At 65.3% G+C, this 55826-nt stretch carries 57 protein-coding genes and 1 tRNA gene; 11 read left to right on the top strand and 47 right to left on the bottom strand.

All coding sequences use genetic code 11. The annotated features are described in order from the left end of the window. The first annotated feature begins 51 nt into the window (after positions 1-51). The 8 genes from ACFPOB_RS14940 (at position 52) to ACFPOB_RS14905 (ending at position 11954) form a co-directional block, all read left to right on the top strand. A complete protein-coding gene (locus ACFPOB_RS14940) occupies positions 52-1995 on the top strand; it encodes a TonB-dependent receptor plug domain-containing protein (protein ID WP_377799211.1) in 1944 nt (647 codons plus the stop codon). Positions 1996-2101: 106 nt separating this feature from the next. After that, positions 2102-2968, top strand: coding sequence for an ABC transporter substrate-binding protein (locus tag ACFPOB_RS14935; protein ID WP_377799210.1), 867 nt, complete (start codon positions 2102-2104; stop codon positions 2966-2968). 83 nt (positions 2969-3051) lie between these two features. Further along, positions 3052-3990, top strand: a complete 939-nt coding sequence (locus ACFPOB_RS14930) for a FecCD family ABC transporter permease (protein WP_377799258.1) — start codon at positions 3052-3054, stop codon at positions 3988-3990. Beyond that, positions 3990-4781 carry an ABC transporter ATP-binding protein gene (locus ACFPOB_RS14925; RefSeq protein WP_377799209.1) on the top strand — a complete coding sequence of 264 codons (792 nt, stop codon included), beginning with the start codon at positions 3990-3992 and terminating at the stop codon, positions 4779-4781. Before ACFPOB_RS14930 ends, ACFPOB_RS14925 begins: the two co-directional genes overlap by 1 nt. Beyond that, on the top strand, positions 4778-5785 hold the full coding sequence (locus tag ACFPOB_RS14920) for a DUF6925 family protein (RefSeq protein ID WP_377799208.1): 1008 nt from the start codon (positions 4778-4780) through the stop codon (positions 5783-5785). Before ACFPOB_RS14925 ends, ACFPOB_RS14920 begins: the two co-directional genes overlap by 4 nt. A 104-nt stretch (positions 5786-5889) precedes the next feature. Further along, on the top strand, positions 5890-7497 hold the full coding sequence (locus ACFPOB_RS14915; protein ID WP_377799207.1) for an FMN-binding glutamate synthase family protein: 1608 nt from the start codon (positions 5890-5892) through the stop codon (positions 7495-7497). A 157-nt stretch (positions 7498-7654) separates the two neighbouring features. Further along, the gene (locus ACFPOB_RS14910; protein ID WP_377799206.1) at positions 7655-8815 is read left to right on the top strand and encodes an efflux RND transporter periplasmic adaptor subunit; all 1161 of its coding nucleotides are present in this window, start codon (positions 7655-7657) and stop codon (positions 8813-8815) included. 4 nt (positions 8816-8819) lie between these two features. Further along, the gene (locus tag ACFPOB_RS14905; RefSeq protein ID WP_377799205.1) at positions 8820-11954 is read left to right on the top strand and encodes an efflux RND transporter permease subunit; all 3135 of its coding nucleotides are present in this window, start codon (positions 8820-8822) and stop codon (positions 11952-11954) included. 25 nt (positions 11955-11979) lie between these two features. Here the strand turns inward: ACFPOB_RS14905 and ACFPOB_RS14900 are convergent, their stop codons facing one another. Continuing rightward, positions 11980-12327, bottom strand: a complete 348-nt coding sequence (locus ACFPOB_RS14900; protein ID WP_377799204.1) for a hypothetical protein — start codon at positions 12325-12327, stop codon at positions 11980-11982. A 196-nt stretch (positions 12328-12523) separates the two neighbouring features. Between ACFPOB_RS14900 and ACFPOB_RS14895 the strand changes: the two genes are divergently transcribed. After that, positions 12524-12600, top strand: a tRNA-Arg gene (locus tag ACFPOB_RS14895). Here ACFPOB_RS14895 and ACFPOB_RS14890 read toward each other — a convergent pair. The 3 genes from ACFPOB_RS14890 to ACFPOB_RS14880 all read right to left on the bottom strand — a co-directional run bounded on the left by ACFPOB_RS14890 (position 12571) and on the right by ACFPOB_RS14880 (position 15017). After that, on the bottom strand, positions 12571-14229 hold the full coding sequence (locus tag ACFPOB_RS14890; protein ID WP_377799203.1) for a recombinase family protein: 1659 nt from the start codon (positions 14227-14229) through the stop codon (positions 12571-12573). The genes ACFPOB_RS14895 and ACFPOB_RS14890 overlap by 30 nt on opposite strands. Then, positions 14226-14615, bottom strand: coding sequence for an HVO_A0114 family putative DNA-binding protein (locus ACFPOB_RS14885; RefSeq protein WP_024925088.1), 390 nt, complete (start codon positions 14613-14615; stop codon positions 14226-14228). The genes ACFPOB_RS14890 and ACFPOB_RS14885 overlap by 4 nt, the downstream gene beginning before the upstream one ends. Before the next feature lie 87 nt (positions 14616-14702). Further along, entirely contained in the window at positions 14703-15017 is a 315-nt protein-coding gene (locus ACFPOB_RS14880) for a hypothetical protein (protein ID WP_051504830.1), read from the bottom strand. A gap of 675 nt (positions 15018-15692) precedes the next feature. Here ACFPOB_RS14880 and ACFPOB_RS14875 point away from each other — a divergent pair. Then, positions 15693-16658, top strand: coding sequence for a LysR family transcriptional regulator (locus ACFPOB_RS14875; protein ID WP_024925086.1), 966 nt, complete (start codon positions 15693-15695; stop codon positions 16656-16658). Here the strand turns inward: ACFPOB_RS14875 and ACFPOB_RS14870 are convergent. The 14 genes from ACFPOB_RS14870 to ACFPOB_RS14805 all read right to left on the bottom strand — a co-directional run bounded on the left by ACFPOB_RS14870 (position 16655) and on the right by ACFPOB_RS14805 (position 29489). Then, a complete protein-coding gene (locus tag ACFPOB_RS14870) occupies positions 16655-16876 on the bottom strand; it encodes a DUF2274 domain-containing protein (RefSeq protein WP_024925085.1) in 222 nt (73 codons plus the stop codon). The genes ACFPOB_RS14875 and ACFPOB_RS14870 overlap by 4 nt on opposite strands. A 1-nt stretch (position 16877) precedes the next feature. Continuing rightward, on the bottom strand, positions 16878-18137 hold the full coding sequence (locus ACFPOB_RS14865; protein ID WP_137900807.1) for a TraB/TrbI/VirB10 family type IV secretion system protein: 1260 nt from the start codon (positions 18135-18137) through the stop codon (positions 16878-16880). Then, positions 18134-19201, bottom strand: a complete 1068-nt coding sequence (gene trbG / locus ACFPOB_RS14860; protein WP_024925083.1) for a P-type conjugative transfer protein TrbG — start codon at positions 19199-19201, stop codon at positions 18134-18136. The genes ACFPOB_RS14865 and trbG overlap by 4 nt, the downstream gene beginning before the upstream one ends. Further along, positions 19198-19881 carry a conjugal transfer protein TrbF gene (trbF, locus tag ACFPOB_RS14855; protein ID WP_024925082.1) on the bottom strand — a complete coding sequence of 228 codons (684 nt, stop codon included), beginning with the start codon at positions 19879-19881 and terminating at the stop codon, positions 19198-19200. The genes trbG and trbF overlap by 4 nt, the downstream gene beginning before the upstream one ends. A gap of 2 nt (positions 19882-19883) precedes the next feature. Continuing rightward, complete coding sequence (trbL, locus tag ACFPOB_RS14850; RefSeq protein ID WP_024925081.1) at positions 19884-21239, bottom strand: P-type conjugative transfer protein TrbL; 1356 nt, start codon at positions 21237-21239, stop codon at positions 19884-19886. Between the two features lies 1 nt (position 21240). Continuing rightward, entirely contained in the window at positions 21241-21588 is a 348-nt protein-coding gene (trbK-alt, locus tag ACFPOB_RS14845; RefSeq protein WP_024925080.1) for a putative entry exclusion protein TrbK-alt, read from the bottom strand. Positions 21589-21598: 10 nt separating this feature from the next. Continuing rightward, entirely contained in the window at positions 21599-22360 is a 762-nt protein-coding gene (trbJ, locus tag ACFPOB_RS14840; RefSeq protein ID WP_024925079.1) for a P-type conjugative transfer protein TrbJ, read from the bottom strand. After that, complete coding sequence (gene trbE / locus ACFPOB_RS14835) at positions 22357-24795, bottom strand: conjugal transfer protein TrbE (RefSeq protein ID WP_024925078.1); 2439 nt, start codon at positions 24793-24795, stop codon at positions 22357-22359. Before trbE ends, trbJ begins: the two co-directional genes overlap by 4 nt. A 14-nt stretch (positions 24796-24809) precedes the next feature. Then, complete coding sequence (locus ACFPOB_RS14830) at positions 24810-25091, bottom strand: VirB3 family type IV secretion system protein (RefSeq protein ID WP_024925077.1); 282 nt, start codon at positions 25089-25091, stop codon at positions 24810-24812. Next, positions 25091-25384: a TrbC/VirB2 family type IV secretion system protein gene (locus ACFPOB_RS14825; RefSeq protein ID WP_377799202.1), complete on the bottom strand. Its 294-nt coding sequence runs from the start codon at positions 25382-25384 to the stop codon at positions 25091-25093. The genes ACFPOB_RS14830 and ACFPOB_RS14825 overlap by 1 nt, the downstream gene beginning before the upstream one ends. 50 nt (positions 25385-25434) lie before the next feature. Next, the gene (trbB, locus tag ACFPOB_RS14820; protein ID WP_024925075.1) at positions 25435-26451 is read right to left on the bottom strand and encodes a P-type conjugative transfer ATPase TrbB; all 1017 of its coding nucleotides are present in this window, start codon (positions 26449-26451) and stop codon (positions 25435-25437) included. Positions 26452-26593: 142 nt separating this feature from the next. Continuing rightward, on the bottom strand, positions 26594-27055 hold the full coding sequence (locus tag ACFPOB_RS14815; protein WP_024925074.1) for a ribbon-helix-helix domain-containing protein: 462 nt from the start codon (positions 27053-27055) through the stop codon (positions 26594-26596). 9 nt (positions 27056-27064) lie between these two features. Continuing rightward, positions 27065-29053, bottom strand: coding sequence for a conjugal transfer protein TraG (locus ACFPOB_RS14810; RefSeq protein ID WP_024925073.1), 1989 nt, complete (start codon positions 29051-29053; stop codon positions 27065-27067). Positions 29054-29174: 121 nt separating this feature from the next. Further along, the gene (locus tag ACFPOB_RS14805) at positions 29175-29489 is read right to left on the bottom strand and encodes a DNA -binding domain-containing protein (RefSeq protein ID WP_024925072.1); all 315 of its coding nucleotides are present in this window, start codon (positions 29487-29489) and stop codon (positions 29175-29177) included. Positions 29490-29596: 107 nt separating this feature from the next. On the opposite strand from ACFPOB_RS14805, the gene ACFPOB_RS14800 reads away from it, so the two are divergent. Then, the gene (locus tag ACFPOB_RS14800; protein WP_024925071.1) at positions 29597-29881 is read left to right on the top strand and encodes a helix-turn-helix domain-containing protein; all 285 of its coding nucleotides are present in this window, start codon (positions 29597-29599) and stop codon (positions 29879-29881) included. Here the strand turns inward: ACFPOB_RS14800 and ACFPOB_RS14795 are convergent. From ACFPOB_RS14795 to ACFPOB_RS14655, 29 genes are all read right to left on the bottom strand, one after another. Next, on the bottom strand, positions 29878-30375 hold the full coding sequence (locus ACFPOB_RS14795; protein ID WP_273512917.1) for a GNAT family N-acetyltransferase: 498 nt from the start codon (positions 30373-30375) through the stop codon (positions 29878-29880). The genes ACFPOB_RS14800 and ACFPOB_RS14795 overlap by 4 nt on opposite strands. 4 nt (positions 30376-30379) lie before the next feature. After that, positions 30380-30664: a type II toxin-antitoxin system TacA family antitoxin gene (locus tag ACFPOB_RS14790; protein ID WP_024925069.1), complete on the bottom strand. Its 285-nt coding sequence runs from the start codon at positions 30662-30664 to the stop codon at positions 30380-30382. Between the two features lie 72 nt (positions 30665-30736). Further along, complete coding sequence (locus ACFPOB_RS14785; RefSeq protein ID WP_377799257.1) at positions 30737-31969, bottom strand: DUF3363 domain-containing protein; 1233 nt, start codon at positions 31967-31969, stop codon at positions 30737-30739. 1108 nt (positions 31970-33077) lie between these two features. Further along, positions 33078-34001 carry a lytic transglycosylase domain-containing protein gene (locus ACFPOB_RS14780; RefSeq protein WP_024925067.1) on the bottom strand — a complete coding sequence of 308 codons (924 nt, stop codon included), beginning with the start codon at positions 33999-34001 and terminating at the stop codon, positions 33078-33080. A 5-nt stretch (positions 34002-34006) separates the two neighbouring features. Continuing rightward, positions 34007-34342 (bottom strand): DUF736 domain-containing protein, encoded by a 336-nt coding sequence (locus ACFPOB_RS14775; RefSeq protein WP_024925066.1) that lies wholly within the window; start codon positions 34340-34342, stop codon positions 34007-34009. Positions 34343-34378: 36 nt separating this feature from the next. Then, positions 34379-34924: a S26 family signal peptidase gene (locus ACFPOB_RS14770; RefSeq protein WP_024925065.1), complete on the bottom strand. Its 546-nt coding sequence runs from the start codon at positions 34922-34924 to the stop codon at positions 34379-34381. After that, the gene (locus ACFPOB_RS14765; RefSeq protein WP_024925064.1) at positions 34921-35439 is read right to left on the bottom strand and encodes a DUF2840 domain-containing protein; all 519 of its coding nucleotides are present in this window, start codon (positions 35437-35439) and stop codon (positions 34921-34923) included. The genes ACFPOB_RS14770 and ACFPOB_RS14765 overlap by 4 nt, the downstream gene beginning before the upstream one ends. Next, positions 35436-35690, bottom strand: coding sequence for a hypothetical protein (locus ACFPOB_RS14760; protein WP_024925063.1), 255 nt, complete (start codon positions 35688-35690; stop codon positions 35436-35438). The genes ACFPOB_RS14765 and ACFPOB_RS14760 overlap by 4 nt, the downstream gene beginning before the upstream one ends. Further along, positions 35687-36340: a ParA family partition ATPase gene (parA, locus tag ACFPOB_RS14755; protein WP_024925062.1), complete on the bottom strand. Its 654-nt coding sequence runs from the start codon at positions 36338-36340 to the stop codon at positions 35687-35689. Before parA ends, ACFPOB_RS14760 begins: the two co-directional genes overlap by 4 nt. After that, complete coding sequence (locus ACFPOB_RS14750; protein WP_024925061.1) at positions 36337-37365, bottom strand: replication initiator protein A; 1029 nt, start codon at positions 37363-37365, stop codon at positions 36337-36339. Before ACFPOB_RS14750 ends, parA begins: the two co-directional genes overlap by 4 nt. Next, on the bottom strand, positions 37366-37635 hold the full coding sequence (locus tag ACFPOB_RS14745) for a helix-turn-helix transcriptional regulator (RefSeq protein WP_024925060.1): 270 nt from the start codon (positions 37633-37635) through the stop codon (positions 37366-37368). Between the two features lie 153 nt (positions 37636-37788). After that, positions 37789-38235, bottom strand: coding sequence for a DUF2285 domain-containing protein (locus ACFPOB_RS14740; RefSeq protein WP_024925059.1), 447 nt, complete (start codon positions 38233-38235; stop codon positions 37789-37791). 142 nt (positions 38236-38377) lie between these two features. Further along, complete coding sequence (locus ACFPOB_RS14735; protein ID WP_024925058.1) at positions 38378-38575, bottom strand: transcriptional regulator domain-containing protein; 198 nt, start codon at positions 38573-38575, stop codon at positions 38378-38380. Between the two features lie 309 nt (positions 38576-38884). Then, positions 38885-39727: a DUF932 domain-containing protein gene (locus tag ACFPOB_RS14730; protein WP_024925057.1), complete on the bottom strand. Its 843-nt coding sequence runs from the start codon at positions 39725-39727 to the stop codon at positions 38885-38887. A 261-nt stretch (positions 39728-39988) separates the two neighbouring features. Continuing rightward, positions 39989-40312, bottom strand: coding sequence for a DUF736 domain-containing protein (locus ACFPOB_RS14725; protein WP_273512923.1), 324 nt, complete (start codon positions 40310-40312; stop codon positions 39989-39991). Between the two features lie 778 nt (positions 40313-41090). Next, positions 41091-41579, bottom strand: a complete 489-nt coding sequence (locus tag ACFPOB_RS14720) for a hypothetical protein (protein ID WP_024925055.1) — start codon at positions 41577-41579, stop codon at positions 41091-41093. Between the two features lie 66 nt (positions 41580-41645). Continuing rightward, positions 41646-42068: a hypothetical protein gene (locus ACFPOB_RS14715; protein ID WP_024925054.1), complete on the bottom strand. Its 423-nt coding sequence runs from the start codon at positions 42066-42068 to the stop codon at positions 41646-41648. 133 nt (positions 42069-42201) lie between these two features. Further along, positions 42202-44274 carry a ParB/RepB/Spo0J family partition protein gene (locus tag ACFPOB_RS14710; protein ID WP_024925053.1) on the bottom strand — a complete coding sequence of 691 codons (2073 nt, stop codon included), beginning with the start codon at positions 44272-44274 and terminating at the stop codon, positions 42202-42204. A gap of 324 nt (positions 44275-44598) precedes the next feature. After that, complete coding sequence (locus tag ACFPOB_RS14705) at positions 44599-45303, bottom strand: LuxR family transcriptional regulator (protein ID WP_024925052.1); 705 nt, start codon at positions 45301-45303, stop codon at positions 44599-44601. Positions 45304-45563: 260 nt separating this feature from the next. Next, complete coding sequence (locus tag ACFPOB_RS14700) at positions 45564-48587, bottom strand: autotransporter outer membrane beta-barrel domain-containing protein (protein WP_273512926.1); 3024 nt, start codon at positions 48585-48587, stop codon at positions 45564-45566. Positions 48588-48906: 319 nt separating this feature from the next. Beyond that, positions 48907-49041, bottom strand: coding sequence for a conjugal transfer protein TraD (locus tag ACFPOB_RS14695; RefSeq protein WP_081766922.1), 135 nt, complete (start codon positions 49039-49041; stop codon positions 48907-48909). A gap of 534 nt (positions 49042-49575) precedes the next feature. Then, the gene (locus ACFPOB_RS14690; protein ID WP_024925050.1) at positions 49576-50268 is read right to left on the bottom strand and encodes a hypothetical protein; all 693 of its coding nucleotides are present in this window, start codon (positions 50266-50268) and stop codon (positions 49576-49578) included. Between the two features lie 361 nt (positions 50269-50629). Then, complete coding sequence (locus tag ACFPOB_RS14685) at positions 50630-51334, bottom strand: LuxR family transcriptional regulator (RefSeq protein WP_024925049.1); 705 nt, start codon at positions 51332-51334, stop codon at positions 50630-50632. Between the two features lie 106 nt (positions 51335-51440). Next, on the bottom strand, positions 51441-51818 hold the full coding sequence (locus ACFPOB_RS14680; RefSeq protein WP_273512927.1) for a hypothetical protein: 378 nt from the start codon (positions 51816-51818) through the stop codon (positions 51441-51443). Between the two features lie 660 nt (positions 51819-52478). Beyond that, positions 52479-52913: a DUF6691 family protein gene (locus tag ACFPOB_RS14675; RefSeq protein ID WP_377799197.1), complete on the bottom strand. Its 435-nt coding sequence runs from the start codon at positions 52911-52913 to the stop codon at positions 52479-52481. Beyond that, entirely contained in the window at positions 52910-53317 is a 408-nt protein-coding gene (locus ACFPOB_RS14670; protein WP_377799196.1) for a YeeE/YedE family protein, read from the bottom strand. The genes ACFPOB_RS14675 and ACFPOB_RS14670 overlap by 4 nt, the downstream gene beginning before the upstream one ends. After that, entirely contained in the window at positions 53314-53622 is a 309-nt protein-coding gene (bigR, locus tag ACFPOB_RS14665; RefSeq protein ID WP_377799256.1) for a sulfite-sensing transcriptional repressor BigR, read from the bottom strand. The genes ACFPOB_RS14670 and bigR overlap by 4 nt, the downstream gene beginning before the upstream one ends. A 23-nt stretch (positions 53623-53645) precedes the next feature. Then, entirely contained in the window at positions 53646-54941 is a 1296-nt protein-coding gene (gene blh / locus ACFPOB_RS14660; RefSeq protein WP_377799255.1) for a bifunctional sulfur transferase/dioxygenase Blh, read from the bottom strand. 282 nt (positions 54942-55223) lie between these two features. Then, positions 55224-55529: a hypothetical protein gene (locus tag ACFPOB_RS14655; protein WP_377799195.1), complete on the bottom strand. Its 306-nt coding sequence runs from the start codon at positions 55527-55529 to the stop codon at positions 55224-55226. Between the last annotated feature and the right edge of the window lie 297 nt (positions 55530-55826).

Raw genomic sequence — 55826 nt, 5'->3', positions numbered from 1 at the left:
GGACATCTCGTTCGCGGTGACGTGCCACTGACGTTACCGCCGAGGTTTCCCGTGTTCCGTTTGCCAAAGCCCGCCAGGAGCGGGCGTTTCTCAGTTGCCTTCCCCCTGCTCGCCGCTTCGACCCTGCTGATATCGCCCGCTGCGCTGGCGCAGTCGGGCGAGAAGCCGATCGCGCTCGACGAGATCGTGATCAGCCCGACCGGCGTTCCGACCCCGGCCAGGGAGATCGGCAGCTCCGTCACCGTCATCACCGCCAAGGAGATCGAACGCCAGCAGCGCCGCACCTTGCCGCAGGCGCTCGCCGCCGTCCCCGGGCTCAACATCGTCCAGACCGGCGGGCCGGGCGGGCTCACCTCGGTCTTCATGCGCGGCACCAACTCCAACCACGTCAAGGTGCTGATCGACGGCATCGAGGTGAACGATCCCTCGACGCCGAACCGCTCCTTCGATTTCGGCCAGATGCTGACCCGCGACATCGAGCGAATCGAGGTGCTGCGCGGCCCGCAGAGCGGTCTCTATGGCGCCAATGCGCTCGGCGGCGTCATCTCGATCACCAGCAAGCGCGGCGAGGGGCCGCCGAAGGTAACGGCGTCGGTCGAAGCCGGCTCCTATGGCACCTTCAACCAGAGCCTCGGGGTCAGCGGCGGCGACGACCGCTTCGACTATGCCTTCGGCGTCAGCCATTTCCGGGCGGATTCGACACCGGTGACACCGCCGGAGCTGGTTCCGGCCGGCCGGCGGCGCAATCCCAACTCCTATGACAACTGGAGCTATTCCGCCCGCCTCGGCGCACGCCTGACCGACACGCTGAGCGTCAACTGGGTCGGCCGCTATATCGACGGGCAATTGCTGTTCACAGGCGATACCGGCTTCCCGAGCCGCCCGAGCAGCTTCCGCTCCAGCCAGAACTATCGCCAGGCCTTCACCCGCGGCGAGGTCGTCTGGGACCCGCTGGGCGGGCAGTTCGTCAACCGCTTCGGCGTCTCCTACAGCAACCAGGATCGCTCCAATCGCCGGCCTAACGCCTTCGGCGTCCTCGACGTGCCGACCGAGAACCTCGGCGAGCGCATCAAATACGACTGGCGTGGCGACCTGAAGCTCACCCAGAGCCAAACCCTGGTGATGGGCCTGCAATACGAGACCGAGCGCTTCGACACCTCTAACCGGACGGTCTCGAACGGCAACCGGGGCGCATTCGTCGAATTGCAGTCGAACTGGACCGACCGCTTCTTCACCACCGCCAATATCCGCTACGATGACGACGACAAGTTCGGCGGCCACACCACCTATCGCATCGCACCGGTCTTCATCGTGCCAGGCACCGACACCAAGCTGAAGGCGAGCTACGGCACCGGCTTCAAGGCGCCGACGCTGAGCGAGCGCTTCAGCGATTCACGCCCTGCCTTCAACTTCTACGGCAATCCCGACCTGAAGCCGGAGGAGAGCCGCGGCTGGGATGTCGGCTTCGAGCAGCCTTTGCTGAACGGGCAGGTCAATGTCGGCGCGACCTATTTCCACAACGACATCGACAACCTGATCGTGACCAATCGCAGCTTCACCTCCTATGAGAACGTCGGGCGGGCCACGACCAAGGGCGTCGAGGCCTTCGCGGCGCTGGAGCTGACGCCTCAGTTCAAGGTTCGCGCCGATTACACCTTCACCCTCGCCAAGGACGAGATCGCGCGCTGGGAGCTGCTGCGCCGCCCGCGCCACAAGGCCAGCGTCACCGCGAGCTGGATGCCGATCGAGAAGCTGACACTGTCGGCGACGCTGATCTATCTTGGCGAGCGCGTCGACGGGAATCGCGACTTCTCGATCTCGCGCATGCGCGCGCCCGGCGCCGCCATCGTCAACCTCGCCGCCGACTACAAGGTCGACGAGAAGCTCACCGTGTTCGGCCGCGTCGATAACCTGTTCGACAAGCGCTACGAGAATCCGGTCGGCTTCCTGGTGCCGGGCCTCAGCGCCTTCGGCGGGATCAGGGTGAGCCTGTGAGAGGGCTGCGAACCGCCACCGTCATGCTCGTCCTTGTGGCGAGCACCCAAGTCGTGAAAACGGCATTTGGTCAAGCAAGACGTGGATGTTCGGGACAGGCCCGCCCATGACGAGAAGGGTAGGCTTCGCGCTTGCGCTCGGCCTCTGTCTGGCTGCGTTCGGCGGCCTCGCCCATGCGGACGACGCCCCGGCGAGGCCCCAGCGCATCGTCTCGCTCAACATGTGCACCGACGAGCTGGTGCTGCGGCTCGCCAGGCCGGAGCACGTCGCCTCGGTGACCTGGCTGTCGCAGGATCCGCGCAACGCCAACATGGCTGCGCGCGCCCTGACGATCCCGGCCAATCACGGGCTGGTCGAGGAGGTGCTGGCCCACAAGCCAGACCTCGTCGTCGCCGGCGCCTATACGACACGCTCGACCGTCGCGCTGCTGAAGCGCGTCGGCACGGCGGTCCGGGAGTTCGGCGTGCCGGGGAACCTTGCCGAGATGCGCGCGCAAATCCGCGACATGGCCAAGCTGCTCGGCGAGCTGCAGAACGGCGAAGCGCTGATCGCGGAGATCGACGCGCGTCTGGCCGCGCTGGCGGATCGCCCTCGCCCGGCGCATCCGCGTGCGATCGTGCTGCGCCCGAACGGCTTCACCACCGGGCGCGGCTCGCTGGTCGACGAGATCCTGACGGCGGCGGGGCTGACCAACCTCGCCGCCGAGCTCGGCATCGACAACTACGGCCAGATCGCGCTCGAGACCGTCGCGCTGGGCCAGGCCGACATCCTGATCCTCAACACCACGCCGGACGGCCCGCCCTCGCTGGCGCACGAGATCCTGCATCACCCGGTCCTCGCCCGGCTCGGCGACCGGCTGAAGCTCGTCGCCTTGCCCTCGAAGCTCTGGACCTGCGCAGGTCCGGCCGTGATCGACGCGATCGAACTGCTGCTCGATGCGACCGCGCCGACGCCGGCCGGAAAACGCCCATGAGCAGCGCGGCCATGCCCTCCTCCGCATCCGACCGGGCCTCCTATTGGCGGCTCGTCGCTCTCTTGGTTGCCGCGACACTCGCCATGGCGGCGCTGTCGCTCGCGGTCGGCTATGCCCGGCTCGACCTGTTCGCCGCATTCGGCGACTGGCTCGCCGGCCGCCAGAGCCTGCCCGCGCTCGTGCTGGTCGAACTCCGCCTGCCGCGCGCCATCCTCGGCGCGCTGGTCGGCTTCAGCCTCGGCCTCGCCGGCGCGGCGATGCAGGGTCTTTTGCGCAATCCGTTGGCCGAGCCCGGCATCGTCGGCATCTCCAGTGCCGCCGCCTTCGGCGCGGTCATCGTGTTCTATTCGGGGTTCGCCGGCGCGTTCGCGCTCGCTTTGCCGCTCGGCGGCATCGCCGGGGCGCTGCTGGCCGTGCTGCTGCTCTTCGCCCTCAATGGCCGCGGCGCCGGCACGATGACGCTGATCCTCGCCGGCGTCGCCATCAACAGCTTCGCCGGGGCGATGACCTCGCTCGCCCTCAACCTCGCGCCCAACCCCTACGCCGCGCTGGAGATCGTGTTCTGGCTGATGGGCTCGCTCGCCGACCGCAGCCTGATCCATGTCTGGCTGGTGCTGCCGCTGATGCTGGTCGGCTGGACCCTGCTGCTCTCCAGCGCGCCGGCGCTCGACGGCCTCACCCTCGGCGAGGACACGGCGCGCAGCCTCGGCTTCGACCTGACCTGGCTGCGGGTGCGATTGATCGGCGGCGCGGCCCTCGCCGTCGGCAGCGCCGTCGCCGTCACCGGCGCGATCGGCTTCGTCGGGCTCGTCGTGCCGCACCTCTTACGCCCGCTGGTCGGCCACAAGCCCGGCCGGCTCCTGCTGGTCAGCGGTTTCGGCGGCGCGATCCTGCTGCTCGCCGCGGACACGGCGCTGCGGCTCATGCCGATCCGGCCCGAACTCAAGCTCGGCGTCGTCACCGCGCTGATCGGCGCGCCCTTCCTGTTCAGCCTGATCCAGCGCCTGCGGCGGGAGGCGTGATGCGTATCGAAGCGAACGGCATCGCGATCGCCTTCGACGGCAAGCCGATCCTCACCGGGATCGATCTTGCGCTACGGCCGGGCGAGCTTGTCGGGCTGATCGGCGCCAATGGCGCCGGCAAGACCACCTTGCTGCGCATCCTAGCCGACCTGCTGCCGCCGTTGGCGGGAAAAGTGCTCTATGACGGCAAGGCCGCCAGGACGCTGCGACGCCGCGCTCTTGCACAGCGGCTCGCCTTCCTCGCTCAGGGCGGCAACGTGCAATGGCAGATGCGGGCCGAGGCCGTCGTCGCGCTCGGCCGCCTGCCGCATCGTCGCCCCTTCGCCGACCTGGCCGAGGCCGATCGCACCGCGATCACCAAGGCTTTCGCCGCGACGGATGCGAGCGCCTTCCGCGAACGCAGCCTGGATAGCCTCTCCGGCGGTGAGCGCATGCGCGTGCTGCTGGCGCGGGCACTGGCGGTCGAGGCGGAGATGCTGCTCGCCGACGAACCGCTGGTCGGGCTCGACCCGCGCCATCAGCTCGAGGCGATGGCGCTGTTCAGGCGCATCGCCGCCGCCGGCACCGGCGTCGTCGTGGTGCTGCACGATCTCTCGCTCGCCGGGCGCTTCTGCGACCGGCTCGTCCTGCTCGAAAGCGGCCGCATCCTCGCCGACGGGCCCCCCGCCACGGTGCTCGACGACGGCAACCTTGCCCGCGCCTTCGGTATTGCTGTCGCGCGCGGCGAGCGTGACGGCGAAGATTTCGTCCTGCCCTGGCAGGCTCTCAACCACGGAGAACCCGGCCGATGACGGCAGAGGATGTAACCAGCCTGATCCGCCAGGAACTCGCGACGGCGACGACGCAGTGGTCTCTCGGCACCTTCGGCGCCATTGCCGAATTCCTGCGCGATCCCGGTGAGCCGGTCGAACTCGGCGACGGGCCGGGCCGGCTCTTCGTCGTCACCGCGCGCGGCGGCATCGGCTTCGACGATCTCTCTGAGGTCAGGCTCTTCGCCTCGGAGACCGCCGTCGGCCAGGGCTGGAGCCATCGCGTCGCGCTCTGCCTGCCGGAGGCCGCCTGCGCGATGAACCGGCGCAGCGTCCTGACGGAGCTTGGACCCGACGAAGCGGCGCTGCGGCCACAAGATCGCAGCGACATCCTGTTCGACATGGGCCTCGGCACGCTGCAGGTCGACATCTGCATCCGCACCGGCGATCCCGCGCTGATCGCGACCTTGCGCTCCGCCGCCGGCAGGAGCCTGTTCGAGGCCGGCAATCCGGCGATGGGCGCGATCGTGGCGGAGGGGCCGCATCGCGTCTTCATGGCGCGCCCCGGCCGCTGCGAGGTTTACCAGCCGATCCCGCCGGCCGACGGCAAAAGCCCGGAAGGGCCGCACACCCATGTCCTGCCGCAATTGCTGCGCAGCGGCCGCACCCATGCGGCGACCGAGCGGGTGCCGGAGGGGTGGGTCCCCTTTGCCCATCTCGTCCCGGCCCATCCGCTGAAGGATGCGATGGGCCGGCCACGGCCCTGGGACGACGCGGCACATGAGCGTTTCCAGGCGCTCCTCGCCGCCACCGGCGACCCGGAGCTGACGGCGCTGAAGCAGCAGGTTCTGACGGCGATCAGCTCCGGCTCCACCCCCGCGAACTTCCGCGAACCAGCAAACAAATTCGCCCGCCACACCTTGCGCGTCAGCTTACGGCAGTTGCGGGCCGGCCCGAAGCTGCCGGGCCTGTCGCGCTGGCTCGAAGCCTTCGACAAGCAGGAGCCGGCAAGCGAAGACGGCGCCGACGCCTACGGCCATGGCTGACGACAGGGCGGAGCCCGGATCACCTCGAGGTGCCGGGCCACGATGCCTTTACACCGGCTCGAAACTACGGGGAGATAGCGCCCTCGTTCGGATGGGCCTTGACGATGACGTTGCGATTGAGCCGTTTCAGCACCCTCACCCTCTGTATTCTGATCGCTCTCGTCGCGATCCCGCTGGCCTTCCACTATCACTGGCTCTGGCTGCCCGGCCTGCTTGCCTTGGCGCTCGCGCTGCTCGGTCTCTGGGATCTCGCCCAGACCGAGCACGCGATCCGGCGCAACTACCCTGTGATCGGCCATATCCGCTGGTTCGCCGAGCTGGTCCGTCCCGAGCTGCGCCAATACCTGTTCGAGGCGGACGAGGAAGCGGCGCCGTTCTCGCGCTCGCAGCGCTCTTTGGTCTATCGCCGCGCCAAGAACCTCGCCGGCGACCATCCCTTCGGCACGCTGCTCGACGTCTATCGCGACGGCTACGAGTTCATCGGCCATTCGACCCGGCCGGCGCCGGTCTCCGATCCCGAGAGCTTCCGCATCACCATCGGCAACGGCCAGTGCCGGCAGCCCTATTCGGCTTCGGTCTTCAACATCTCGGCGATGAGCTTCGGCTCGCTCTCGGCCAATGCGATCCGGGCGCTCAACATCGGAGCCCGCCTCGGCCGCTTCAGCCATGACACCGGCGAAGGCAGCATCAGCCCCTATCACCGCGAGGGCGGCGGCGACATCGTCTGGGAACTCGGCAGCGGCTATTTCGGCTGCCGCGACGACAAGGGCCGCTTCGATCCCGAGCGCTTCGCCGAGCAAGCGGTCGCGCCCCAGGTCAAGATGATCGAGATCAAGCTGAGCCAGGGCGCGAAGCCCGGCCATGGCGGCATCCTGCCGGCGCCGAAGGTCACGCCCGAGATCGCCGCGACCCGCGGCGTGCCGATCGGGCAAGACTGCATCTCGCCGCCGAGCCACAGCGCCTTCTCGACGCCGCTGGAAATGATGGCCTTCATCGCGCAACTCCGCGAGCTCTCGGGCGGCAAGCCCGTCGGCTTCAAGCTCTGCCTCGGCCATCCCTGGGAGTTCATGGGCATGGTCAAGGCGATGCTGGAGAGCGGCGTCGTGCCCGACTTCATCGTCGTAGACGGTGCCGAGGGCGGCACCGGCGCCGCTCCCGTGGAGTTCAGCGACCATATCGGCCTGCCGATGCGCGAGGGCCTGCTCTTCGTCCACAATGTGCTGGTCGGCGCCGGCCTGCGCGACAAGGTCAAGATCGGCGCCGCCGGGCGCATCGTCAGCGCCTTCGACATCGCCAGCGTCCTCGCCATCGGCGCCGACTGGGCCAATGCGGCTCGCGGCTTCATGTTCGCGCTCGGCTGCGTCCAGTCTTTGTCCTGCAACACCAATCGCTGCCCGACCGGCGTCGCCACCCAGGACGGCGTGCGCCAGCGGGCGCTCGTGGTGCCGGACAAGGCGCAGCGCGTCCAGCGCTTCCACGCCAACACGCTGCACGCGCTGGCCGACATGCTGGCGGCGGCCGGCCTGACCCATCCCGAGCAGCTCGGCCCCCACCATCTCGTGCGCCGGGTCAGCGCCACCGAGATCCGCCTGTTCTCCGACCTGCACGTCTTTCTGCAGCCCGGCGAATTGCTGACCGGGCTCTGCGAGCACGCCTTCTATCGCCGCAACTGGGAGCTCGCCCGCACAGACAGCTTCGACAGATCCTCGTGAGCGCATTCATGCAGCGACGAGGACAAACACTGACGCGTATCGCAGGCGCGTAACAAGACCGTAGCCTTCTCGAGAGAAAATGCTCAGTATCGACGCGGGATAGGATACGCGCTCCGTGCCTGTCGATAGAGCGGAGCGAACGGCGAAGGAAGATGCGATGTCCGAGCGTTCACGGATGGCACGCGCGAAGCGGATGGCTTCGACCTTGTCTCTCTCCGCCGTGGTGCTTGCCGCCGCCCTGGCCTTCGGATCGGGAACCGGCGCCCTCGCCCAGCAGCCCGCGCCCGCCGCTGTCCCGGTCGGCACCGTGATGGCCGAGAAGCGCGCGATCACGCCGACTGCCGACTTCGTCGGGCGCATCGAGGCGGTCAATCGCGTCGACATCCGCGCCCGCGTCACCGGCTTTCTCGAGGACGTGCTGTTCAAGGACGGCTCGGCCGTGGCCGAGGGCGCGCCCCTCTTCCGCATCGAGCGCGCGCCGTTTCAAGCGGCGGTCGAGCAGGCGCAGGGTGCGCTGGAGCGGGCCCAGGGCACCCTTCAGAACGCCGTTGTGCAGCGCCAGCGCGCCGAGGATCTCCTGCGCACCAATGCCGGCTCGGTCGCCATCCGCGACCAGCGCGTCGCCGAGGAAAAGGGCGCCCAGGGCGACCAGACCACCGCCGAGGCCAATCTGAAGACAGCCCAAATCAATCTCGGCTACACCGAGATCAAGGCGCCGATCGCCGGCCGGATCGGCCGCACCAAGGTGACAAAGGGCAATGTCGTCGGGCCCGACAGCGGCGTCTTGGCGCAGATCGTCAGCGACAACCCGATGTATGTCACCTTCCCGGTCAGCCAGCGCGAGTTCCTGGCCCTGAAGACGAACCGTCTGCCGGCGGATGGCCAGGCGCCGCTCGTCAGCCTGACGTTCTCCGACGGCTCGACCTATGACCAGAAGGGCCGCGTCGATTTCGTCGACGTCTCGGTCGAGCGCGGCACCGACACCGTGCTGGTGCGCGCCACCTTGCCCAATCCGAACGGCCAGCTGCTCGACGGCACGCTGGTGCGTGTCGGCGTCCAGGCGCCTCAGAGCGAAGAGAAGGTGCTGGTGCCGCAATCGGCACTGATCGCCGACCAGCAGGGCTCCTATGTCTTCGCCGTCGAGGACGGCAAGGCGGTGGCCAAACGCGTCAAGGTCGGTGCCGAGGCCGGCGCTTATGTCGCGATCGATCAGGGCCTTTCCGGCAACGAGCAGATCGTCATCCAGGGTCTGCAGAACCTCCGGCCCGGCGTGCCGGTGCTGGCTTCGCCCGTGACCCCGCCGGTCGGGCGGAGCTGAACCGATGCTGAGCTCCGTCTTCGTCGACCGGCCCCGGCTGGCGATCGTCATCGCGCTCGTCACCACGATCGCCGGCCTGATCTCGCTGTTCGCGATTCCCGTCGCGCAGTATCCCGACATCGTGCCGCCGCAGATCTCGGTGCGGGCCGTCTACCCCGGCGCCTCGGCCGCCGTGGTCGAGCAGACCGTGGCGCAGCCGATCGAGGCGCAGATCGTCGGCACCGACAAGATGCTCTACATGAAGAGCGTCAGCGGCAATGACGGCAGCTATTCGCTGCAGGTCTCGTTCGAGCTCGGCACCAATGCCGACATCAACAACGTCAACGTCAACAACCGCGTCCAGCTAGCCCTCTCGAAGCTGCCGCAGGAAGTCCAGCGCAGCGGCGTCACGGTCAAGAAGCAGTCCTCGGCGCTGCTCGGCGTCATCGCCGTCTATGCGCCGAAGGGCAATTACGACACGTTGTTCGTCTCGAACTACGTCACCATCAACCTGCTGGACGCGATCAAGTCGACGGCCGGCGTCGGCGATGCCATGCTGTTCGGCGCGCAGGACTACGCGATCCGCGCCTGGATCCGCACCGACAGCCTGACCGGCCTCAACCTGACAACCGGCGACATCATCGCCGCCATCCAGGGCCAGAACGCGCAGGCGGCGGTCGGCCGCATCGGCGCGCGCCCGATCTCCGACGACCAGCAGCTCCAGCTCAACATCCAGACCAAGGGCCGCCTGACCTCGCCCGAGGAGTTCGGCAAGATCGTGCTGCGCACCAATGCCGACGGCTCCGTGCTGCGGCTCTCGGACGTGGCTCGCCTCGAGCTCGGCGCCGCCAATCTCGACCGCGACACCCGCCTCAACGGCGGCCCGGCCGTGCTGATCGGCGTCTACCAGGCGCCGGGCGCCAACGCCCTCACCGCCCTCGATTCGGTCAAGAAGACCATCGGCGACCTCGAAAAATCCTTCCCCGACGGGCTCGCCTGGAAGGTCACCTATGACCCGACCGCCTTCGTCACGGCGACGATTCACGAGGTGCAGAAGACGCTGATCGAGGCCTTCGTCCTCGTCGTGCTCGTCGTCTACATCTTCCTCGGCAATCTCAGGGCGACGCTGATCCCGACCGTCGCCGTGCCGGTCAGCCTGGTCGGCGCCTTCATCGTCCTCAACGCCATCGGCTATTCCGCCAACACCGTCTCGCTGCTCGCGGTGGTGCTCGCCATCGGCATCGTCGTCGACGACGCGATCGTCGTGATCGAGAATGTCGAGCGCGTGATGGAGGAGCATCCCGAGCTGACACCGGCCGAGGCGACCAAGCGCGCCATGGGCGAGATCGTCGCCCCGATCATCGCGATCACGCTGGTGCTGCTCTCGGTCTTCGTGCCGGTCGCCTTCATCCCCGGCATTTCCGGCGAGCTCTTCCGCCAGTTCGCCGTCACCGTCGCGGTCGCGATGGTGCTGTCGGCGATCAACGCGCTGACCCTGTCGCCGGCACTCTGCGCCATCCTGCTGAAGCCGCATCACGGGCCGCGGCGCGGGCCGATCGGCCACATCATGCGCGGCATCGACTGGACGCGCGACCGATATGGCGACGGCGTGGCGCGCCTTGTGCGCATCTCGGCCATCAGCCTTGCCCTGACCGCGGCCTTTGGCGCCGGCATCTACGCCATGGGACGGATCACGCCGACCGGCTTCCTGCCCGAGGACGATCAGGGCGCCTTCTTCGTCGTCGCGCAATTGCCCGACGGCGCCTCGATCGGCCGGACCTCGGCGCTCGCCGCCGAGGTCGAGGGCATCCTGAAGACCGAGAAGGCGATCGCGGACTATTCCACTGTCATCGGCCTCAACTTCATCGACAATTATTCCCAGCCCAATGCCGGCTTCTTCGTGGTGACGCTGAAGCCGTTCGACCAGCGCACCAGCCCGGAGGACACGGCCCCGGCGGTCATCGCCCGCCTCGCCCAGAAATTCCGCAGCGTGCGCGACGGCAATGTCGTCCCGGTCGCGCCCCCACCGATCATCGGCCTCGGTACCGGCGGCGGCTTCAGCTACGTGCTGATGGACATGGGCTCCTCGGATCCGAAGGCGCTGGGCAGAGCCCTGCGCGGGCTCACCGTCGCCGCCAACCAGGACCCGCAACTGCGGCGGGTGTTCTCGACCTTCTCGGATTCGGCACCGTCGATCTATCTCGACATCGACCGCGACAAGGTCCAGATCCTCGGTGTCGCGCTGAGCGACGTGTTCCAGGCCCTGCAGGCCTCGCTCGGCGGCTACTACGTCAACGACATGAACCTGTTCGGCCGCACCTGGCAGGTCCAGGTCCAGGCCGAAGGCGCTGATCGCGCCTCGGTCAACGACATCTATCGCATCAACGTCCGCAACAAGTCCGGCGAGATGGTTCCGCTGCGCTCATTCGTGGAAGCGCGGGTCGAGGTCGGCCCGCAGGCGCTCATCCGCTACAACAATCGCCTGGCGGTGACGCTCCAGGGCTCGCCCGCCCCGGGCGTCTCCTCGGGCCAGGCGCTGAAGGCGATGGAAGCGGTGGCGGCCAAGACGCTGTCGACCGGCTATCGCGGGGAATGGACCGACGTCTCCTTCCAGGAGAAGCGGGCCGAAGGGCAGACGGCGATCATCCTCGCCTTCGCATTGCTCTTCGCCTATCTCTTCCTGGTCGCGCTCTATGAGAGCTGGACCATTCCCGTGCCGGTGCTGCTCTCGGTGGCGGTCGGCGTGCTCGGCGCCTTCGTCGCCATCGTGCTCGCCAAGCTGACGCTCGACCTCTACGCCCAGATCGGCATCGTCGTGCTGATCGGCCTCGCCGCCAAGAACGGCATCCTGATCGTCGAGTTCGCCAAGGAGCTGCGCGAGAAGGGCCATCCGCTGCTGCACGCCGCGACCGAGGGCGCGCGCCTGCGCTTTCGCCCGGTGATGATGACCTCCTTCGCCTTCATCCTCGGCCTGCTGCCGCTGGTGATCGCGGAGGGGCCGTCGAAGCTCGCCAGGCGCGATGTCGGCACGCCGGTCTTCGGCGGCATGCTCGCAGCATCCTTCATCGGAATCTTCGTGATCCCGGCGCTCTATGTCGTCTTCCAGGGCCTGCGCGAGCGGCTGCGGCCCTCGACGCGGCCGAAAGGGGAGCAGGCCTGAGGCGGGCCGGCGCGCTGACGGGCGGTCACGCCGGCCCGTCGATGACGATGCAATCCTGTCCTGCGGCTGCCATCGCGTTCAGCTGCGCCAGCGCGATCGGAAGCAGCTCGGGACGGCGACCGAAGCGGAACTGGACGAGACGCGGCAGCTGCAGCAGCCGCGCATCGTCCTCGCTCAGCGCGAGCTCGACATGGTCGAGACGCGCCGCCAGCCGGATCACCTCGCGGCCAGCGCAGGCCAGATCCTGATCGGTGCGTTCGAGGCAAAGCAGGTCTTCAACCCGCGGCAACTGACGGCTGCCGCGCTGCCGGCCACATGCGATATGCAGGATGTCCAGCGGATCGCCCGCCGAAGCGAAGCCCCGCGAGAGCACCAGGAGGTGCCCGTCCTGGGTGAAGGCTCCTCGACCTCGAAGCCGTCCACTCCGCTCTCCAAATCGGCGGGCCGCCCGTTCTGTCGCCCGATATGTGGGAGCCTGGTTCGGGACCGATCCTGCAGCGTGAAGCGCATCATCGCAAATTCCCGCATTGCCGAGCGGGCGCCAATCAGCTATCCAGCCTGCACGGTTAGCGCCCGTAGCTCAGCTGGATAGAGCGTTGCCCTCCGAAGGCAAAGGTCACACGTTCGAATCGTGTCGGGCGCGCCATTTCAGTACAGAACTGCGAACGCCAAAAGCCGCCGATTTTACGCTCGAAGCGGCAACGAGGGTTCTCAGCAGCTCCGACTTCGATCCCGTGATGCGAACCTCGGTGTCTGCGACCTCAACGCGCTGCGCGAAGGCGCGCAGATGATCCCGCCGATAACCGCCGCCTTCGAGGCGCAGCCCGGCGCGGGCGGCGCTGGAGAAGGTCTCGATCATGTCCGGGGTGATCGCCTGATTGCCTGCGCTGTCGAGCGTTGCCTGAATGCGTTCGGCGTCGGCCGTGGCCTGATCCCGAAGCGCCTTGAGGCCGGCGATGCGCTCTTTCAGCGCTGAATCGTCCAGAGCGGCTACGCCGGATTCGATGGCGTCATAGAGCCGGTTGAGCCGCTGGTCGGTCTCGGTGATTCGCCGGTTGAGTTCAGCGAGGTGTTCACGGCGGCGCTCGGCGCGTTCCTGTCGGCGGTCGAGGAGGCTGAAGAGGATAGTTTCCAGACGTTCCGGCTGGAGCAGCCGTTCTTCCAGGTGGCTCGCGATCAGATCGTCAAGTTTGTCCATCGGGATCGATCGTCCCTCGCAGCCAGTCTTGCCCTGACGCGCCTTGGTTGAGCAGGTGTAGTAGCGATACATGCCGCCCGCGCTGCCCTTGCCGGTGCGCAGCGTCATTGCGCCCTCGCATTTGGCGCAGAAGCAGATACCGGTAAGGAGGGTGGGACCGCTCGTGACGCGAGCCGGCACCAGCATGGGGTTGCGGGATTTCAGCTTCGCCTGAACCGCATCGAAGGTCTCGCGGTCGATCAGCGGCGGCACCGCCATGACTGCGACCTCGCTCTCGGGCTTTTTCTCGCGGTTCTTATGCGAGCGGGTGTTGAATCGGTGCTCACCGATATAGGTCGTGCGGGTCAGGATCGAGTGGATTTGTGCGAGGCCCCAGCGTCCACCGTCGCGGGTGAAGATGCGCCGCTCGTTGAGATGGCAGGTGATGGCTTTGACGCCCAACGGACCGGAATTGCCATCGCCTTCGAGGAACAGCCGATAGATCAGCCGCACTGTATCGGCGTGCAGCGGGTCGATCTCCAGTTTCTTCTTGGTCTTCGATCCGCGCTGCTCGGCTGCGATGATGCGATAGCCGATCGGCGGCAGCGCGCCATTCCAGAAGCCTTGCCGCGCATTCTCGTTCATGGCGCGCAGGACGTGCTTGGCGTTCTCCTTGGACTGATACTCGTCGAACAGCGCCATGATCTGGCGCATCATGACGTGCATGGGATCGTCGCCCATCTCCTGCGTGATGGAGACGAGCTTGACGCCATTCTTCGCCAGCTTGCGGACGTAGAACTCAAGCTCGAAGTGGTCGCGGAAGAAACGGCTGAAGGAATGCACCACGACGACATCGAAGGGTGCGGGCTTCGATGTGCCCGCTTCGATCATACGCTGGAATTCGGGGCGGCGGTCGTTGGTGGCGGAGGCGCCGGCTTCCACGAAGGTTTCGATGAGCCGATAGCCGCGCGATGCGCAATAGGCTTCGCCCTGTTTGCGCTGATCGGGGATCGATACGTCGTGTTCGGCCTGCCGCGTGGTGGAGACGCGCAGGTAGAGGGCGGCGCGCTGGGCGACATCGGGACTGTGCATATTCATCGCCTGCCTCCCTTCATTTTGCGGCGCTCGATCAACGGCAACTCCAGGGTCACGCGGTCATACAGCACCGTGGGCACAACTTTCTGACCTTCGCCGGGGTCCATTCGGACAAGGCCATAGTTCGCCATCGTTTTGAGTGTTCGAGACAGACTGGACTTGGCTCGCCCAGTAATTCTTGACAGATCCTCCAGCGATCCGGGCGATTGTTCGTCGATAACGCGCAGCAACTCGCGGTTTCCGCTGGAGAGAATTTGCGCGAAGGATTCGGTGGAGGTGAACCACACCTTCGGATCGTCCGGCGCGGGCTTTTCGTCGCCGCGTGCGATCCGCATGGTGCGAGCCTTTATTTCTTCATAGTCGGCGATTCCGACCTGCAGCGTCTTCATAAAATGTCTCGCTCCTTCAACACCACATCCACCGCCTGCCCGAAGGCGGCTCGAAGAGCGTGTCGAGGGTCGGGTCGTGATCCTCGCTCACGACCTATCGTTAACATCAGATGTTAATGGTGGCAAGTCCGCGTTCGGGGACGTGTTCTCGATGGGGCCGAACAGTCGGTCGAGCACATCGCCGAAGTAGCGCTCGAAGATGTCAACCTCGACCTCTGTGACCGGCACACGCTCGGGCCAGTCGTCGTCGACGCGCCAGGTTCTGGTCGTGTTTCTGGTCGGCGAGTCGCGATGCGCCGCCGGCGCATCACTGTAATAGTCATAGAGATCGTCAGGCAGCGTGCCGGGAACGGGATGCTGGGGACGGCCTTTATGACGACGGACGCGCGATCGGTTCATCATGGCAATATCGCGCGAAGCAAGAATCCAAAGAACAACCCATTTCTACGCCAGACACGGAACTCATCGAGTTTCTGAAGAATGCTGCGTTGAGTTTCAAGGCCATTGTCGCGCCAAACTGCAATTAACGTGCAAGATTTTTGTCATCTCTCCTCGTTTTCGAGGAGAGACATGCAGTCCTAAACTCGCGATTTTCGTTTGTGATTTTCGCGGATTTGATTCTTTGGAGCGTGCATGCTGGTGAAGACGGGGCTGAACAAAGACTGGAGCGGCCGATCGCTAAAGAGCGGACTGAGAACAGTGAAGACAATATCGGTCTTCCATGATCGCAACCGATCGTTCCAGACTGCAGGACCGTCTCATCGAACCGTCCCTGCACCGCGCGCTTGCCTTGCTCGTTAGCTCGGCGCCAGCCTGCGCTACCGGTTCTGACGGAGATCACGCCATCGATTTTATCCGTTGCTCGGTGACCGTAGCCGCCGGTGTGAGTCCGACAAGAGGTGCTGATGACGCAGCGCAGGCCGTCCACGGCCGCCGGCATCGTCGGATGTCCGCCGCTGGCGACGCGACGGCTGGTGCTGCCCTGCCTGCTCGACGGGCGCTGGGACGGACCGAACCTTGCCCGCGGCGCCAACGATGCCGACGCCATTGTGACCGCACTGCCGCATTGGGAGCACGATGGTGAGGCGTCGCCCCTGCAAGTGGTCGGAGGAAGCCGACGCCCTGCACTGCCGGCAGTGCCGCCTTCTGGGCACACGCATCCCGCTCGCCTCGTTGATCCAGGCTGTCGCCGTCGGCGAGCATTTGAACTTCCGGCATGCGGCCACCGCGCTCGGCGTCAGCCAGTCGTCGGTGAGCGAGCGCATCCGTGCATTGGAAGAGACGCTCGGCGTCCGTCTGTTCGAGCGACGGCATCGTGGCGTCCAGCCGACCGAAGCTGGACGCTTCTTTCTGGCGCAGGTCGCCGATGGAATAGACCAGCTTGCCTATGCGGTGAAGACAGCCGGGATGATTGGCACCGGCGAACTCGGCCGCGTGCGGCTCGCCGTGCCGACGACGATCGCCGCCGGATTCCTGGCCGATCTTCTCCATTGTTACCGTCAGCAGTGGCCGGGCGTTGAACTGGAGCTATTCGACGGACGTGCCAAGGACGCGATCCTGCGGGTGCGCGAAGGCAGCCTGGACGTTGCATTCGTCGCTGCGATCACCGACGTCCCGGATTGCCACTGCCGGGCGCTTTGGACGGAACCCCTGTTCATCGCGGTGTCGACACGCGATCTCCGCGCCAGCGGCGACGCGCTGCATTGGTGCGACCTGAAGGATGATTTATTTCTGGTGCGCTACAACGGAACCGGACCACAGGTGCATGATCATGTCTTGCGCCGCTTTGAAGAACGTGGCCTGCAACCGCGCGTGCAACGCTGCAACGTCGACCGCTGCTTGCTCCTCTCGATGGTGGCGGGCGATTACGGAATAACCCTTTGCAGCGAAGCAACAGCGCAAGCCGCCTTTCCTGGCGTCACTTTCTTGCCGCTGCGCGACGAACCGGAGCCGCTAAGGTTCAGCGCCATTTGGTCGCCGCACAATTCCAGCAAAGCGCTTCGCGGCCTACTGGATCTCGCCCGGAGTCGGGCCACGATCTAGCGCGAAGCGCGGCGCGCCTTTGCAAATCCCCGGTCGGACGTGATGAATCGCTCCAGCATCGGCACGATCAGCTTCATGGGGTCTGTGACAGGCTGGCCAGTCTCACGGGCGAGTGCTTCCGCATAGGCCGTGAGATCCCGATGAAGAGAAGCAGGCAGTTCCACCGCCGCCTTTACAGGTTTCTCATCCACGATCGGCCCAAGCTTCAATTTTGCCATGTCAGCCTCCGTAGGATTCGAGAACGAGATCGCGCGTGACGATGACGCGGACCGGGAAGCCCGGCCGGATGGTCAGGGTCGGCGCGATGTTGAGCTGGCGCTGAACGATCTGCTGACCCGTCTGGTTGATGCTGTCCGAAGCCCCGCGTCGTAGAGCGCGAACGATGTCGCTCTCCTGGCCCGATGAACCGGCCTGCGCGCCGACGCTCAAGATGGTGGAGAGCGCGGCGGCCTTGAACAGTTCGCCCCAATGATAATCGACACCATCCTCGAGGCCGGCGTATCCCTCGCCGTCGGCGCCAGGCTGACGCTCCAGAACGATGGAGCGGCCATTGGGGAAGATCAGCCGGTTCCAGACGAGGAGTATGCGCCGCTGACCGAAGCCGACGCCGCTGTCATATTGACCGATGACGCGCGTGCCCTGGGGCACAAGCAATATCTTGCCCGTCGGACTGTCATAGACGTTTTCCGTCACCTGCGCGGTGATCTGGCCGGGAAGATCGGAGCGGATGCCGGTGATGAGCGCGGCGGCGATGACGGCGCCGGCCTGCAGGACGTTCTTCGACGCCGGCGCGGCCACCCGATCCGGCGCGACAGTGCGCTTGTCGGGCGCCTGGTTGAGGAAGGCGAGCTGGCGATCCTGCGCGGATGGCGTCGCTGGCTGCGGCGCGAGGCCGAGGCTGGCGAGATCGGCCGGCGGCGTGGCGGTCGCGGTGGGCTGTGCCAAGGCCCCAGCACTGGCGGGCCGAGTCTCGGTCGAGGCGAACAACCGTGCGGTCCGCGCCGCCTCCAGCTCCTGCGCCCGGCGCTGCTCCTCGGGGGTCGGTCCCACCGGGCCTGATGCTGGCGCGCTGATCGGCGGGACTGTAGCGCCATTCTGCGCATTCAGGATCGGGCGGCCGAGATCGCCGGGGAGCGGCGGGCCGAGCTTTGGGACGCCGGAATAATCCTTCGGCAAGCCAGCGAGCCCGTCCGGGGTCGAGCGATTGTCGGTCGAATACAGTTCCTGTCCCTGGCCCTGGTGACGGGTCTGAAGCGCATAGATCAGCGCGCCGCCAACACCGAGGCTGGCAGCGAGACCGAGACCGGCCAGCACCTTGCGGGACAGGCGGGTCACACGCGGCGGCTCGGCGCGCAGGCGCATCGTCACAGCCGGCTCGCCGGTGAGCGGCCGGGTGTCATCATCGTCGGCCGGCTGAGGCTGGGGCGTCGAACCCGGCGCCCGACCTTCTTCCTTTTCGGGATCGCGTTCGTCGCTCACGATGCCGGCCTCCCGTCGGTGCGGGAGATGCGGACGCGCTTCTGGTCTTTGCCCGCACCGAACCGCAGCTCGGCGGCGGCGAACAGCCGGTCGACGATCATGTAGTTTCCGCGTACCCGGTAGTTCACCAGTTCGGATGTGTCGCCCTCCGGCCCGACAACGAACAGCGGTGGCATCTCGCCCTGACCGATGCCGCGCGGAAATTCGATGAACACTTGGCGACCGTCATCGAAGGCGCGTAGCGGTCGCCATGGCGCACGATCGCCTGTCACTTCGTAGCGGAAATTGACACGGGCGAGATCAATGCCGCCCGACACCGGCTGCGCGGCCTCCGCCTGCTGGTTCTGGCGGCGCAGCGCGATGAGCTGGTCCTGTGGATATTGCCAGGACACCGACGCCATGTAGGTCGCGGGCGTCGCGCGCAGCTCCATGTGATAGGTGCGCCTGTCGGTGTTGATGACGAGATTGGTCATCAGCTCGGCGCGGGTTGGCTTCACGAGGATATGGATCTGCTTGGCGGTGCCCACGCCGCTCTCGGTGTCGCCGATGATCCAGCGCACGGTGTCGCCGGCGGCGACGGGACCGGAGCCGACGAGCTGCTCGCCGGGCTGAAGCGCGATGTCGGTGATCTGCCCCGGCGAGGCATAGACCTGATAGAGCGCGCCATCGACGAAGGGATAGACCTGCATCGAGTTGATGAAGCCGTTGCGGACGGGTTGGACGCGTGCGGCGGCGTTGGCCTGATTGACGCGCGCGGCGGGATCGACCGGCTCCGGCTCGGGCTTCCCGTCCTTGCCGACTGGCTTCAACTGACCGGGCAGCGGGAGCGGTTTCGGCAACTCTACGACCTGCACGGGTTTCGGCGGATCGGCGGCGATGACGGCGGGCGCGGCATCGTCATAGGAAATTTCGGGCGGTGGCGTATGGGTGGCGCAGCCGGCGAGCGCCGATGTGCAAAGTAGGAGAAGCGGCAAGCCGGATTTACGGAAACCCGGCATGGCGCGGCTGAGGAAAGCCGGACGCCCCGCACTCCAGGGGGCGGCTTTGCGGAGTGCTGGTGTCATTGTCCAAGCTCCTTCGACCAGTTGATGGCGTTGATGTAGATTCCGAGGGGATTCTTCCGCAGCGTGTCGGCATCGCGCGGGGGCTGCACAACGACGGTGAGGATGGCGGACCAGCGCTCGGTGGAAGCCAGCGAGCCGTCCTGATAGCGGCGCTCGATCCAAGCGATGCGGAAGCTCGACGGCGAGGCGCGGATGACCGACGATACCTCGATCGCGATTTGCTGCTTGCCGACCTTGGTGAAGGGGTCGTTGGCGCGCGCATAGTCATTGAGCGCCAGCGCGCCGCCCTGGGTCGTGAAGTCGTAGGCGCGCAGCCAGTTCTGCCGCACGATGATGGCGTCGGACGGGATCGAGCGGACCTGCTCGATGAAGCGCGCGAGATAGAAGGCGATCTGCGGATCGTTCGGCTGATAGTCGGCGGTCGCCGGCGCGACGGCCTGCGCCTGGCCGAGCCGATCGACCTGCACCACCCAGGGCACAATCGAGCCATTGGCGGACTGCCAGACCAGCGCCGCCGAAAGACCGGCCGCGAGTACCAATGAGCCGAAGGCCATGTAGCGCCAGTTGCGAGCCTGGACGCGGGCTGAGCCGATCCGGTCGTCCCAGACCTGCGCGGCGCGCTGATAAGGCGTCTCGGGCTGAGGGGATTTGCCGTAGTGGGTGGATGGTCGTTTGAACATTGTCAGTCGCTTTCGGAGAGGTTGACGGAGGAGCCGCCGCCATGGCTGTCGCCGCTGCGCACGGCGTGGGCGGCCGCGGAGGCGCCGTGGGACATTTGCTGGGAGCGTTTCATGCGCTTCGCCCAGGCTGGCGGGCCGTCGCTGGTGGAAGATGCGGCTCCCGGAGATGCGGTCTCTGCAGCGGTTGCCGTCGTTGCCCCGGGTGCGCCCGTGGCGATCTCCGTCGCGGCCTGGCCACCGGCCTGATAGCTCTGCTTCAGGCTGTCGGCGGCGCGGCCGGCCGCGCGCTTCAACGGTGAGACGGCCGCCCTCGCGCCGGTGCTCGCAACATTGCCCAGGCCAGAGGCGACGCCCGATGCGCCCGATTGTCCGGCCGCGCCGAGGCTGTAGGCGGTGGAGGCGCCGCCCGCGAGGGCTGCGCCTCCACGAGCCGCGGCGGCAGCACCGCCAGCTAGCGCAGCGCCACCCGAGGCGACTGCGCCGGCGGCGGCCGCACCTGCGGCGACCATGCCGCCGGCGGCAAGACCAGTGCCAATGGCCGCGCCGGCGCCGAGCTGCGGACCACCCGAAATCAGGCCGTTGGCGATGCCGGGGCCGAAAATGCCGAGACCGAGCAGCGAAAGCGCGGCGAGCACGATCGCCATGGCGTCGTCGATTGATGGCGTGTTGCCTCCGAACCCGGAGGTAAATTCGGAAAAGAGCGTCGATCCGATGCCGATGATGACAGCGAGCACCAGCACCTTGATGCCGGAGGAGATGACGTTGCCCAGCACGCGCTCGGCCATGAAGGCGGATTTGCCGAACAGGCCGAAGGGAATGAGGACGAAGCCGGCCAGCGTCGTCAGCTTGAACTCGATCAGGGTGACAAAGAGCTGGATCGCGAGGATGAAGAACGCCAGCAGCACCAGCGCCCATGCGAAAAACATGCAGGCGATCTGGATGAAGTTCTCGAAGAACGACCAGTAGCCCATCAGGTTGGAGATGGAGTCGAGCAGCGGGCGGCCGGCATCGAGGCCGGTCTGTGCCACCTTGCCCGGGCGCATGAGATCGCTGACGGCAAAGCCGGTGCCCGACGCTTTCAGGCCGAGACCCGCGAAGCTCTCGAAGATGATACGGGCGAGATTGTTCCAGTTGGAGATCAGGTAGGCGAAGACGCCGACGAAGAGGGTCTTCTTGACGAGGCGCGCCATGATGTCGTCGTCGGCGCCCCACGACCAGAAGAGCGCGGCGAGCGTCACGTCGATGACGATGAGCGTGGTGGCGATGAAGCCCACCTCGCCGCCGAGCAGCCCGAATCCGCCGTCGATGTAGCGTGTGAAGACCTCGAGGAAATGGTCGATGACGCCGGTGCCGCCCATGTCAGCGGATCTCCGGCCGGGCGGGATCAGCCAGATCCGCCGGCGCACTCCGAAACAACGTAGTCGGCGCAACCGGTGTCGGTAAGGATGTCTGGGCTGGTTGCCCGAGGAAGCGGCGACGGTTCTCGGCCCATGCTTTCAGGCAGCCGGGATCGCTCGTGCCAGCCTCGCCGATCTCGGAACAGCGAAGCAATTCGGCGGCGAGAGGATCTTGTGCGGCGACGGGACGGCCCTGCGTCGCGAGGGCGTCCGGCGAAACGTCCTTGCGGTTCATCTCGATCGCGGTCGCCGTGATGGCGACCGCGACGAAGACGATGGCGCCGACGCGCGCGAGGGTCTTGCCGTCCATCACGCCAGCCTCAGTTGCCGCTGCTCGGGAACATGCGCGCATTGCCGGGCTGGTAGCCTGAGCCCGGCGTCAGGAAGCGTCGGCGTTGCTCGCGACCCTGTTCGGCAGCGGTGGCCTGCTCGGCCGACTGCAATGCCTGTGCCCGACCGTTGGCCGCGACGACGGCAGTGAGATCGGCGAGCTGCTGGGCCTGAAGCGCGAGAAGCTGGTTGCCGGCCTGCGTCGCCTGAAGCGCGCCGGTTGCGCCCTGGCTCTGGCCGACCAGCGCCGACATCTGGGCGCGGTTGGTGTCGATGTTGCCGACGACGCCGGCCTGCACGCGCATGGCATCCTGCAGGCCGCCGACCGTGTTCTGCCAGCGCGAGCGAGCATCGGTGATGAGCTGCTGATCCGTCGCCGACATCGAGACGTTGCCGTATTTCTGCTGGAACGCCCGGTCGATCTGCTGGACGTCATAGGCGATGTTCTGGGCCTGCTGGAGGAGCTGTTGCGTCCGCTGAACCGACTGCTGAAGCTGTTGGAGCGATGAGTACGGCAGGCTCGCAAGGTTGCGCGCCTGGTTGATCAGCATCTGCGCTTCGTTCTGAAGTGAGGTGATCTGGTTGGTGATCTGCTGGAGCGATCGCGCTGCCGTCAGCACATTTTGTGCATAGTTCGAGGGATCGAACACGATGATCGCGTGAGCTGGCGTCGCCAGCATCGGCGTGAGCGCGACGGGAGCGATCAGCAGCGCGGCAGCGAACCGCGCTGCGCGGGAATTGCGCAGTTTCATTGGGACGTCTCCTTGTTGATGAGCGTGGGGATGAGGTCAGCCGCCCAGCCGACCTCACGGTGATCGAGCCAGGCGGCGAGGAAGCCGTCGCGTCCATGTTCGGCGACGATGCGGGCGATGGCCGCCTGGTCGGTCTTCGACGACGCGGCGCAGAGCGCGAGCGCCACATCGGACAAGCCGAGTTCGAACAGCCGATTGCCGCGACGGGACTGGCAGTAATAGTCGCGCTTCGGCATTGCCCGCGCGATGATCTCGATCTGGCGGTCATTGAGGCCGAAGCGCCGGTAGATCGCGGTGATCTGCGGCTCGATCGCGCGCTCATTCGGCAGCAGAAGCCGGGTCTGGCAGCTCTCGATGATGGCGGGCGCGATCGCCGAGCCGTCGATGTCCGACAGGCTTTGCGTGGCGAAGATGACGCTGGCGTTTTTCTTGCGCAGCGTCTTCAGCCACTCACGGAGCTGGCCGGCGAAGCCGTCATCGTCCAGCGCCAGCCAGCCCTCATCGATGATGAGGAGGGTCGGCGAGCCGTCGAGCCGGTCTTCGATGCGATGGAAGAGATAGGAAAGGACCGCGGGCGCCGCGTCGGTGCCGATCAACCCTTCGGTCTCGAACGCCTGAACAAAGGCCGATCCGAGATGCTCGCGCTCGGCGTCGAGCAACCGGCCGTAGGGACCGCCGACGCAATAGGGCCGGAGCGCCTGCTTGAGATCATTCGACTGGAGCAGCACGACCAGGCCGGTGATGGTACGTTCCTCTATGGGCGCCGACGCCAACGAGGTCAGCGCCGTCCAGATGTGCTCCTTCGCCTCGGGCGTGATCGCGACACCCTCGCGAGTCAGGATCGACACGATCCAGTCACCCGCCCAGGCGCGCTCGGGCACGTCGTGAATGCGGGCGAGCGGTTGAAGGCTGACGCTGTCGACGGCGCCATCGCTGAGATCGCCACCAAGATCGTGCCAGTCGCCGCCCATGCCGAGCGCCGCCGCCCGGATCGAGCCGCCGAAGTCGAAGGCGAAGACCTGGGCGCGGGCATAGCGTCGGAACTGGAGCGCCATCAGCGCCAGCAGCACGGACTTGCCTGCGCCGGTCGGGCCGACGATCAGCGTGTGGCCGACGTCGCCGACATGAAGCGAAAGCCGGAACGGGGTCGAGCCTTCGGTCTTGCCGAAGAGCAGTGGGGGCGCTGCAAAATGCTCGTCCCGCACCTCGCCCGCCCACACCGCAGACAGCGGGATCATGTGGGCGAGATTGAGCGTGGAGATCGGAGGTTGGCGGACGTTCGCATAGACGTGGCCGGGCAGTGATCCGAGCCAGGCGTCCACCGCGTTGATGGTCTCGGCCATCGCGGTGAAGTCGCGGCCCTGGATGACCTTCTCGACTAGCCGCAACTTCTCGTCGGCTATGCGCGGATCGTCATCACACACCGTCACCGTCGCGGTGATATAGGCCATGCCGGCATAGTCAGCGCCGAGTTCCTGGAGCGCGAGATCGGCATCAGCCGCCTTGTTCGCGGCATCGGTGTCCACGAGGACGGATGCCTCGTTGGTCATCACCTCCTTGAGGATCGCGGCGATCGACTTGCGCTTGGCGAACCATTGCCGCCGGATCTTGGTCAGCAGCTTGGTCGCGTCGGTCTTGTCGAGCAGGATCGCGCGCGTCGACCAGCGATACGGAAATGCGAGACGGTTCAGCTCGTCGAGCAGGCCTGGCGTCGTCGCCGTTGGAAAGCCTGTGACGGTGAGGATGCGCAGATGCGAGGCGCCAAGGCGCGGTTCGAGCCCGCCGGTCAGCGGCTGGTCGGCGAGAAGCGCGTCGAGATAGATCGGCGTCTCGGGCACGCGGACACGGTGCCGTTTGGTCGAGACGCAGCCGTGGAGATAGGTGAGCGTCTCCGCGTCATCGAGCCAGCGGCATTCCGGCATGAAGGCTTCGACCAAGCGCAGAATGCGATCGGTGCGATCGGCAAAGCCGGTGATCACCTCGTTGGGGTCGAGGCCCGACTTCTCCCGTCCCTCATAGAGCCAGGATTCGGCGCGCGCGGCGTCTTCCGCCGGCGGCAGATAGGTGAAGGTCAGGAAATAGCTCGACTCGAAATGCGCGCCGGCCTCCTCGAAATCCGCCCTGCGCTCGGCATCGACCAGCGCGGAGGCAGCGTCGGGAAAGCGGCTGTCGGGATAGAGGTTCGAAGGGTGGCGTTGGGCTTCGACGAAGATCGCCCAGCCGGAGCCGAGGCGACGGAAGGCGTTGTTGAGGCGGCCGGCGACGGCGACCAGCTCGGCCGGGACGGCGCTGTCGAGGTCGGGGCCGCGAAACCGCGCGGTGCGCTGAAAGCTGCCGTCCTTGTTGAGGACGATGCCGGCGCCAACCAGCGCGACCCAGGGCAGGAAGTCAGCGAGCCGGCTGTTGCGGTTACGATATTCGGCGAGGTTCATCATCGGCGCGCTCCCCGTCAGACCGAGAGGTGCGCGGGGACGCGCAGATGGCGGCGCACCACGTCGACGAAGAGCGGATCGCGCTTCGCGGCCCACACCGCCGCGACATGGCCGATCGCCCAGATGGCGATGCCGACCAACCAGAGGCGAAGGCCGAGGCCAACGGCGCCAGCGAGCGTCCCGTTCATGATGGCGATGGCGCGCGGCGCGCCGCCGAGCAGGATCGGCTCGGTCAGCGCCCGGTGAACGGGAGCCGTGTAGCCTGGGACATCGCCGCCCTGTTCGACACCGCCCGTCATCAGACGAGCGCTCCGCCGCCGAACGAGAAGAACGACAGGAAGAAGCTCGACGCCGCGAAGGCGATCGACAGGCCGAAGACGATCTGGATCAGCCGGCGGAAGCCGCCTGATGTGTCGCCGAAGGCGAGCGTCAGGCCGGTGACGATAATGATGATCACCGCGATGATCTTGGCGACCGGGCCTTCGATCGACTGCAGGATCTGTTGCAGCGGCTGCTCCCACGGCATTGACGAGCCGGAGGCATGGGCGGGCGCGGCCATCATCACAGACAGCGTGGCGACGGACACGGTCATGGCGAGACGGCGGCGGACTTGAGTCCGGCACATTGAGCGCAGGCGTTGGATCACAGGCGTTCTCCTTCAGGGCTTGGGGTGAGCGAGGTCGGGCCGCCGGTGCCCTCGATGACGGCCGGCGCGACGCGGTAATCGCCATCGAGGCCGAGGCCCTTGACGCGTGCGAGCTCGGAGAGCCGGCGCGCCGAGCCGCGGCCGGAGAGGACGGCAACGATGTCGATCGTCTCGGCGATCAGCGCGCGCGGGACGGTGACGACGGCCTCCTGGATGAGCTGTTCCATTCGGCGCAGCGCACCGATCGCGCTGCCGGCATGGATCGTGCCGACGCCGCCGGGATGGCCGGTGCCCCAGGCCTTGAGCAGTTCCAGGGCTTCGGCGCCGCGCACCTCGCCGATCGGAATACGATCGGGGCGAAGACGCAGCGAAGAGCGAACGAGATCGGAGAGAGAGGCGACGCCGTCTTTCGTGCGCATCGCCACGAGGTTCGGCGCGGCGCATTGCAGTTCGCGCGTATCTTCGATGATGACGACGCGATCGTCGGTCTTCGCGACCTCTGCGAGCAATGCGTTGGTCAGCGTGGTCTTGCCGGTGGACGTACCGCCGGCGACCAGAATGTTCGCGCGCGCAGCGACGCCTTCGCGTAACGTCTCGGCCTGCGCTGTCGACATGATGCCCGCTGCGACATAGTCGTCGAGGGTGAACACTGCGACGGCGGGCTTGCGGATCGCGAAGGCTGGAGCCGCGACCACAGGCGGAAGAAGACCCTCGAACCTTTCCCCGGTCTCGGGGAGTTCGGCGGAGACACGCGGCGCGCCGGCATGGACTTCGGCACCGACGTGATGGGCGACCAGGCGGACGATGCGCTCGCCGTCGGCTGCCGGCAGCTTACGGCCGGTATCCTCAAGCCCGCTGGAGAGACGGTCGATCCAGAGCCGCCCGTCGGGATTCAGCATCACTTCGACAATGGACGGGTCTTCCAGGAAGCCAGCGATGGCAGGTCCGAACGCCGTGCGCAGCATGCGCGCGCCCCGCTGGATCGCCTCGGATTGCTGGTGCGTGGTCGTCATCTTGTCCCCGTGCTGGCGGGGACGCGGCATGCAGTCCCCTGACGGGGATGATTAAAAGAGCCGGAAATCGGGTCGGTTCAACAAGTATCTCGATGCGTGCGGCCATGGCGAAGAAAAGGCGGCAATCGGCGGAGTTGAATATTCAGCCTGGATCGCCGTTTGTCTTGAAGAGCGCATGGTCTGCGCCGTCGCGCAGCGAGTCGACATCGCGCGAAAGCTCTTTCAGGAACCTGTCGCCGGTCGCCAATCGCCGACCGAGCGATTGCATGAAGCCTTCGAAGCGTTCCGTTCCTTTCGCGCGCGCCGAGGCTTGCGCGCTTTCGGGCAATGGCGGCGTGATAGTGAGCCAAAAGCGGATGAACAGCGAGACGGTCTCGCCCAGGATGGCGATATCCTCGTCGAGCCCATCGATCTGGCGGCCGAGCTTGTCCATGCGGCGTGCGAACACGGCCTCGAGCCGTTCGGAGGCGTCGGCCGAGAGGAAGGACGCGACGGCTGCTTCGATCACCGCGGATTTGGAGACATTGCGCCGGAGCGCCAGCGCCTCGACCTGCTTCAGTAGGCCGGGGTCGAAATAGACGTTCATGCGGGTCTTGGCCTGCACCGGCATCTCCTACAATTCGATGCCGTCGGCCGGGTCCATCGTCGCCTGCCGGGCGACGATGCGAATACGCTGGCGCAGCGCTCGCGCCTTGGCGGCGTCCACGTCGGGCTCATCGTCCAAAAGATCAAACTCCTGCTCGGGCGGCCGCGCGGCCGGGACGATCTCTTCATGCTCGGGCAATTCCGGCTCGCGGCGGATGCCGGCATTGGCCGGATCGCCATCGGCGCCGTCGCTTGTTGTGGTTGCCGCCGCTGCGGCCGATGGCGCGATCACACGCGCCGACCATTCATCCGTCATCGTCGCTGCGGCTCGCGGCGCGATAAGATCGGGCGGCGGCAGGATGCGCTCCTTGAAGCGCGCATCCTCGAAATAGCGCGCCTTCTTCGCCCGGATCGGCGGCGTGCCCGCCACCATGACGATCTCGTCGCTGGGCGGAAGCTGCATGATCTCGCCGGGCGTCAGGAGCGGCCGCGCCGTCTCCTGGCGCGACACCATGAGGTGCCCGAGCCACGGCGCCAGCCGATGGCCGGCATAGTTAGTGGAATCGCGCAGCTCCGTCGCGGTGCCGAGCGAATCCGACACACGCTTGGCGGTGCGCTCGTCATTGGCGGCGAAGGCGACGCGCACATGGCAATTGTCGAGGATCGAATTGTTCGACCCATAGGCGCGCTCGATCTGGTTGAGGCTCTGCGCGATCAGGAAACTCTTGAGACCGTAGCCGGCCATGAAGGCCAAGGCGGACTCAAAAAAGTCCAATCGGCCGAGCGCGGGAAACTCGTCGAGCATGAGCAGCAGGCGATGGCGTTTGTTCGACGCCTTCAATTCCTCGGTGAGCCGCCGGCCGATCTGGTTGAGGATCAGGCGGATCAGGGGCTTGGTGCGGTTGATGTCGGACGGCGGCACGACGAGGTAGAGGGTGACCGGCCGCCGGTCCCCGACCAGATCGGCGATGCGCCAGTCGCAGCGCGCCGTCACCTTCGCCACGACCGGATCGCGATAGAGGCCAAGGAAGCTCATGGCGGTCGACAGCACGCCGGATCGCTCGTTCTCTGATTTGTTGAGCAGCTCGCGCGCGGCGGAAGCAACGACGGGATGGACGCCCGCTTCGCCCAGATGCGGCGCCGACATCATCGCGCGCAGCGTCGCTTCGACTGGCCGGCGCGGATCGGAGAGGAAGTTGGCGACGCCCGCCAGCGTCTTGTCGGGCTCGGCATAGAGGACGTGCAGGATCGCGCCGACCAGCAGGCTGTGGCTTGTCTTCTCCCAATGGTTGCGCTTGTCGAGGCTGCCTTCGGGATCGACCAGGATGTCGGCGATGTTCTGGACGTCGCGCACCTCCCATTCGCCGCGCCGGACTTCCAGCAACGGATTGTAGGCGGACGATTGTGCATTGGTCGGATCGAACAGCAGCACGCGGCCATGCTTGGCGCGGAAGCCGGCGGTCAGGGTCCAGTTCTCGCCCTTGATGTCGTGGACGATGCAGCTTCCCGGCCAGGTAAGCAGCGTCGGCACAACGAGCCCGACACCCTTGCCACTCCGCGTCGGGGCGAAGCACAGCACATGTTCGGGGCCGTCATGGCGCAGATAATCCTGGATGTGCCGGCCGAGCACGACGCCATCGGGACCAAGCAGGCCGACGGCGCGGATTTCCCGGTCGTCGGCCCAGCGGGCGGAGCCGTAGGTCGCCACATTGCGCGCCTCGCGCGCCCGGATGAGCGACATGAAGATGGCGACGGCGATGGCGATGAAGCTGCCGGATACGGCGATCGCCGCTCCCTCCAGGAAGATGGATGGCGCATAGGCGTCGAACGAAAACCACCACCAGAAAAAAGCCGGTGGAGAATAGACCGGCCAGCCCGCCAGTTTGAACCATGGGGCGCCAAGCTGCGCCTGAAAGCCGAGCCGCCATGCGGTCCATTGCGTCGCCGCCCATGTCGTCAACAGCACAACGGTCAGGACAACGGCGATCTGACCCCAGAGTATTCGGCCTCCACGCATACAGGCTCCAATCGGCAAAAGAGATGGAGCCGATCAGAGAATAGGCGTTTTCGCGAGACTCAACAGAAAAGACATATCGGCGTGCCGCCGGATACCATGGCGTAGAAATCGGATGGTTCGCTTAGTGCCGTGTCTTGCCCTGAGCCTCTTGCGTCGCCTCCGCGACGGCCTGCTGGAGAATGCGGCGGTAGCCCTGCTTGGTCATCCATTGCGCGCGGGCGAGATGGCTTTCCCAGCAGGCCCTTGTGCGGTCTTCCTCGGCGACCGGATCGCGGTGCAGCACGATCCGCGCCACCTCGGACCAGTCCGCTCCGTCCGTCTGCGCATCCAGCAAACGCAGATAGGTCACATAATGCTCTTCGTCATAAGTCGTGATCTCGGGGCCGCTCGGGGCCTCGTCATCGACATCGGGATCAAGCTTGGGTCTGACGCGCATCGAACGCCCTCCCTTCAGGGCCAACAGCACCAAAAATCCTGAACTGGGATAATCCCATATCAGGATTACCGAAATGGCCTCCCTTCATCAATGGAGCGCCGTTCCGAATGCAGAAGTCCTTGCGCACATCCCGACAGCAGCGTCTCCTGTCCCTGCTCGTCGAAGCACGCAAGGCGAAAGGTATGACCCAGGCCGAAATTGCCGCAGCGCTCGGCAGGCCGCAATCCTTTGTCGCCAAATATGAGAACGATGAGCGACGGATTGATGTCATCGAGTTCGTCGATATTGCTGCGGCGCTGGGCGTTTCGGCTGCCGAAATCCTGAAAGAGATCGAATCGACCGCAGAGGCCCCCAAACGAACCGGCGGGCGAAAATCCCAACCCCTCCGCTAGCGGCCGATCAGGGCGCGAACGTCCTTGAGGAGCACAAACAGGTGCATCGGATCGCTGGGCGACGCGATGAAATCGAAATGTTCGTAGAAGGCTCGCGCCTCCTCATCCTTGGCATGGACGGCAAAAGCGCGCAGGCCCGCGATTTCGGCGGCGGCGAGCGTGCGGCCGAGCGCATCCTTGAGCAGGCCGGAGCCGATCCCCTTGCCTGACCAGGCGCTGGCCACCGCGAGGCGTGCGAGGATCATCAGGGGAACCGGATGACGGGCGACGCCCTTCTTCAACCGCCCGGGCGCATCGTCATAGGCCACGTCGCCATAGGTCAGGGTGTAATAGCCGACCACCTCATCGTCCGAGAGGGCGAGATAGGTCTGCGCGCTGTTGGAAAGCTGGCTTTGCAGGGCGAAGCGGATCAGGAAGCGGTTGAGCGGCTCCTTGCCGCAATCGAACCCCTCGACGCGATGCTCGCGCCGCAGCTTCTCGATACGGAGCGCCACGGGGCTATTCGCCGGGATGCTCGAACAGGCCGGGCTCGTTCAGGAGCCGCTTCAGCCTCGGCAACGGACGGGGCGGTGCATCGAGCGCGGCGAGGAAGGCTTGCCAGCGCTCCGCGTCCAGCCCGAAATGCTGGCGGTCCGGCAAGGTCTCTTGGGCACGGATGAGCGCGCTTTCCAGCACGAACTCGCTGACCGACCGTCGCTCGGCTTGGGCCGCGGCGTTCAGCACGCGCTTGGCCTCCGGCGTCAGCCGCAGGTCGAGTTTCTCGGATCGGGTTGCATTGGCCATGGTGACGCCTCCTGATCGACTATATAGCATGTTCGGCCTCCTTTGTCATGACATTGTCGGGCATTATGGCGGTCATAGCCCGAGTTCCCGCTGTTTCCCGAGCTGCCAGGATACCGATCCGCCCTGGACCACGCCGATAACCTCGCGGCCGCGCTGGCGCTCGATGACCGGCCGCCAGGGGACTAGGGTGAACTCATGGCTCTTCTCGACGATGGCAAATCTGCCGCTCGCGAGCTGGACGGTGCCGGTGAATGTGCCGCTCACGGTCTCGCCGTCTCCGGAGGCGCGGAACGGCATGGGCTTTGACACCGCCAGCTCGGCGCCGGCGCGCGCGACCTCACGCTCGCGCAGCGTGGCAAGCAGATTGCGGCGATAGAACACCCGGCCGGTCGGCTGGCGGGTGGCATCACCCTGGTCGATCAGATGTTCGCGGCGGCGGTCCATCGCCTGGGCGACGGCCTGTCCGAAGCCAGCCGGCGCCAGATCGGACGCCTCGCCTGCGATCAGCCGGCGGTCGAGCCAGGTGGCGCCGTCCGCCCCGATCTGGCTTTCCAGATCGAAGGCCGAGAGGACGCGGATATTGACGCGGACACTGCGGCCGGCGTCATGGGCGGCTGCCCGGCTCTCGAAATCCTCGGGGATGCGCCAGCGGTCGGCGTCGATGCGCTCGACGATGCCGGCGCGGCGCAACGCCTCCAGCCGGCGGACATGGGCATCGACGAAGCCTTCGTAGTCGCCACCGGGCACGCGGCCGTCGAACCGGGCCTGCTCCAGATGGCGGCTCGGCTGATAGACGCCGTCCTTGGTCATAACGGCAATGGCGCGATCCGAAGGCCGGGCCGCCATATCGGCCGGACCGATCTCAACGATGCTGCCGATACGCGCATCCTCGACGCGACCCGCATCGAAGCCGGAGACATGGTGCGCGCGGCCATCGATCCCGTCGACAACCAGGGTGATGTTCTCGCCCAGTTCGTCGGCGAGATGCTTGTCGATGACGCGGCCGACAATCGGCGCGCCTGCCGCGCCGTCATGAATCTGGAAGCTGGCCGGATCGCGCTCCTGTCCCTCCGCCCGAAGCACCTTCTGCATGGTGCGGATGATGTCTCCGCGCTCGCCCAGCTCGCGCAGGGTGGGCTCAAGTCGGTCACTCAACTCCCAGACGCCCGGCGCATGCTCGGTGGCAAGCCCCATCTTTTCCAGCTTGCCAAGCCGGGCCAGACGAAGCGCCCGGCTGGCGATGCCGCGCGGATCGCCGGGCTCGGGACGAAGATCGACCAGGCCGTGGCGCGCCTCTGCGATCATGGCGCGGTCGATGCGGGTGAAGCGGTCCTGACCGATTTCGGCGGAGAGCTTGCTCTGCTGCTCGATCTCGGTGACGGGACCGAGTTCGAGCGTCACGAGCGCGCTGGCGCGTTCGCGGACGCCGTGGGCGATATAGTCGCCGTTGATGACCAGATCCTCGCCCAGCTCGTCGCGGCCGTTGACGATAACATGGACATGGGGATGGCCGGTGTTGAGGTGATTGACCGCGATCCAATCGAGCTTCGTGCCGAGGTCGGCTTCGACCTGGCTCATCAGGTCGCGCGTGTAGCCGGTCAGGTCCGCAAGGTCGGCCGCATCCTCGGGCGAGACGATCAAGCGGAACTGGTGGCGGTCATCCTTGCCGCGATCGAGGAAGGCATCGCCGTCGGCGCGATCCGCGGTCGCCGAGTAGAGCTGGCCGCGCTCGCCGTCGCGCGAGGTTCCGTCGCGCTGAATGTAGCGCAGATGGGCGGCCGCGCGGCCGTTCTTGCCGGCGGCGCGGACGGAGCGCGATTTGACGATGACGCGGCGGCTGCCGGGCTGGCGATGGCTCCAGCCATCCGAGAGGTTGCGGGCGCGCACGAAGGCCGCGCCGCGGCCGCGCTTCACGCCCCGGCCGCTCGCCAATGCCGATCGTGATCCATCCTTGGCGGCGCGGCCCGTGGCAGCGGCACGCGCCCCGCGCGATGGCGATCCGCCATGCTGGCGGGCGATCTTCTTGACCTTGGTGAAGAAGCTCTTGGTCTTGGCGCCGCCGCGCGCATCCGATCGAATGCGGCCTGGCCGTGGGCGGAAGTGGTTCTCGTCGTCGCTCATCGGCGCGGATCCTGCCGATGAGTGGGATTTCCGGCTAGAGTGCCGCCGAGAGCCTTGCAAAGGCTGGCGTTCCGCCGGATGGCGGCACCATGCCCTCCATTCGAGGGTGCCACCCCCAACAGTGTGCAGACAAGGGCTTGCCCGGCAGATCGGCCCCATGGGGTGCCGTCCGCTTTAATCTTGCCCTCCCGCCTCTCTGCCCGTTCTGCCCCTCCTGCCGATCTTCGGTCCTGACCCCACACTGCCGACCTGCACAATGGAACGACCACGTTCAGCCACTGGACCTTGGTCCTCATCGCGGTTCTCCGGGGCTGACGCGGGAAACGAAAAGGCCGCCGGGTTGCGGCGTGATCGCAGAGACGTCGCGCACCGATGGTGCAGCCGAGATCTTGGCGACGTGCTCGCCGGGCGGCACAGGATCAGCGCTCGGCGTGCGCTCCGGTCGCGCCACGAACAGCGGCGCACGGCTCCAGGACTGCGGGTCGGCAGCAGCGACGACCACCGGAGCGGTGACTTCGCCGCCGCCGATCAGCGGCGCAAGCTGGGCGACATAGGCGCGGGTCTCGGCAGGCAATGGCCGGCCGGTCGTGCGATGGCCGTCGTAGCGGCCGGGACCGGCATTGTAGGCGGCGAGCATCGCGCTGACATCGCCGTAGCGGTCGAACATCTCGCGCAGATAGGCGGCGCCCGCGAGAATGTTGTCGCGCGGGTCATAGGGGTCATTGCCGAGGCGATAACGGAGGCGCAGCCTCGCCCAGGTGTCGGGCATGATCTGCATCAAGCCCATCGCGCCGGCCGAGGAGATCGCGCGCACATCGCCCGCGCTCTCGGCGCGCAGGACAGCCCTGATCCAGGCCGCCGGAATGCGGAAGCGCTGCGCCGCTTCCGCGATCGGAGCGGCATAGGCATCGGCCGTCGCCGGACGCTCGATCGGCCGCGCCTGGGCCGGCGCAGCGCCCGGCAAGGCGCCGACGGCCAGAACGCCGGCGAGCAGGAGAACGGCATAGCGCGAGACCGCGCTGTCTCCGCTTCGAGCCCAGCCTGCCAGCGTGCTCGCTGCGGTCAAGGGTGCGCGACAAGCGCCGGCCGTTGGCCGCCCTTGACCTTCGCTGCGCGCGCCGGCCGTCTGATCGTCGAGCGGGACGAAGGGATGAGAGGGCTTTTCCGCGAACCAAGGGATGGCGGCTTTGAACGCGATCCTGACGGGATGGCGCATCGTCTTCAGTCCCGCTCGGCGCGCTTAGCCGGGCGGTTCCAGTGCAGCGACCATGAGGATTCATCGTCGCCATTGCGGAACAGATTGGCGCGGATCGGCTGCGGCAAAGTGGGATCGTCGATGAGCAGCGAGACATAGCTGCCTGCCTTCTCGCCGGTGCGTTTCCAGCCCGCGCCGATCTCCGGTCCGTCTTCTGCGCCGTGATGGACGCGGTAGTCGGGCGCGTTCTCGGCCTCCGAAGGTTCGGCCGGAACGATGGTGAGGTCGCGGTAGAGCGTGAGCGTATGGACGCGCCCGACGAAGCCCGATTTTTCGGCGGTGAATTGACCAATCTGCGGCATGGTAAGCCTCCTGCGGTTGGGGGTGGGAAAGCGAAGTCAGTGTGTCGGCGCGCGCCACATGAAGTGGCCGTCGCCGTCCTCGTCGGTCCACAGCGGGACCGCGCGACCGATGATATGGTCCGTGGAGGTCGGGCCGAAATAGCGACCGTCGAGGCTGTCGCGGACCTGCCAGTTCATGAGGAAGATCTCGCCGGTCGGGATGCGACGGCAGCCCTGCCAGACCGGCAGATCGCGGCCGGCGCGATCGCGTTCGAGCGCCGTTCCGACCTCGACGCGATCGACGGTGATGGTGAGGTTGGTCCGGCAAACCGTTTGTCCGGACACCGCCAGCACGCGCTTCATCAGCGGCACGCCTTTCGGCAGATAGCCGCGATCGGCGAGGAAGGTCGCGAGCGGTTCGGGAGCGTCGACGGCAACGAGATCGGTCACCTCGAACGGGCCGTCGAAGTCGATCGTGTAGAAGCCGATCGGCGCGCTCGCCGACGCGTTCCAGATCAGTTTGATCGGCATCGGCGTGAGGCCGGGATAACCGACGCCCATGGTCGCGAGAGCCGTCGCGATGATGAGGCCGGCGCGCGTCATGGCACGATCCTGCGGCGGCGAAGCCAGGCCGCATGCTGCCCGGGCGTGTAGGTGCGCGGCGCCTCTCCGACGCTCAGCCGGTTGTGGACATGCCGCCAATGCTCCGGCGCAACGTCCGCCGGATCGAGGCCGAGCGCCTCCACCGCGTCGATCGCCTGCAGCACGCGCTCAACCCTGGGCCAGCCATCAAGGCGCAGCAGGATGTCGCCGCCGGGCCGCACGAAAGGCAGCGTCTGGAACGGCTCGCCGCGGCCGACCGCGCGCACGATGTCGATGCGCGAGATGATCGTGCCGAAATCGTTGGAGGCCCAGCGGACGAAGGCGAAGATGCTGTCGGGCGCGAAGCCGACGATGATGCGGCGACGGTCGAGAATCTGTTCGTAGCTCTTGCGGCCGAACCTGATCCAGTTCTCGATTTTCTTTTGGCTCCAGGTCAGCTCGACCAAGGTGGTGGAGGGCGCGGAACCGTCCGGCAGCGGACGGCCGCGCATGCGGCGGGCCGCATTGCCGGTCATGAGGTCTCTCCCTCGGTGGGTGGGAATTCGCGCGCGAGCAGCGCGCGCAGCATGTCGGTGACGGTCTCACCGCGCCGGAAGGCCGCGACCTTGATGCGGCCGCGCAGCTCCGGCGTGATGTCGATCGTCAGCCGCGCGGTGAAGGTGGCAGTGGCGTCCGCGCGCAGGGACTGCGCGTCGGGAGCCTTGATCCAGCTCTCGGCGTCGCCCGGGCGGGAGGCGAAGCCGCGCTTGCCGGCGCGCCCGGTCATGGCGCGGTCCTCGCGATTCGGAGCCGATCGATCTCGGCGGCAAGCGCGGCGATCTCGCGTGCGGCCGGACTGTCATCATCGATCTCGGAAGCGAGCCGGCCGGACTGCGCAGCGTCGGCGAAGACGACACGCTGGCCGATGGTGCTGGCGAGCACGGGGGGATCGTGATCGGCCAGCGTCTCGGCCGTCTCGCGGGCGATGATGGTGCGCGCGCCGCAGCGGTTGAGCACGAAACGGGCTGCGAGCTGCGGCCGGTAGATGCGCGCTTCGCTGAGAAGCGCCAGCATCTCGGCCGAGGCCCAGCCGTCGAGCGGCGACGGCTGCACTGGGATCAGCACCAGGTCGACGGCGAGCAGCGCCGAGCGCATGAGGCCGGCGATGCGCGGCGGACCGTCGATGACGACATGATCGGCGTCACGCGCCAGCTCGGGGGCTTCGCGATGCAGCGTGTCGCGCGCCAGGGCGACGACGCCGAACAGGCGCGGCAGGCCCTCGCGGCTCCGCTGCTGCGACCAGTCGAGCGCCGAGCCTTGCGGATCGGCGTCGATCAGGGTGACACGGTGTCCTCTGCTGGCCCATGCACCGGCGAGATGCAGCGCGAGCGTCGTCTTGCCGACACCGCCTTTTTGGTTGAGGAGCGCGACGATCATGGCGCACCTCGGCGGGTGGCACCGGCACCATGGATCGCGTGCGCGTGCGTCAAAGAAGAAGAGTTAGATTCTCTGTTAGATTCTTCTATAGAGTGCGCCGCGCGATTTGCGCCTGATGTACCGATAGTGCGTGCGCCTGATGTACCGATACCATTCACATGGTTTTCAACAGGCACTGTGGATTGTTTGTCGGGCCAGATGCGCAGCAGTTCGCGGTGGTCATCCCGTTCGATCTGAAGCCGGTAGCCGGGCAATGGCTGACGCGCCGCGATGCGGCGCAGGTCGAGCGCGAAATCGGAGACACGCGCGAGACTGCCGGACTTGGCGTGAAGATGCGCAATCTCGAACAGCCAGCCGTCGTGCTGGCGGCCGGCATGCTTGCGCGCGACGCGATACAGCCAGCGTTCGATGCCGCCGGTCAGCCGGAAATAGGCCGGGTCGATGGCAAGCACCAGCGAGCGGTCGACGACGCCATTGTAGAACCATTCGGGCAGCACGAATTCCATGCCCTCAACGCGGCCGGCCTGCGTCGTCATCTCCTCCCATTCGTTGATCCAGGAGAATTGCCGGCGGCGCCAATGCGCGCCGTTGCGGATGGTTGTGGCGATGACGGTCGATTGCAGGCGCGCCAGCGCGGCCTTCAGCAACAGATATTGCCGGTTGCCGGTCGGGCGGCCGATACCGCGCAGGAGCTGGTAGGGTGTGAAGCGAAAGAAGCGCGAGGTCGCGAGCCCGCGGTTCGCGGCCTCGACGAGCTGCGAAGCGGCCCAGATCAGAACGTCGGCGTCCCAGATGGTGGCCATGCCATGCTCGGGCATGCCGAACACCCGCACCTCGACATCGGCGGCCTGGTAGAAGATCGGTCGGGTGCGCGGCGTCTTCGCCAGCGAAAAGAACGGCCGCTCCATCAGGTCGCGCTGGTCGCGGGGCGATGCGTCGCCGCCGATCACCACGAAAGGATCGAGGTTGGTCCGCTCGCTGGCTTTGCGCTGACGCTCGCGGCGATGGTCATCGTCGCGCGGCATTCAGCGTTCGCCCCGCTCGGTCGGCGTCAGGCGACGCGCCGGAAACACGCGGCCGACATCCGTGTCGCGCGTCGATTTGCGAGCGCCGATCGCGGACCAGGCTTGCAGGTCTTCGATCGCATAGACGACGCGGCCGCCGATCTTGCGATAGACCGGACCGGTCCCGTATGTGCGATGCTTCTCCAGCGTGCGGAGCGAGATTCCAAGAAAGCGCGCGGCATCGGGCGTGCGCAACAGGCGCGGCGGCAGGTCCGCCTTCTGGTCGGCCATAAGATCACCTCTGGTTCGTCATGCGTGCGGCTGTCGGTGGCGACAGCGCGCGATGGCGAACCATGGCGAAGGATCGGCGGCGCGGAGCGTGCCGCATTTGCACCAAGGTGCTGGCGGCACCCCTTGCGGCGCGCGCTATTTGGCGGCGTTTGCCTACCGGCGACGCAGCTTGATCGGATAGTGCAACAGCAGGCGATAGCCGCCCTTCATCATGCTCAGTCCGTGGGCCACAAGGCGGCGGGCCTGGTTCTTGCGCGGGTCGTTTTCCCAATCCTCCTTCGTGCCGCGAAAGCCGAGGAGAACTTTGGCAATGGTGCGGTAGCTCTCGCCGCGCTGCCGCGCGTCGAGCGCCCGCAGCGAGAGGATATGGAACCGCCGAAGCTGCGCCGGCATCGCCCGGAAGTCCGGGCCTGGCGCACGGCCATTGAGCGCGCGCCAGAACCGTCGTGCAGCATGCACGCGCAGTTCGAGAAGCGCGTCCAACGGCAAGATGACGGCGTAGAACGTCGCCACCTCGGAAGGCGCATGGACGAGCCAGAACTGATGCGTGACACCATCGGCCTGCCAGACGCCGTGCCAGCCGTCATCGGACTGGCGCAGATCAAGGCCGTCGAGCTGCGTCAGAGCGATCGGCGTGACGGCGTCCGCGTCGATCGCCTGCGGCACTATAGTGAGACTAACGGCTTGTGGCTGCAGGCTTGGTATCCAGAACAGTGACTGCTGATCTGACGGCGTGTCGGGATCACACGGGAAATCGTAACCCCCAGCGTTTCGAAAATGCCGCCAGCGAACGCGCGGCCGGTTTCCTGAGACGCTCAATCTTCTGGAAGTCGCGATGATAATCATCATCGCGGCGGAGATATTCCCAGGCGAAGCCGGCGGCGGGAATGCCTTCGGCATGCTGATACGCTGCCGGCGAGCGCCAATCGATGCTGAGCATAGCGTAACCTCTCATTCACCGGGTCATGCAAGCCAACACCCGGACAGAGAGTTTCATCGACAAGGGAGCGTGTTTGTAGCCGCCATAGGCGGATATGTTGATCGTGCGTGGCGATCAATATTGGTTATTTTCTTCTTAACATTGTCTGCATGTTTTTGCGAGCCGGGCGAAGCCCGGCGAGCGGCGGCCGTGTTCCGGGCACGGCCGCGCGCCGATCCGCAAAGCCGGATCGGCACAAAAATGCCGGACACGGACATCCTGAAAGACGCGGAACCGTAGAGCCGGAGACCCGGCTCTACGGCTTTGCATTCATGCTGTCTTCAAGCGCTGCATTCCCTCAGCCAGCGTCCACAGCGCGCGGTTGAGGCTGACATTCTGGTCGATGCCATTGATGGCGCGGGTCTGACTGCGGCGGATGCGCCCCTCGGCGTTGCGCTTGCGGCCATGCAATCCACCACGAATGACGTTTTCCTGAATGACGTTGAAGGTGGTCCAGAGGCTTTGCCCGACATCCTCGCGGCGGCGCGGCGCGATGATCTGGTCTGGACGGACGGGGCTTTCATCCTCGCCATAACGGGCAACAAGGCTCGCCTCAGCAAAGACGCGTTGCTCGTCCTGCGACAGGCGCGTTTCCTTCATCGTCTCGCTGGCGTCGATCAGGCGCGGGAAATCCTCGGCGACGGTGTAAACGCCTTCGATGATGTCATGCTGGATATTGCCCTTGTGCGGCACGCGGACTTCCTCGAACCGCTCGCCCGCAATCATGCTGTTGGCGCAGACGAATCTTAGTATGCCCGCGAACATCTGATAGGCGCTGGTCCCGTCATGGCTGTTGACGATGATGACTTCGGCGGCTTCTGGCTTGCCGATGCCGTCATCGCGGCGCAGGCGCAGCATGTGCTTGGCGTGGCCGTGCCGGCTCCCGTCGCGTGGCACGGACTGGACGGCGAAGAACGGAAACCATCCTTCGCGGCGCAATCCCTCCACGATGTCGATGGTGGGAACATAGATATAGCGTTCCGAACGGCTGTCATGCGCCTCGCGCGCGAAGATCGATGGGACGTGGCGGTAAAGCGCCTCGTTATCGAGCGGCTCGCGCCCGCTGATCTGGTGCGCGTTGCGGCCGAAACGGGTTGCAAGCTGGTGATACATGGTCTTTCTCCTATGGGCTTGGGTTGGAGCGCAGCGACCGAAGCTGGGCGGAAGCTCACTCCGAAGTGCGCCGAGGGCTGGCCCTAAGCACGCGGCCTGGCGTGAGCGCCAGCGGGAGCCGGGCGAGAGACATCGATCAGGATGTGCAAGCCTGAAAGCCGTGAACACGGACATCCTGATCACGGTATTTCCTGAAAGGCGTGCGGCCATGAGCATGACGAAGCCCCGCTCGGGTGAGCGGGGCTTCTTGGGGTTCCGGCCTCAGTCGCCGCTGCGGCGGGACCAGATGAGGCTGTGGCCTTCGCCGTCCTCGGTCTCGACCAGGCTGGCGTAGATCGGCGCCGGGAAGCTCGGATCGTCCAGCTTGACCGAGAGATATTCGCGCTGCGTCTCGCGGGCAGTCTTCTTCCAGGCTGCGCCGAACTCGACGCTGTTGCCGGCGATGATGCGGAAGTCGGGGCCGCGCTCGCTCTCGCCCTCGGTGGGGACGAACTTGGCCTTGACGTTGAGGTTCAGGGTCTTGACCGAACCGGTGAAGCCGGCTGTGCCGTTGTCGTTCTTCGTGAAGGTGCCGATGGTCGCCATTGTCGTGTTCCTTTTTCGATCGGGCCGCGCCTATCGCGTCCTCGATGCGGGTCGTGCGACCGGGGACGATCGGCCCTGCACCCGGAGGGCGGAACGAAGTGGAAGACGGCCGGAGACGGCTTTTTTGCCTGGCGATGCAAAGCGCGCTCACGCGCGGCGGAAAAAAGCTGGTGACGGCCGTTGCGGGAAGACGATCGAGGCGATGCTTCAGCGTCGCCGGTCCTCGGTCAGACCCAAACCAATCGAGGACGCCTTTAGGGGCGGCTGACAGGAAAATCGGGAAGAACACGGCAACGGCGACGCCGGTGCATGCCCCAGACACGGCGCGGCTGAATCGAGACGCGTCATCGTCACCCTGATCCTCGATGCCAATGCAAGGAGACGATCTCTGCCGAGGCGAGACCGCGCGCGCCCTTCCGATCTTCGCTCGCCGCCGGCGGCGCCATGATTGGCGAATCTGGAAGGGAGCCACCCGCCTGATGCCGAGCGCTTCTGCTGTCTGCTGAATGATCCGACATTCCCATGCGGCTCAACCCGCATTGTCGAGTACGATGAGGAAACGGCCCAACGCATGAGCCCGTTGCACGGTGATGCAAAGGCGAAACGCGAGATGCGCCGCCCCTGCGGGGCTTCGGAGAAATGGCGTAGCGCCTCTTTGCGTTAGCGGTCGAAGCCGAATGGCGGAAACGCGCCATGGGCGTGGTTCCGGCGCAGCCAAGAACGCGGCCCGAAGGGCGACGTCATCCGAGACAAAGGGACTGTCGAAGGTTCTCGGCTATCAAGGGGTGTAGAGTTCTCGAATGATATTCGTGACGATCTCAAACGGGATCAGAAACAACGGTGGATTGAGAACGGTGTCGCTGCCATGGGCAAACATATTGCGCATTCGGCTCAGATGCTCGATCTTCGAAAGGATCAGGTTCTGTTCCTTGGCCACCCGCAGCAGTTCGTCGAGCATCGCCGGACGCGGCTTTCCGCTCTTATCGACCCTGCCGGCAAATTGATGCCCGATGCGCTCTCGCAGGGCCAATTCCAAACAGGGAAATGTCTGGCTGGCTGCCAAGGTCAGAAGATCATAGGAGAAATAGGCGTAGACATAGACGTGTCGAACCGCATTGTGCGCCCGTCGCACGCTTTCGGGCACGGCCTCCGGAAGCTCGAACGCGCACATGTCCTTGTGCAGGTCCAGAAGCGTGCTCCCTACAAATCCTGCGGTTCCGGCAAAATAGGGATCGGGATCAGTCAGGTTGAGCGCACTCTTGAACACGGCATCTCTCTATGGATTTCGAAAATAGTTGGAGCGCGAAGACAATAGAGCCAGTTGCCATGCAGTTCACGCGCTTTGATCGATCGATTGCACAGTTCCGAGAAGCCGCACCAGCGCCGACACGCCAACGAAGCCGCCGCCAAGGATGCAGAAGATTTGCCGCCAGACCTCGGACGGCACGGCCTCGCGCGTGATGCCGTGGACCAGCGCATAGCCAGCGACGGCGGCGGGCGCGGCGACGACGAGCGCCACCGCAAGGCGCAGGATCGGCGGGCGCACCGTGATGAACAGCACGACCAGCAGCCCATAGGCGGCGACAGCGGCCACAAGTCCGACCAGTCCCGCGCCGATCAGGCCGGAGCCGGAGGCGTAGGCCAGACGCGCCGCTTCCACCGTGAGCAGGAAGGGCAACGCATAGACGGCGAGCGTGTAGGCCAGAACACAGAGGCCGACGATCAGCACGACCGCCATCACCATAAGCGTGATCATCGCAACATCCTCCTGATGCCGATGGCCGGGCGGTCATCGGTCGGTCGCGCGGGGCAATCCCCGCGCGACCACATTTTTTTTGGAAGTCGAGAGGCAGGAAGGCCGGAACCGCTGACGCGATCCCGGCCGGTCGTCACTCCGCCGCAACGGCGAAGGCTTCGGGCTCGCTGGCTTCGTGAGCGTCCTCGGCGTCAGCGCGCGGCGCGTCCGGCTGCTCGTCCGTCAACCATGCGGGCTGCACGGTCCGCATCAGCGGCGGAAGCCAGCCCGTTGCGGCAAGGAGCTGCTCGGCAGCTTCCGCCATCGGCTGCTTCTTCATGGCGGCGATGCGGTCCGCCGCCTCGTTGCTGACCGCTTCGCGCACGGCGGCGAGGATATGCGCCTTGGTGACGCGACCGAGATAGGTCCGCACCGTGGGCGTCCAATGCGCCGTCATGTCGAGGGCTACCGCCGTCGCCAGACTGTCCGCCGTCTCATGGGCGCATGGCTTGCGCTCCCATGGCTGCTTCACCGCGTTGACGGTGAGTGCGGCGCAATGCGCGAACAGCGCCATGACGCTGGCATGGTCGAGCGAGGCAATGAAGCCCCACAACTCCGCCACGTCGCGCGGCATATCCGCCGCCCATGCCGCATGACGATCCGCCAGCGCCTTGCCCGCTGCCGTATCCTCGATGCCGTCCGCGTGTCCGCCAAGATGCGCGGAGGTCGGGCGGATTTCGAGGCAGGTGGCGTCCACGCCGCGATAGAAGGTCTGCGCGGCGAGCGCATGGGTGACGGCGAGCAGGGCCATGTCCGGCTGCTCGCCAAGCGCGAGGCGAAGGCCAAGCGTCCGGTGAGCGGTGAGGTCGCGGATGAGCAGATCGGAGAGCGGCTTGCCGTCTTCCTCCGCTTCCTCGTCTTCCGGCTCAAGGTCGGAACCAAGGTTCCCGCCCTCGTCGTGTCCGCTGTCCTCGATGATCTCGCCATCGCCGCTGACGCGAACGCCGTCATTGACGGTTTCGCTGGTGTCGACTTCCTCCGGCTTCTCGTCCTCGGCACGGATGAAGCCGCGTTCGATGCGGGTTTCTCCGTCATGGGAGAGCACGACGAAGACGCCGCTGCGCGCGATCTCTTGCGCGTCATAGACATGGCGCAGGGCGTCGATGCGCTCGATCTCGGCCTCAAGCTCTCCGAACTTCTGATCGACATCGTCAGGAAGTTCTTCGGCGCTCTCATATTCCGACGACAGCCGATCATATTCCTTCTGTGCGCCGTCGTAGGCGGCAGCGTCATCCTCGGAAAGCTGCACCGGCTGCGGATAGGTGCGGCGCAGGCCGTGAGCGTGGGGATAATCGATATGGACCGAAACCCACTTCCAGCCTTCCGCCTCCTGCACCTGCGATGCGATCCGCTCCAGCTTGTCGATGACAAGCCGGTCCAGCAGCGCGGCGTCTTCGTAGAAGCCGCCGCGATCCTCGGTGAACAGGTCGCGGATGATGTTGCCGCCTGCCTCGGCATAGGCTTGCGCACCGACAAAAATCGCGCGCCGATCCGTTGCCGCGACGTTGGTCTTGGTGAGGTCGCGGCGGATGATCCACGGCTCGCGGTTATGGGACAGGTTCTCGTAAACCTGCTCCTGCCGTGCGTGATCCTCGGTAATCGCGAAGGCCATCAACTGGTCCAAGGTCAAATCGCCGTCGCGATAGACCTGCATCAGCTTGGGGCTGACCGCGCCGAGACGAAGCCGCTGCTTCACCACATGCGCCGTGACGCCGAAGCGCGCGGCGATTTCCTCCGCGCCCCATCCGCGATTGTCCGCAAGCTCGCGGAATCGTTCGAACTGATCCGCAGGCGAGAGGTCTTCACGCGACACGTTTTCGTCAAGGCTGATCTCGGCCGGATCGTTTACTGTGTCGATCACGCAGCGGATTGGTTCGGTCTTCTTGATCTCCTTGCGCTTCACGCGCAGCAACTGCGCCAGCCTGCGGCCTTCACCGATGGTGACGAGATAGAAGCCGGTCGGCTCGCCCTCTGCGTCACGCTCGGGCTCCACCACCAGATTTTGCAGGATGCCCTTGGCGGCGATGCTCGCGGCCTTCGCCTCGATGGACGCTTCGCTATGCGGGGTCTTGCGGGCGTTCTTCGGGTGCTTCTTGAGCTTGTTGAGTGGGATGAAAACCGTCGCGCCATTGTCGATGACGGGAGCGGTGTTTGCGTTGGTGGTCATGGTCTTTCTCCTATGGGCTTGGGTTGGAGCGCAGCGCTGCGCTGCAACCCTGGCCGTCGCCGAGACCGGGTGTGCAAACGGAGGGGTGGCTTCGCGGGGAACCGGCTGCAGGGAGCGCAGCGACCGAAGCTGGGCGGAAGCCCACTCCGAAGTGCGCCGAGGGCTGGCCCTAAGCCCGCTGCCCGGCGTGAGCGCCAGCGGGAGCCGGGCGAGAGACATCGAGCAGGAAGTGCAAAGCCTGAAAGTCGTGAACACGGATGTCCTGATCACCGCATTTCCAGATGCAGCAAGAAGCACCGCGACGGTTGCTGTTCCAGTCACAAGTTACGAAAGTCCCTCCAGCACCAGACGAGCGACGGTCTGCGCGCGCGTCCTGGCGCCGAACTTACGGCGGGCCTGATCGATATGGGTCCTCACCGTGGTCTGGGACACGCCGAGCAGATCGGCGATCTCCCAATCGGTCTTTCCAGCCGCCACCCATCGGATGCATTCCAATTCGCGATGGGTGAGCGCAGCCCGCGGATTGATGACCGGCGCTAGTCTGGTCAAGGCGCGGCATCGCTCATGCGTGAGGAAGGCAAGCTGGTGCAATTCGCCGCGCAGGGCGGGCGGCATGGGTCGCTCCTTGCCCGCCATGGCGACGAGCCCGAAATAGCCGCCCGGTCCGTGGATCGGAACCGACAGCCCGTCCGTCCAGCCCCATTCGCCAGCGGTGTCCCAAATATCCTGTTCGGCGCGCGACAAGGTGCGCACGGCCTTCGCTTCTAGCCAGGTAAAGGGCGCGATGCGCCGTCTGGCTTCGGCTACGGTGTAATCGGCGGCGAGGAAATTGCGCCTAACATAGAGCTCGATCCAGTCAGGCGGCCAGTCCTGGAAGAAGAAATGCGTCTCCGGTCCCATATCAGTCGGCAGGAAGGCGCCGCAAGCGCTGGCAGTATAGCCATGGACAGCGATCCGCTGCTTGAACAACGCCTTGACCGCATCGATCGTCGCGCAGGCCGCAAGCGCGCCGGCGAATTCATCGTCCATCGCTGAACCTATTCCTTTGAACCGGAACGTTGCGATCGCTGCCGAAGCATCGCGCGCAGGCGCCTTCACAAATGCTGCGCCGCTCGATGCTCACCCGCTGCGAACGATGCGGATGGCGTCGCCGCGCTTCAAAATGCGATCCTGAGCCCGACCTATCGCGGCGGGATTGGACGATGCGCTGGTGAACTGGCGACTTCGCTGTTTCTTGACGCAATCGATTGTGTTCCTCAAGGCCGCAATCGTCCTCGCTGTATGATCGGTCAGAACCTCACGCTGAGATTGGCGCGAACCGATTGATCACTGGCGCTGGGGGCGAACTGGCCGCTGTAGGATATGCCGAGGGTCGCGGCGGGTGTAAGGTTGAGATCAAGCCCAGTCTCGATGATTGCGGCATCTCTTGCGATCGGCACACCGGCGACCGTGAAGGGGTTGCCAGCGGAGAAGGCTTGCATTGACAGAGGCGTGGTGTCGCCGAAGGCGTGCCGCCAGCCGAGCGAGCCGCGCGCGGTCAGGTTGATGTCGGCGAGAGCAAAGCCAGTCGAGGCCCTGAGGCCAAGCGTGGTGAACGTCGTATCCATGGTCTGGCCGTTGGCGCGGAGCCCCGCCACGCCGCCCTGTTCGGCAAAGCCGCCGTTGTTGAGGTTTACATAAGCCAGATTAGCGAAGGGTTCGAACGAAGCCACAGGCGTGTCGATGCGGTAGCCGAGATCGCCGAAGGCCTGGAAGGTGCCGGCATCGTATTTGCCCTTCAGGCTATCCGCGAAGCCGGGGAAGATGGCGGAGCGGCTGGTCGAGATATCGTGCCATGTGTAGGTAAGGCCGGTGCGCAAACCAAGAGCCCCCCATTGCGTGCCGCCATAAAGGCCAAGGTGATAGTTGTCGCTCGATCCGGAAGACTGGCGGTCCCGAACATTGAAGCTGGTGCGGCTATAGCCGGCGATGAGGCCGAGCCGCCAGGTCTCGAACACCGGTGTGTCGGCGCCGATCAGGAAACCGCCGGTCGAGCGCTCGAGGCGTGCGGCATTGCCGTCGCTGCTGGTGTGGCCCCAGGAGCCAAAGCCCTTGCCCCAGACGGCCAGGCGGTCGCCGGTGGGGGCGACAGCCTGTGGGCCGCCGGGACCATAGGCCATCACCGGTAGAGAGGATGCGGCAACATCCGCGAAGGCCGAGCGGATGCGGTCGGTCGCGGCATCACGCACGAAGCGGCTGTCCTCGATCAGCGCCGTCTTGGCGCTGGCATAGATCTCGCCCGAAACCGCATCGAAGGCGCGGCGGGCGGTAGGTGCGTCGAGTTGCAGGACGGCCGCATAGATCGGATGGCCCCAACCCAGCGATTCTACCCCACCGCCCGCGGCACGCTGATTGCGCGTGCCGCCGATCGTGGCGAAGTCGGTGCTGTTGCGGTTCAACGTCAGATAAACATTGCTCGGATCGTAAGTGAGGACCGGCGTCAGGAAGGCGAAGTTCGAGGTGGCGCCGGCAAAGTTGCCATTGCGCCCACCAGTGGCGGTGAGGATGGTGTAGGTGGTCGCCGGCGCATAGTTTCCGGCGCTGGCCAGCACCTTGACTGTCCCGCCCTGGATCATTGCTGTGCCCGTGGCGAGGATCTTGTCCGCTTGACCTGCTGCGTTGGCTTCAACCTCGTAAATCGAGCCAGGCGCGAATGTGACATTCCCGGTGACGTTGAGTGTGCCAATCGAGTTGCCCGGCGCGATCGTACCGCCGGCGTTCACCGTGGTCGAGCCGACGGTGCCGCTACCGGCAAGTATGCCGCCCGAACTGACCGTGGTCAGCGCCGAAGTGGCGATGGAGCCATCGACCACGAGAGTGCCAGCGTTGATCGTCGTAGCGCCAGTGTAAAGATTGGTCCCGGTCAGACGGAAAACGCCCGTCCCCACCTTGGTCATGCTGCCGGAGCCGCCGATGGTACCCGATAACGTGGTCGAGGCGTTATCGGCTCCTGTCGTCAGAGTGCCGGCGCCTAACGTGACATTGCCGGCGCCAGCGAGCGAACCGATGGCCTGGTTGAAATTATTGAGATCGAGCGTTGCAGCGCCATTCACCGTATGGGCAGAATTAGCCGAGAAGGCGTTCGCATTCGCGGCCTGCAACACGCCGGCGGAAACCAGCGTCGCGCCACTATAGTTGATCGTGGAACTGAAACCACTCCCTGAGGTTTGTAGCGTCAGAGTCCCGCTCCCGGTCTTGGTCAGTCCGCCGGTCCCGATGATCGAACCGAAATAAGTGCCATTCTGGTTATCGCCGCCGATCGTGAGCGTACCTGCGCCGAGATCTATGGTCGGAAGCGCCCCAGGGAGGAATGCGAAGGACGTGAAACTGTCGAGCGAGGCGATCGTCTGGTTGAAGCCGTTGAGCTTCAACGTGGTGTCTCCATTCAGTGTAAAGCGCGAATTAGGCGACAGCACGTTGGCGGCGCCCGTCTGCAGCATGAGCGTGAATGAGGGCCCCCCTGATGCCCCAAATAAGAAGGTACCCCCCGTATACGTCGTCGCCCCGCTGAGTGTTAGATTTTGGCCTCCACCGAACATTACAAAGTTGCCCGACCCTGAGATCGTGCCGGCGAACGTTCGCGGCGCGCTATCGCCGCCAAAGAGAGTAAAAGACGTGGACGGATTAGCATGGTTCACGATAGTACCCGCACCCGACAGATTCGCGACGCTCGCGCCTCCAGCCGCAATGTTGACGGTGGTGCCAGGATTGGTCACTAGCAACGACCTTGGCGCAACCAAGGGATCGCCCGAAACGAGCCCGCCGAAATTCACTGTCCCTGACGTAACGGTCGTATTGCCGAGATAGTCTCCTGTAACGTTGCTGAGCGTGACGGCGCCTGTCGTTGCGACACTGAGACCGAAATTTCCGCCAATCGCAATCCCGTCGAGAGCGCTGTTCTTCAGATTGATGGAGACTGGAACGACGATCGCAGGCAGGGGGCTTGCGAGCGCAATATTCCCGATCAGACCCGCCTGAAGCACAATGGTATTGCTGCCGGGCGTTGCATTGCTGTCGATGATCGCCTGACGCAGCGATCCGGCGCCAGAGTCGTTTGTGTTCGTGATCGTAAAATTCGCTGCTCGCGCAGGGTCCGCGCCCAAAGCCGCGCCGCATAGTGCGGTACTGATCAAAAAGCCTCGACGGAACAAAGTGCTCGGCGCACAGCGAAAAATGCCGTTCAGAAGGGTGATCGAGAGCAGCCGCCCGCGCTCAATGGTCGCGACCAATAACCGTCGGATTGTCTCGAAAGAAATATCTGCTGGAACCTTCATATTCGTCCTGGTATTGAAATATGAGGCAGAGCGCTTCCTCAGCGTCCAAAGCTGCGATTCGCTCTCGGCAAATGCAAGCGATCCCCACTGCCAAGAGCGGAAAATTCGGGGGACACTACCGACACTTGATACGTGACATGAGCCTTGGCTTACCCGTGTGATCGTGCAACCAGTTGTTCTCGCTAGATACCGGATCGAGCTTTGGAAGTTTGGCTGTTTCCGCCAACTCGTAGACAACCGTACGTTTTCTAGACGATGCACCAAGCGCGCGGCGATACTCCTGAAAATATTATCACCTCTACTTAAAGGCGGCGCGCTCTCAATCATTCCAGAACGCCTGCTTCCCCTTCGCGGGCCGGAGCGCCCGCGACCGTTTGCCCACATCGCTTTGGAGCTTGTCGGCCATCCAGAGCAATCCGCCGAGGATGGTGGCGCGCTCAGCGCTAGCAAGGATGCGCCTGCCAGCATGGCGCCCGCCCGCGCAGGATCACAGGTTGCGCCCTTGGGGGCGACCGCGCGTTCTCCAGCGCGCATCACGCCGTTCGTGCAATGCTGGCATCGGCCATTGCCGCCGCATAGGTTGCACACACGCCCGTCGGCTTGAACCCCGGATCCGCTGCACCCGGCGCAGCGCGCGGAGCCATTACAATAATAACAGGTAGCCATCGCCTCGCCCTTTGATCATGAAACAACGCACGTCACCCAAGGCGACAGACGCGCAGTCGACTACGGTAACTAAGGGATGATGATGTGGTCGCGGTCGTCGGCGGTTCTTCAGCAATCGGCATTTACGGCCGTTTACCCGCCCCCTCCTTGCCGACATTTACACCCCCTGGAATCAAATCCATAAAACGAGGATCAAAATCGCGATTTTCGAGAGGGATGTCTCTCCTCGAAAACGAGGAGGCGAGCGCAAAAATCCGTGCGTTGATCGACGTTTCGCCCCCTCGCGCGTCGCCTGCGCGCCTCAGCCATACAGGCGAACGGATCAGGCGGCTTTCTTCCGGGTCAAGAGGGACGTCAGCACCGCCACCCAATCCCATTTGATCAAGGCCGTCGCAAGCGGCGCATAGGCCAGCGCGACGGCGGACATCGCGCCGGTGCTCTCCCAGAACGAACGCGCCAGGCGCGCATAGCCGGCGGGCCATTCCGGCTCGGTGTCGGGTAGGAAAAGCCAGCGCCAGAGAAGGGCGATGGCAACGCCGAGCGGCACGCCGGCCATGCTAATGCCAAAACCAAGGGCTTTTCCGACATGGCGTTCGGCCCTGCCGGCGACGATCTGCACCGCCAGAATAACGCCGATGATGATGGGCCAAAGTGCATGGGCGATCAGATAGCCGCCCCATGCGATACGCAATTCAGCGTTTAGCGAGAAAAACCAGAACGGTGCGGCGCAAGGCAAAATCAAGACGGCGAACATCGCGAAGCCCGCCAGCGGATACAGAATATCCTTGGTCCTGGCGCGCTCGTCGAGCCACGTGAACCAGCGGCGGGTGCTCTTCAGGGTTACTTCGAGTCGCGCATCACCGTCGGCGTCGACGACGATCGTCCACTTGGCGACGGTGAACTTGTCCGCAACGCCCGCGAGTTCAAGCGATGCGCCGACCTCGAAAGCCGAGGAAAAGCCGCTAGCATCCTGAGACCAGTCAGGCTTCTCCGCCTGCCTCAGAACGATGCGCATAATGTGCTCCCTCCTCAAAAAGCGATCCTGAGCCCGACTTGTCCGGCGTGGCTCGTCGAGGCGCCAAAGCGAGCGCGGCATGCTCTCGCGACCGAAGCCGCCAGCGGGTCAGCGAGCGCCGCCATCGAACAGAGCGCCGACGCTGCCAGCAGGACGGCGTCGGGCGCCCGCATGGCCCGAGCGTCTCTGCTTTCCCACTAGATCCGGACAGTCTTCGCCCTCCTCGATGTTTCGCAACGCACGCTCCCAAAAATCAAACTCGCAAACAATCTCGGCTCAAAGTCGCGGGTTTTCAGCGCCGCGTCTCTCCTCGAACACGAGGAGGAGTGACAAAAAACATCCCCGCCCGTTCCCTCGCGGATTACGACAGTCCGCTTAGCACCAGGCGCGCGACCGCCTGCGAGCGCGTCCTAGCGCCCAGCTTGCGGCGGGCCTGATCGATATGAGTCCTCGCTGTGGTCTGCGATACGCCGAGCAGGCGGGCGATCTGCAAATCCGTTTTGCCGGCCGCCACCCAGCGCAGGCATTCCAGCTCCCGATGGGTGAGCGTCGCCTGCGGATCGGTCACTGGCGCAAGACCAGTCAAAGCGCGGCAGCGTTCATGCGTCAGGAAAGCAAGCTGTTGCAGTTTGCCGCGCAGCGCGGGCGGCATGGGTTGCTCCTTGCCAGCCATGGTGACGATCGCGAAATAACCGCCCGGGCCGTGGATCGGCACCGACAGCCCGTCCGTCCAGCCCCATTCGACGACCGTATCCCAAATGTCCTGTTCGGCGCGCGACAGGGTGCGCTCGGCTTTCGCTTCCCGCCAGGTGAATGGCGCGATGCGCCGTCGCGCCTCGGCGACCCCATAGTCGGCGGCGACGAAATTGCGGTTGACATAGAGTTCGAGCCAGTCCGGCGGCCAGTCCTGGAAGAAGAAATGCGGCTCCGGGCCCTTGTCGGCCGGGAGGAAAGCGCCGCATGCGCTGGCGGTATAGCCGTGGGCTGCGATGCGCCGCTTAAACAAGGCTTTGACCGCATCGATCGTCGCGCACGCCTCAAGCGCGGCGGCAAACTCATCCTCCATTACCTAACCCCTACCTCCGCCGAATGGAGGAATGCGAAGATTACCAAAGCATGACGCGAGAACCGCCGGGACACCTCAAGCGCATTAACTCGCGCCCGACATCGAATCACGGGCCTGTCCCACGGTGTGCGAAACTCCTATTGACTTGATGGTTTAACCTCTTTTGGCGTCGCTGAGAGCGGTCGGGGAATTTGCGATCGTAGCTGACCGGCTTGCGAGCCTCCAATGCCTGACGGACGTAGTCGCGGATCGCTGTCCCTGCTTCAGAGAGCGGAATGAAAGGTTCGTCGGCGTCTTCCCGCGACGGCGCGTCGATCGCCGTATCGGGGATCCGGTGTCGCACCCACCGGCCTTCGCCGTCCATGATTAGGCGATTCCGGGTGACGAGGTGTTTGAGGCGATATTGGAGAGTGCGCGGCGGGACGGGGGTTTCCAGAGCGCGCAGAATCTCCGGCGCCAACAGACCATTGGGGCTGCGCCGCATGGCGTCTTCGATTGCTGCCGGAGCTATCTCTGGGACATGGTTTGCCAAAGCGGCCCTTCCTGCGCGTAGAATCTAGACGCAAGAATGACGTGGATGGGCCCAAGAATCAAGATTATGCGCAAGAGTGAGGCTAGGCGCAATCATAGTTGCGCCGAGCTAGGGCACCGATCCGCACGACGTCTTTATGCCCGGAGCCAGCGGTTACTACATTTAGGAGGGGGTTAGAGGGTTATTGCGTAGAAGTAGTTCTCATCATCACCCGGTGCGGCGCGCCAATTTTGATAGCGAAATCAATATATTAGATCACTGCATGCCCTTTCCGAATTTCGGCAATCTTTGCCAGCGGAAGCGCCGCGTCGCGTTTTATGCACGACGGAAAAAGGGAGCCCGACGCGCTTCTGCGGGATTCGAGGGTGCTGTTTCGCCATTTGGGCGAAAGCATTTCGGCTTGAGACGCAGCCAATCCATCGAGCGTTGCCCACCTCGGCAACGCTCCCGACAGATGGGCCGCAGGAGCCTTGTCCGCACGCGGCGCGGTCCGGAAATGGACGAGCACTGCTAACATTTACTCCCGTGCCGCTCGGAAACGCACCAATAAGCCAGAGCATAGCAGCACGTTTGCCGCGGACAGCGCATGAACGAGCGCTAACGTCAGCGCGATCACGTCCCCGTAATAACCCGATCATGCAGCATCATTCCCGCCACCATGGCCGCGACGAACAGAAAAACCGGGAAGAGCCCTATGGACAGCGCCGAGATCGCCGGCCCCGGGCAGAAGCCGGCGAGTCCCCATCCCACCCCGAACAGCGTAGAGCCGGCCAAGAGCCGCCCATCGATCTCGTTTTTCTCCGGAAGGTGGAAGCTGTCGTCGAGTAAAGGACGATGCAGACGGCGTTGCAGCATGACGCCCGGCAGCGCGATGAGCACTGCGCCGCCGAGCACAAAAGCAAGACTCGGGTCCCAATGCCCGCTGGCAAGATTAAGGAAGCCGAGCACCCGCGCCGGGTCCAGCATTCCGGAGAGCGACAACCCGAAGCCGAAAAGCGCGCCAGCGAGGAGCGCAACGACGAGACGCAGAGGCGCGAGGCGGTTCACCGCATGAACTCCATCAGCGTTGCCGTGACGCCTCCCGCAAAGAGGAAGATCGCGGTCGCGGCGAATGAACGTTTTGAGAAGCGGGCAAGGCCGAGGATGCCGTGGCCGGAGGTGCAGCCCGACCCCATGCGCGTGCCGATGCCGACGGCCAATCCGGCCATGACAATGAGGGGCCAGGCTGCAGCGATTGTCACGGAAGGAAAGTTCCCGAAGGCTAACATGTAGAGCGGCGGACCGCTCAGCAGTCCGATGAGAAAAGCCCCGTTCGACGGGATCTGACTGCCGCCGAGCAAGCGGCCTACAATGCCGCTGATGCCGGCGATCCGTCCGTTCAGCAGCAGCAGCGCGATCGCCGAGAGGCCGAGCAGCATGCCCCCGATCAAGGATGGCCAGTAGGCGCTCATGGGTGCTGCTCCAGTTCACAATAGATGGCGTAGAGGGCTTCGATGAGGCGAGCGGCCTTCTGCTCGCTCAGACGATAAAAGATTTGTTTGGCCTCGCGACGCGTCGTGACGACCCCCGCTTCACGCAGCATGCCGAGCTGCTGCGACAGCGTCGGTTGATGGATGCCAAGCCGCTGTTCGAGTTCGCCGACGGCATATTCGCCCTCGGCGAGGATGCAGGCGAGCCGCAGACGTGCCGGATGCGACAATGTCTTGAGCAGGCCAGCAACCTCGCTGGCACGGGCCTCTATCTCTGCCGGCGGCATCGCTTGCGTGACTTTAGAAGCCGTCACCACGCGGCCCCCGCGAGCGCATCGAGCGGAAACTTGAGATAGCGCCTGCCGTTGGTTTCTGGCTCCGGCAGCCGACCGCCACGGATATTGACCTGGAGGGCATGCAGGATCAGCTTCGGCATCGGCAGGGTGCGATCGCGCGCTTCCCTCAACACGACGAAGCGCTCCTCCGTCATGCCGGCCAAATGCGCGTTCGCTCGCTTCTGCTCGGCGACCGTGCTCTCCCATCTCGCCGCGCGCCCGCCGGGCCTGTAGTCGTGCCCAGTGAACAGGCGCGTGGCATCCAGCAAGGTCAGGATCGCCTGGATCGACGACCACAAAGCTTTGGCGCTCCCGCCCGGGAAATCCGCCCGGGCCGTGCCGGCGTCCGGCATGAAGATCGTGTCGTGCACGAATGCCGCGTCGCCGATCACATATGTCACGGAGGCAAGGGTATGGCCGGGCGAGAACATCACGCGCCCCAAGAGGCCACCTACCTTGAAACTGTCCCCTTCGACGAAGAGGCGGTCCCATTGCGAGCCGTCCGTCGCAAGTTCCGGCCAATTGTAAATGCCCTGCCAGAGCTTCTGGACATCCGTGACGCGCGCGCCGATGGCTGTGGGGGCGCCCGTCTTCTGCTTGAGATAATGCGCGGCCGAGAAGTGGTCGGCGTGAGGATGCGTGTCGAGAATCCACTCGACCGTCAACGCTTCACGAGCCACATAGGCGAGGATCTCGTCTGCCTGATGCGTGGCGGTCGAGCCAGATTTTTCATCGAACTCATAGACTGGATCGATGATCGCGCAGCGCTTCGTCGTCGGATCAGTGACGACGTACTGGATGCTGCCGGTCCGTGGCTCGTAGAACCCCCTGACCCGTGGCGCTCGAGCCGCATTCCGGGCAAGCCACTGGACCGCGCCTGAGAGATCAAAACCATGCGCACTGCCAAAGGCCTCAACCTCGCCGGGCTTCATCCGTCCTGCCAGCACCTCGCCCAGCACATGCAGTGTCAATGAGCGCGTGCCGGTGCGGCAATGGGCGAAGACTGGTCCCTTGGCTCCGGACAACACCTCCCGAAACGCGTCGATATCGGCTTCGGTGATTGTCGTCGCCGTAACGGGAATGAAGTGATAGTCGAGGCCAACCTGCTTGAGGACAGCCTTCTCATCGGCACTGCCGGGCTGTCCCGGCTCCTCGCCATCCGGCCGATTATTGATGATGGCGGCAAATCCGCCAGCCGCCAGCTCAGCGAGCGCCTCCAGCCCTGGCTGGGCGGCGACAGTCAGCCGGTCATCGATTTGCTTGCAGATCATTCGCATGTTCAGGCTCATTATCATTATACATATGTATATAATGTATAATGATGGAGTGCAAGCTGCGTGTAGCGGAGGCAAGATGAGCGAAGCCGCTTCGTGCCAGCGAACTCGAACTGATCTCCGCAGAGACGGCCATCGACCGGCGCCTTCGTGGCCTCATGCGAAGCCCCGCCAGCCGAAGCGTTAGCTGGCGGGGCTCCGTCGCCGAGGAGTGAAGGGGCGTTACTCGGCGGCGGATGATCGAAGTCGGCTCCTGTGGTCGATCTGGGAGACCATCAGCTAACTATGCTGAAAGCGATTCCAGATGAGCGCGAAGACAGCACCGACGGCGTAGCCAATTGCGCTGGTCAACACGATCAATCCCGCTGCCCGGGTGAGATCGAAACTTTCGATCTGCCAGCCTGATCGAATGAAATGGAGCCAGAACACAAAGTCCATGATGGGCTGAGCCAATCCGCTCGCGACGAACAACACCCACAGCAAATGCGCGCCGCCGAGGAGAGCTCCCATTGCGAGACCACTATTGTTGACGCTGATCGTGCCCTGATGCTCCGCATATGAACCAAAAAGTGCACGGTTTGTCATCGTAACCACTCCCTGTTCGAAGCTCCAAAAAGCTTATCAGATAGAGCCGGTCACTCCTTGATGTACCTCAAGAAGGGCTTGGTGCTGAGCTTGACATCCCTCTTAGCCAAGACCGATGCAGCGACTCTGCCAGGCGACCTGGCCGGCCGCCATAGAGCTCGACCCACCGCTCGGGAACAGCAAAGCCGATTTCGCCAGGGGTGAGCGACTGTCTTGGTGGTCAAGCGGTTTGTTCGCGCCATGGTTGTCTGTCCCGGATGACGGCGTTGAGGATTGTGACGAGCTTTCGGGCTGTCG

Origin of the sequence: Allobosea eneae (assembly GCF_042657265.1) — a bacterium.
Lineage (GTDB): Bacteria > Pseudomonadota > Alphaproteobacteria > Rhizobiales > Beijerinckiaceae > Allobosea > Allobosea eneae.
This window is presented reverse-complemented; position numbering and strand designations above follow the sequence as displayed.

Bases quoted from the DNA above. Each gene is read 5' to 3' on its own strand.
- ACFPOB_RS14935 (WP_377799210.1), top strand. From the start codon at position 2,102: ATGACGAGAAGGGTAGGCTTCGCGCTTGCGCTCGGCCTCTGTCTGGCT.
- ACFPOB_RS14930 (WP_377799258.1), top strand. From the start codon at position 3,052: ATGGCGGCGCTGTCGCTCGCGGTCGGCTATGCCCGGCTCGACCTGTTC.
- ACFPOB_RS14925 (WP_377799209.1), top strand. From the start codon at position 3,990: ATGCGTATCGAAGCGAACGGCATCGCGATCGCCTTCGACGGCAAGCCG.
- ACFPOB_RS14920 (WP_377799208.1), top strand. From the start codon at position 4,778: ATGACGGCAGAGGATGTAACCAGCCTGATCCGCCAGGAACTCGCGACG.
- ACFPOB_RS14915 (WP_377799207.1), top strand. From the start codon at position 5,890: ATGACGTTGCGATTGAGCCGTTTCAGCACCCTCACCCTCTGTATTCTG.
- ACFPOB_RS14910 (WP_377799206.1), top strand. From the start codon at position 7,655: ATGTCCGAGCGTTCACGGATGGCACGCGCGAAGCGGATGGCTTCGACC.
- ACFPOB_RS14905 (WP_377799205.1), top strand. From the start codon at position 8,820: ATGCTGAGCTCCGTCTTCGTCGACCGGCCCCGGCTGGCGATCGTCATC.
- ACFPOB_RS14890 (WP_377799203.1), bottom strand. From the start codon at position 14,229: ATGAATATGCACAGTCCCGATGTCGCCCAGCGCGCCGCCCTCTACCTG.
- ACFPOB_RS14885 (WP_024925088.1), bottom strand. From the start codon at position 14,615: ATGAAGACGCTGCAGGTCGGAATCGCCGACTATGAAGAAATAAAGGCT.
- ACFPOB_RS14880 (WP_051504830.1), bottom strand. From the start codon at position 15,017: ATGATGAACCGATCGCGCGTCCGTCGTCATAAAGGCCGTCCCCAGCAT.
- ACFPOB_RS14875 (WP_024925086.1), top strand. From the start codon at position 15,693: ATGGTGAGGCGTCGCCCCTGCAAGTGGTCGGAGGAAGCCGACGCCCTG.
- ACFPOB_RS14870 (WP_024925085.1), bottom strand. From the start codon at position 16,876: ATGGCAAAATTGAAGCTTGGGCCGATCGTGGATGAGAAACCTGTAAAG.
- trbG (WP_024925083.1), bottom strand. From the start codon at position 19,201: ATGACACCAGCACTCCGCAAAGCCGCCCCCTGGAGTGCGGGGCGTCCG.
- trbF (WP_024925082.1), bottom strand. From the start codon at position 19,881: ATGTTCAAACGACCATCCACCCACTACGGCAAATCCCCTCAGCCCGAG.
- trbL (WP_024925081.1), bottom strand. From the start codon at position 21,239: ATGGGCGGCACCGGCGTCATCGACCATTTCCTCGAGGTCTTCACACGC.
- trbK-alt (WP_024925080.1), bottom strand. From the start codon at position 21,588: ATGGACGGCAAGACCCTCGCGCGCGTCGGCGCCATCGTCTTCGTCGCG.
- trbJ (WP_024925079.1), bottom strand. From the start codon at position 22,360: ATGAAACTGCGCAATTCCCGCGCAGCGCGGTTCGCTGCCGCGCTGCTG.
- trbE (WP_024925078.1), bottom strand. From the start codon at position 24,795: ATGATGAACCTCGCCGAATATCGTAACCGCAACAGCCGGCTCGCTGAC.
- ACFPOB_RS14830 (WP_024925077.1), bottom strand. From the start codon at position 25,091: ATGACGGGCGGTGTCGAACAGGGCGGCGATGTCCCAGGCTACACGGCT.
- ACFPOB_RS14825 (WP_377799202.1), bottom strand. From the start codon at position 25,384: ATGACCGTGTCCGTCGCCACGCTGTCTGTGATGATGGCCGCGCCCGCC.
- trbB (WP_024925075.1), bottom strand. From the start codon at position 26,451: ATGACGACCACGCACCAGCAATCCGAGGCGATCCAGCGGGGCGCGCGC.
- ACFPOB_RS14810 (WP_024925073.1), bottom strand. From the start codon at position 29,053: ATGCGTGGAGGCCGAATACTCTGGGGTCAGATCGCCGTTGTCCTGACC.
- ACFPOB_RS14805 (WP_024925072.1), bottom strand. From the start codon at position 29,489: ATGCGCGTCAGACCCAAGCTTGATCCCGATGTCGATGACGAGGCCCCG.
- ACFPOB_RS14800 (WP_024925071.1), top strand. From the start codon at position 29,597: ATGCAGAAGTCCTTGCGCACATCCCGACAGCAGCGTCTCCTGTCCCTG.
- ACFPOB_RS14790 (WP_024925069.1), bottom strand. From the start codon at position 30,664: ATGGCCAATGCAACCCGATCCGAGAAACTCGACCTGCGGCTGACGCCG.
- ACFPOB_RS14785 (WP_377799257.1), bottom strand. From the start codon at position 31,969: ATGATCGCAGAGGCGCGCCACGGCCTGGTCGATCTTCGTCCCGAGCCC.
- ACFPOB_RS14780 (WP_024925067.1), bottom strand. From the start codon at position 34,001: ATGCGCCATCCCGTCAGGATCGCGTTCAAAGCCGCCATCCCTTGGTTC.
- ACFPOB_RS14775 (WP_024925066.1), bottom strand. From the start codon at position 34,342: ATGCCGCAGATTGGTCAATTCACCGCCGAAAAATCGGGCTTCGTCGGG.
- ACFPOB_RS14770 (WP_024925065.1), bottom strand. From the start codon at position 34,924: ATGACGCGCGCCGGCCTCATCATCGCGACGGCTCTCGCGACCATGGGC.
- ACFPOB_RS14765 (WP_024925064.1), bottom strand. From the start codon at position 35,439: ATGACCGGCAATGCGGCCCGCCGCATGCGCGGCCGTCCGCTGCCGGAC.
- ACFPOB_RS14760 (WP_024925063.1), bottom strand. From the start codon at position 35,690: ATGACCGGGCGCGCCGGCAAGCGCGGCTTCGCCTCCCGCCCGGGCGAC.
- parA (WP_024925062.1), bottom strand. From the start codon at position 36,340: ATGATCGTCGCGCTCCTCAACCAAAAAGGCGGTGTCGGCAAGACGACG.
- ACFPOB_RS14750 (WP_024925061.1), bottom strand. From the start codon at position 37,365: ATGCCGCGCGACGATGACCATCGCCGCGAGCGTCAGCGCAAAGCCAGC.
- ACFPOB_RS14745 (WP_024925060.1), bottom strand. From the start codon at position 37,635: ATGGCCGACCAGAAGGCGGACCTGCCGCCGCGCCTGTTGCGCACGCCC.
- ACFPOB_RS14735 (WP_024925058.1), bottom strand. From the start codon at position 38,575: ATGCTCAGCATCGATTGGCGCTCGCCGGCAGCGTATCAGCATGCCGAA.
- ACFPOB_RS14730 (WP_024925057.1), bottom strand. From the start codon at position 39,727: ATGTATCACCAGCTTGCAACCCGTTTCGGCCGCAACGCGCACCAGATC.
- ACFPOB_RS14725 (WP_273512923.1), bottom strand. From the start codon at position 40,312: ATGGCGACCATCGGCACCTTCACGAAGAACGACAACGGCACAGCCGGC.
- ACFPOB_RS14715 (WP_024925054.1), bottom strand. From the start codon at position 42,068: ATGATCACGCTTATGGTGATGGCGGTCGTGCTGATCGTCGGCCTCTGT.
- ACFPOB_RS14710 (WP_024925053.1), bottom strand. From the start codon at position 44,274: ATGACCACCAACGCAAACACCGCTCCCGTCATCGACAATGGCGCGACG.
- ACFPOB_RS14705 (WP_024925052.1), bottom strand. From the start codon at position 45,303: ATGGACGATGAATTCGCCGGCGCGCTTGCGGCCTGCGCGACGATCGAT.
- ACFPOB_RS14700 (WP_273512926.1), bottom strand. From the start codon at position 48,587: ATGAAGGTTCCAGCAGATATTTCTTTCGAGACAATCCGACGGTTATTG.
- ACFPOB_RS14690 (WP_024925050.1), bottom strand. From the start codon at position 50,268: ATGCGCATCGTTCTGAGGCAGGCGGAGAAGCCTGACTGGTCTCAGGAT.
- ACFPOB_RS14685 (WP_024925049.1), bottom strand. From the start codon at position 51,334: ATGGAGGATGAGTTTGCCGCCGCGCTTGAGGCGTGCGCGACGATCGAT.
- ACFPOB_RS14680 (WP_273512927.1), bottom strand. From the start codon at position 51,818: ATGCGGCGCAGCCCCAATGGTCTGTTGGCGCCGGAGATTCTGCGCGCT.
- ACFPOB_RS14670 (WP_377799196.1), bottom strand. From the start codon at position 53,317: ATGAGCGCCTACTGGCCATCCTTGATCGGGGGCATGCTGCTCGGCCTC.
- bigR (WP_377799256.1), bottom strand. From the start codon at position 53,622: ATGCCGCCGGCAGAGATAGAGGCCCGTGCCAGCGAGGTTGCTGGCCTG.
- blh (WP_377799255.1), bottom strand. From the start codon at position 54,941: ATGATCTGCAAGCAAATCGATGACCGGCTGACTGTCGCCGCCCAGCCA.
- ACFPOB_RS14655 (WP_377799195.1), bottom strand. From the start codon at position 55,529: ATGACAAACCGTGCACTTTTTGGTTCATATGCGGAGCATCAGGGCACG.